At 64.2% G+C, this 56,952-nt stretch carries 55 protein-coding genes and 1 pseudogene (2 of these 56 running past the window's edge); 24 read left to right on the top strand and 32 right to left on the bottom strand.

Annotated features, from left to right (window positions below):
* Together GM676_RS10195 and GM676_RS10190 are read right to left on the bottom strand one after the other, a co-directional pair.
* Positions 1–2,491 carry the 5' portion of an efflux RND transporter permease subunit gene (locus GM676_RS10195; RefSeq protein ID WP_155463426.1) on the bottom strand. Its footprint begins 641 nt before the window's first position, so 2,491 of the gene's 3,132 nt are visible here — the first part of the coding sequence; the start codon lies at positions 2,489–2,491; its stop codon lies beyond the left edge, outside the window.
* Between the two features lie 11 nt (positions 2,492–2,502).
* Complete coding sequence (locus GM676_RS10190; RefSeq protein WP_371866183.1) at positions 2,503–3,714, bottom strand: efflux RND transporter periplasmic adaptor subunit; 1,212 nt, start codon at positions 3,712–3,714, stop codon at positions 2,503–2,505.
* A 207-nt stretch (positions 3,715–3,921) separates the two neighbouring features.
* Here GM676_RS10190 and GM676_RS10185 point away from each other — a divergent pair, with 207 nt between their 5' ends.
* The 3 genes from GM676_RS10185 (at position 3,922) to GM676_RS10175 (ending at position 9,162) form a co-directional block, all read left to right on the top strand.
* Positions 3,922–6,069 carry a diguanylate cyclase domain-containing protein gene (locus GM676_RS10185; RefSeq protein ID WP_155463424.1) on the top strand — a complete coding sequence of 716 codons (2,148 nt, stop codon included), beginning with the start codon at positions 3,922–3,924 and terminating at the stop codon, positions 6,067–6,069.
* A 76-nt stretch (positions 6,070–6,145) separates the two neighbouring features.
* Positions 6,146–7,627, top strand: coding sequence for an ATPase domain-containing protein (locus tag GM676_RS10180; protein WP_155463423.1), 1,482 nt, complete (start codon positions 6,146–6,148; stop codon positions 7,625–7,627).
* 5 nt (positions 7,628–7,632) lie between these two features.
* Positions 7,633–9,162: a response regulator gene (locus GM676_RS10175; RefSeq protein WP_155463422.1), complete on the top strand. Its 1,530-nt coding sequence runs from the start codon at positions 7,633–7,635 to the stop codon at positions 9,160–9,162.
* A gap of 3 nt (positions 9,163–9,165) precedes the next feature.
* Here the strand turns inward: GM676_RS10175 and GM676_RS10170 are convergent, their stop codons facing one another.
* From GM676_RS10170 to GM676_RS10155, 4 genes are all read right to left on the bottom strand, one after another.
* Complete coding sequence (locus GM676_RS10170; RefSeq protein ID WP_155463421.1) at positions 9,166–11,064, bottom strand: MFS transporter; 1,899 nt, start codon at positions 11,062–11,064, stop codon at positions 9,166–9,168.
* A 71-nt stretch (positions 11,065–11,135) separates the two neighbouring features.
* On the bottom strand, positions 11,136–11,495 hold the full coding sequence (locus GM676_RS10165; protein WP_155463420.1) for a PIN domain-containing protein: 360 nt from the start codon (positions 11,493–11,495) through the stop codon (positions 11,136–11,138).
* Positions 11,492–11,692, bottom strand: coding sequence for a hypothetical protein (locus GM676_RS10160; RefSeq protein WP_155463419.1), 201 nt, complete (start codon positions 11,690–11,692; stop codon positions 11,492–11,494). Before GM676_RS10160 ends, GM676_RS10165 begins: the two co-directional genes overlap by 4 nt.
* Positions 11,693–11,748: 56 nt before the next feature.
* Positions 11,749–12,270, bottom strand: coding sequence for a winged helix-turn-helix transcriptional regulator (locus GM676_RS10155; protein WP_155463418.1), 522 nt, complete (start codon positions 12,268–12,270; stop codon positions 11,749–11,751).
* 2 nt (positions 12,271–12,272) lie between these two features.
* Here GM676_RS10155 and GM676_RS10150 point away from each other — a divergent pair, with 2 nt between their 5' ends.
* Positions 12,273–13,067 (top strand): NAD(P)H-binding protein, encoded by a 795-nt coding sequence (locus GM676_RS10150; RefSeq protein ID WP_155463417.1) that lies wholly within the window; start codon positions 12,273–12,275, stop codon positions 13,065–13,067.
* A 125-nt stretch (positions 13,068–13,192) separates the two neighbouring features.
* Here the strand turns inward: GM676_RS10150 and GM676_RS10145 are convergent, their stop codons facing one another.
* Entirely contained in the window at positions 13,193–13,816 is a 624-nt protein-coding gene (locus GM676_RS10145) for a 4'-phosphopantetheinyl transferase family protein (protein ID WP_155463416.1), read from the bottom strand.
* Positions 13,817–13,924: 108 nt separating this feature from the next.
* On the opposite strand from GM676_RS10145, the gene GM676_RS10140 reads away from it, so the two are divergent.
* On the top strand, positions 13,925–14,770 hold the full coding sequence (locus GM676_RS10140; protein WP_371866182.1) for a polysaccharide deacetylase family protein: 846 nt from the start codon (positions 13,925–13,927) through the stop codon (positions 14,768–14,770).
* A 19-nt stretch (positions 14,771–14,789) separates the two neighbouring features.
* On the opposite strand, the gene GM676_RS10135 is transcribed toward GM676_RS10140, so the two are convergent.
* From GM676_RS10135 to GM676_RS10025, 23 genes are all read right to left on the bottom strand, one after another.
* Positions 14,790–16,022, bottom strand: coding sequence for a beta-ketoacyl-ACP synthase (locus tag GM676_RS10135; RefSeq protein WP_155463415.1), 1,233 nt, complete (start codon positions 16,020–16,022; stop codon positions 14,790–14,792).
* Positions 16,019–16,756 (bottom strand): 3-oxoacyl-ACP reductase FabG, encoded by a 738-nt coding sequence (gene fabG / locus GM676_RS10130; protein WP_155463414.1) that lies wholly within the window; start codon positions 16,754–16,756, stop codon positions 16,019–16,021. The genes GM676_RS10135 and fabG overlap by 4 nt, the downstream gene beginning before the upstream one ends.
* Entirely contained in the window at positions 16,753–17,211 is a 459-nt protein-coding gene (locus tag GM676_RS10125) for a hotdog family protein (RefSeq protein WP_371866181.1), read from the bottom strand. The genes fabG and GM676_RS10125 overlap by 4 nt, the downstream gene beginning before the upstream one ends.
* Positions 17,211–18,404: a beta-ketoacyl-ACP synthase gene (locus tag GM676_RS10120; RefSeq protein WP_211923205.1), complete on the bottom strand. Its 1,194-nt coding sequence runs from the start codon at positions 18,402–18,404 to the stop codon at positions 17,211–17,213. The genes GM676_RS10125 and GM676_RS10120 overlap by 1 nt, the downstream gene beginning before the upstream one ends.
* 4 nt (positions 18,405–18,408) lie before the next feature.
* A complete protein-coding gene (locus GM676_RS10115) occupies positions 18,409–18,954 on the bottom strand; it encodes a DUF3261 domain-containing protein (protein WP_155463413.1) in 546 nt (181 codons plus the stop codon).
* The gene (locus tag GM676_RS10110; protein ID WP_155463412.1) at positions 18,939–20,192 is read right to left on the bottom strand and encodes an NAD(P)/FAD-dependent oxidoreductase; all 1,254 of its coding nucleotides are present in this window, start codon (positions 20,190–20,192) and stop codon (positions 18,939–18,941) included. Before GM676_RS10110 ends, GM676_RS10115 begins: the two co-directional genes overlap by 16 nt.
* A complete protein-coding gene (locus GM676_RS10105; protein WP_155463411.1) occupies positions 20,185–22,536 on the bottom strand; it encodes an MMPL family transporter in 2,352 nt (783 codons plus the stop codon). Before GM676_RS10105 ends, GM676_RS10110 begins: the two co-directional genes overlap by 8 nt.
* Positions 22,533–23,141: an outer membrane lipoprotein carrier protein LolA gene (locus GM676_RS10100; RefSeq protein ID WP_155463410.1), complete on the bottom strand. Its 609-nt coding sequence runs from the start codon at positions 23,139–23,141 to the stop codon at positions 22,533–22,535. The genes GM676_RS10105 and GM676_RS10100 overlap by 4 nt, the downstream gene beginning before the upstream one ends.
* Positions 23,128–23,568 (bottom strand): acyl-CoA thioesterase, encoded by a 441-nt coding sequence (locus tag GM676_RS10095; RefSeq protein ID WP_155463409.1) that lies wholly within the window; start codon positions 23,566–23,568, stop codon positions 23,128–23,130. The genes GM676_RS10100 and GM676_RS10095 overlap by 14 nt, the downstream gene beginning before the upstream one ends.
* A complete protein-coding gene (locus GM676_RS10090; RefSeq protein ID WP_155463408.1) occupies positions 23,561–25,120 on the bottom strand; it encodes an HAL/PAL/TAL family ammonia-lyase in 1,560 nt (519 codons plus the stop codon). Before GM676_RS10090 ends, GM676_RS10095 begins: the two co-directional genes overlap by 8 nt.
* Positions 25,107–26,048: a lysophospholipid acyltransferase family protein gene (locus tag GM676_RS10085; protein WP_155463407.1), complete on the bottom strand. Its 942-nt coding sequence runs from the start codon at positions 26,046–26,048 to the stop codon at positions 25,107–25,109. The genes GM676_RS10090 and GM676_RS10085 overlap by 14 nt, the downstream gene beginning before the upstream one ends.
* Complete coding sequence (locus GM676_RS10080; RefSeq protein ID WP_211923204.1) at positions 26,045–26,788, bottom strand: glycosyltransferase family 2 protein; 744 nt, start codon at positions 26,786–26,788, stop codon at positions 26,045–26,047. Before GM676_RS10080 ends, GM676_RS10085 begins: the two co-directional genes overlap by 4 nt.
* Positions 26,781–28,523, bottom strand: coding sequence for an ApeI family dehydratase (locus GM676_RS10075; RefSeq protein ID WP_155463405.1), 1,743 nt, complete (start codon positions 28,521–28,523; stop codon positions 26,781–26,783). Before GM676_RS10075 ends, GM676_RS10080 begins: the two co-directional genes overlap by 8 nt.
* Positions 28,516–29,061 carry a COG4648 family protein gene (locus GM676_RS10070; protein WP_155463404.1) on the bottom strand — a complete coding sequence of 182 codons (546 nt, stop codon included), beginning with the start codon at positions 29,059–29,061 and terminating at the stop codon, positions 28,516–28,518. The genes GM676_RS10075 and GM676_RS10070 overlap by 8 nt, the downstream gene beginning before the upstream one ends.
* Positions 29,062–29,066: 5 nt before the next feature.
* On the bottom strand, positions 29,067–29,336 hold the full coding sequence (locus GM676_RS10065; RefSeq protein WP_229262616.1) for an acyl carrier protein: 270 nt from the start codon (positions 29,334–29,336) through the stop codon (positions 29,067–29,069).
* Between the two features lie 24 nt (positions 29,337–29,360).
* Entirely contained in the window at positions 29,361–29,615 is a 255-nt protein-coding gene (locus GM676_RS10060) for a phosphopantetheine-binding protein (RefSeq protein ID WP_155463403.1), read from the bottom strand.
* Positions 29,608–30,420 carry a lysophospholipid acyltransferase family protein gene (locus tag GM676_RS10055; RefSeq protein ID WP_155463402.1) on the bottom strand — a complete coding sequence of 271 codons (813 nt, stop codon included), beginning with the start codon at positions 30,418–30,420 and terminating at the stop codon, positions 29,608–29,610. Before GM676_RS10055 ends, GM676_RS10060 begins: the two co-directional genes overlap by 8 nt.
* Complete coding sequence (locus GM676_RS10050) at positions 30,383–31,057, bottom strand: beta-ketoacyl synthase chain length factor (protein WP_371866180.1); 675 nt, start codon at positions 31,055–31,057, stop codon at positions 30,383–30,385. The genes GM676_RS10055 and GM676_RS10050 overlap by 38 nt, the downstream gene beginning before the upstream one ends.
* Positions 31,058–31,355: 298 nt before the next feature.
* Positions 31,356–32,423 (bottom strand): ABC transporter ATP-binding protein, encoded by a 1,068-nt coding sequence (locus GM676_RS10045; protein WP_155463400.1) that lies wholly within the window; start codon positions 32,421–32,423, stop codon positions 31,356–31,358.
* A 25-nt stretch (positions 32,424–32,448) separates the two neighbouring features.
* Entirely contained in the window at positions 32,449–34,218 is a 1,770-nt protein-coding gene (locus GM676_RS10040; RefSeq protein WP_155463399.1) for an ABC transporter permease, read from the bottom strand.
* 12 nt (positions 34,219–34,230) lie between these two features.
* A complete protein-coding gene (locus GM676_RS10035) occupies positions 34,231–35,316 on the bottom strand; it encodes an ABC transporter substrate-binding protein (RefSeq protein WP_155463398.1) in 1,086 nt (361 codons plus the stop codon).
* A gap of 22 nt (positions 35,317–35,338) precedes the next feature.
* Positions 35,339–36,307, bottom strand: coding sequence for a tripartite tricarboxylate transporter substrate binding protein (locus tag GM676_RS10030; RefSeq protein WP_155463397.1), 969 nt, complete (start codon positions 36,305–36,307; stop codon positions 35,339–35,341).
* 8 nt (positions 36,308–36,315) lie between these two features.
* A complete protein-coding gene (locus GM676_RS10025; RefSeq protein WP_155463396.1) occupies positions 36,316–37,377 on the bottom strand; it encodes a porin in 1,062 nt (353 codons plus the stop codon).
* 194 nt (positions 37,378–37,571) lie between these two features.
* On the opposite strand from GM676_RS10025, the gene GM676_RS10020 reads away from it, so the two are divergent.
* The 9 genes and pseudogenes from GM676_RS10020 (at position 37,572) to GM676_RS09985 (ending at position 44,525) form a co-directional block, all read left to right on the top strand.
* Entirely contained in the window at positions 37,572–38,291 is a 720-nt protein-coding gene (locus tag GM676_RS10020) for a response regulator (RefSeq protein WP_155463395.1), read from the top strand.
* 5 nt (positions 38,292–38,296) lie between these two features.
* Positions 38,297–39,751 carry a sensor histidine kinase gene (locus GM676_RS10015; protein ID WP_155463394.1) on the top strand — a complete coding sequence of 485 codons (1,455 nt, stop codon included), beginning with the start codon at positions 38,297–38,299 and terminating at the stop codon, positions 39,749–39,751.
* A gap of 31 nt (positions 39,752–39,782) precedes the next feature.
* Positions 39,783–40,055 (top strand): nucleotidyltransferase substrate binding protein, encoded by a 273-nt coding sequence (locus GM676_RS32930; RefSeq protein ID WP_371866187.1) that lies wholly within the window; start codon positions 39,783–39,785, stop codon positions 40,053–40,055.
* Positions 39,952–40,197, top strand: a pseudogene (locus GM676_RS31550) (nucleotidyltransferase domain-containing protein); the annotation flags it as partial. The gene GM676_RS32930 and the pseudogene GM676_RS31550, both read left to right, overlap by 104 nt.
* Positions 40,194–40,541, top strand: a complete 348-nt coding sequence (locus GM676_RS10005; RefSeq protein ID WP_155463393.1) for a ribonuclease E inhibitor RraB — start codon at positions 40,194–40,196, stop codon at positions 40,539–40,541. The pseudogene GM676_RS31550 and the gene GM676_RS10005, both read left to right, overlap by 4 nt.
* Positions 40,542–40,610: 69 nt before the next feature.
* The gene (locus GM676_RS10000; RefSeq protein ID WP_155463392.1) at positions 40,611–42,041 is read left to right on the top strand and encodes a sensor histidine kinase; all 1,431 of its coding nucleotides are present in this window, start codon (positions 40,611–40,613) and stop codon (positions 42,039–42,041) included.
* A complete protein-coding gene (locus GM676_RS09995; RefSeq protein WP_170304275.1) occupies positions 42,031–42,594 on the top strand; it encodes a hypothetical protein in 564 nt (187 codons plus the stop codon). Before GM676_RS10000 ends, GM676_RS09995 begins: the two co-directional genes overlap by 11 nt.
* Complete coding sequence (locus GM676_RS09990) at positions 42,591–43,991, top strand: sigma 54-interacting transcriptional regulator (RefSeq protein WP_155463391.1); 1,401 nt, start codon at positions 42,591–42,593, stop codon at positions 43,989–43,991. Before GM676_RS09995 ends, GM676_RS09990 begins: the two co-directional genes overlap by 4 nt.
* A 207-nt stretch (positions 43,992–44,198) precedes the next feature.
* Entirely contained in the window at positions 44,199–44,525 is a 327-nt protein-coding gene (locus GM676_RS09985; RefSeq protein WP_155463390.1) for a BON domain-containing protein, read from the top strand.
* 106 nt (positions 44,526–44,631) lie between these two features.
* Here GM676_RS09985 and GM676_RS09980 read toward each other — a convergent pair whose 3' ends face one another.
* Complete coding sequence (locus tag GM676_RS09980) at positions 44,632–45,954, bottom strand: homoserine dehydrogenase (protein ID WP_155463389.1); 1,323 nt, start codon at positions 45,952–45,954, stop codon at positions 44,632–44,634.
* Positions 45,955–45,976: 22 nt separating this feature from the next.
* A complete protein-coding gene (locus GM676_RS09975; protein WP_155463388.1) occupies positions 45,977–47,209 on the bottom strand; it encodes a pyridoxal phosphate-dependent aminotransferase in 1,233 nt (410 codons plus the stop codon).
* Positions 47,210–47,395: 186 nt separating this feature from the next.
* Between GM676_RS09975 and GM676_RS09970 the strand changes: the two genes are divergently transcribed.
* From GM676_RS09970 to GM676_RS09925, 10 genes are all read left to right on the top strand, one after another.
* Positions 47,396–47,788 carry an Mth938-like domain-containing protein gene (locus GM676_RS09970; protein ID WP_155463387.1) on the top strand — a complete coding sequence of 131 codons (393 nt, stop codon included), beginning with the start codon at positions 47,396–47,398 and terminating at the stop codon, positions 47,786–47,788.
* Positions 47,788–49,443, top strand: coding sequence for a glycosyltransferase family 39 protein (locus GM676_RS09965; protein ID WP_155463386.1), 1,656 nt, complete (start codon positions 47,788–47,790; stop codon positions 49,441–49,443). The genes GM676_RS09970 and GM676_RS09965 overlap by 1 nt, the downstream gene beginning before the upstream one ends.
* Positions 49,444–49,461: 18 nt before the next feature.
* Positions 49,462–49,833, top strand: coding sequence for an SMR family transporter (locus GM676_RS09960; RefSeq protein WP_155463385.1), 372 nt, complete (start codon positions 49,462–49,464; stop codon positions 49,831–49,833).
* A gap of 62 nt (positions 49,834–49,895) precedes the next feature.
* Positions 49,896–51,035, top strand: coding sequence for a DegT/DnrJ/EryC1/StrS family aminotransferase (locus GM676_RS09955; RefSeq protein WP_155463384.1), 1,140 nt, complete (start codon positions 49,896–49,898; stop codon positions 51,033–51,035).
* Positions 51,036–51,040: 5 nt separating this feature from the next.
* Positions 51,041–52,051 carry a glycosyltransferase gene (locus tag GM676_RS09950; RefSeq protein WP_155463383.1) on the top strand — a complete coding sequence of 337 codons (1,011 nt, stop codon included), beginning with the start codon at positions 51,041–51,043 and terminating at the stop codon, positions 52,049–52,051.
* The gene (locus tag GM676_RS09945; RefSeq protein ID WP_155463382.1) at positions 52,048–52,974 is read left to right on the top strand and encodes a formyltransferase; all 927 of its coding nucleotides are present in this window, start codon (positions 52,048–52,050) and stop codon (positions 52,972–52,974) included. The genes GM676_RS09950 and GM676_RS09945 overlap by 4 nt, the downstream gene beginning before the upstream one ends.
* A 23-nt stretch (positions 52,975–52,997) precedes the next feature.
* Positions 52,998–54,038, top strand: a complete 1,041-nt coding sequence (locus GM676_RS09940; protein ID WP_155463381.1) for a bifunctional UDP-4-keto-pentose/UDP-xylose synthase — start codon at positions 52,998–53,000, stop codon at positions 54,036–54,038.
* 22 nt (positions 54,039–54,060) lie between these two features.
* Positions 54,061–55,005 (top strand): polysaccharide deacetylase family protein, encoded by a 945-nt coding sequence (locus tag GM676_RS09935; RefSeq protein ID WP_155463491.1) that lies wholly within the window; start codon positions 54,061–54,063, stop codon positions 55,003–55,005.
* A gap of 17 nt (positions 55,006–55,022) precedes the next feature.
* Positions 55,023–55,478, top strand: a complete 456-nt coding sequence (locus GM676_RS09930; RefSeq protein WP_371866178.1) for a peroxiredoxin — start codon at positions 55,023–55,025, stop codon at positions 55,476–55,478.
* A 230-nt stretch (positions 55,479–55,708) separates the two neighbouring features.
* Positions 55,709–56,952, top strand: the 5' portion of a protein-coding gene (locus GM676_RS09925; RefSeq protein ID WP_155463380.1) for a PhoH family protein. The gene runs 559 nt beyond the window's last position; 1,244 of the gene's 1,803 nt are visible here — the first part of the coding sequence; its start codon is at positions 55,709–55,711; its stop codon lies beyond the right edge, outside the window.

Here is a 56,952-nt window from a genome sequence, read left to right as displayed (position 1 = left end):
GCGCCGGCATGCCCAGGATCTCGGTCGACGGCAGGCCGTTGTAGCGCTCCAGGCGCGGCGAGGCGTAGATCCACTGGCCGGTGGTGAAGGCCGAGAAAGGCACCATCTGGCCATCGGCGTTGCGCACGAACCACTTGTTCAGGTCTTCCGGCGTCATGCGCGATTCCGCAGAACCTTGCAGGTAGACCTTCTTCACGCGGCCACGGTCGACGAAGTCGTTGACGTAGGCGCTACCCCATGCGGTGCTGAGCACCTTGTTCACATCGTCCACTTTCAGGCCGAGGGCAATCGCCTTCTGCTGGTCGACGGTGACCTTGTATTGCGGCGTATCTTCCTGGCCGTTGGGACGCACCCCCACCAGCACAGGACTCTGGGACGCCATGCCCAGCATCTGGTTACGCGCGGCCATCAGCGCATCGTGACCGACGCCGCCGATATCCTGCAACTGCAAGTCGAAGCCGCTGGCGTTACCCAGCTCCAGCACCGCGGGCGGCGCAAAGGCAAACACCATCGCATCCTTGATCTGCGAGAAGTTGCCCATGGCGCGGCCGACAATCGCGCTGACGCGGTTGGCGGCGCCCGGACGCTCGGACCAGTCCTTCATGCGCACGAAGGCGATGCCGCTGTTCTGGCCATTGCCGCTGAAGCTGAATCCTGCCACTGCGAACACCGAGGCGACAGCCTGCTTCTCGTTGTTCAGGAAGTGGTTCTCGACTTTTTCAATCACTTTCAGGGTACGTTCCTGGGTAGCGCCGGTCGGCAGTTGGATCTGCGAGAACAGCACGCCCTGATCTTCCTCCGGCAGGAAGGAAGTCGGCAGGCGCATGAAGACCACCGCCAGCACCGCGACGATGATGCCATACACCGCCAGCGAGCGGCCGCCGCGATTCAGGATGGAACCGACCATGCCCTGGTACTTATTGGTGCTGCGCTCGAAGGTACGGTTGAACCAGCCGAAGAAGCCCTTGTCGGTCAGGTGATGACCCTTGGCCACCGGTTTCAGGATGGTCGCGCACAGCGCCGGCGTGAACACCATCGCCACCAGCACCGACAACACCATGGCCGAAACAATCGTAATCGAGAACTGGCGGTAAATCACGCCGGTCGAACCGCTGAAGAACGCCATCGGCACAAACACCGCCGACAGCACCATGGCGATCCCCACCAGCGCACCGCTGATCTGGCTCATCGACTTACGCGTGGCTTCGAGCGGCGACAGGCCCTCTTCCGTCATCACGCGCTCGACGTTCTCCACCACCACGATGGCGTCATCCACCAGCAGGCCGATGGCCAGCACCACGGCAAACATGGTCAGGGTATTGATCGAGTAACCTAGCGCCGACAGGATGGCGAAGGTACCCAGCAGAACGACAGGCACCGCCATGGTCGGAATCAGCGTGGCGCGGAAGTTTTGCAGGAACAGGTACATCACCAGGAACACCAGGATCACCGCCTCCACCAACGTCTTCACCACTTCCTCGATCGACAGCTTGACGAATGGGGTGGTGTCGAACGCCACCACGGCCTTCAGACCGTGCGGGAATTGCTTCTCCAGTTGTGCCACTTTGGCTTTCACCGCATTGGCGGTATCCAGCGCATTGGCGCCGGTGGCCAGTTTGATGGCCACGCCGGATGCCGGCTTGCCGTTGTAGCGCGCCAGGATGTTGTAGGTCTCGCTGCCCAGCTCCATGCGGGCCACGTCGCGCAAGTGCACGGTGGCGCCGTTGGTGGAGGTCTTGAGCAGGATGGCGCCGAATTGTTCGGCGGTTTGCAGGCGGCTTTGCGCGGTCACAGTGGCGTTCAGCTGCTGGCCGGCGACGGCTGGCAGACCGCCCAGTTCACCGGCGGACACCTCGGTATTCTGGGCGCTGATGGCCGTCGATACGTCGGCTGGCGTCAGCTGGTAGCTTTGCAGTTTGGCCGCGTCCAGCCAGATGCGCATGGCGTACTGCGAACCGAAGTTGGTCACGTCGCCCACGCCTTCCACGCGCGAGATCGGGTCGATCACGCTGGCGGCCACGTAGTCGCCGATGTCGGCCTGTTTCATCGAGCCATCTTCGGACACGAAGCCCAGCACCATCAGGAAGTTCTTGGTCGCCTTGGCCACCACCAGGCCCTGCTGCTGAACGGCGGCAGGCAGCAACGGCGTCGCCAGTTGCAGCTTGTTCTGCACCTGCACCTGCGCGATGTCAGGATTGGTGCCGCTCTTGAAGGTCAGGGTGATGCTGATACCACCGGTCGAATCGCTGGCGGACGACATGTAGCGCAGGCCGTCGATACCCTTCATCTTTTGTTCGATGATCTGGGTCACGGCATCTTCCACCGTCTTGGCCGAGGCGCCCGGATAGGTGCCGCTGATCGAAATCGACGGCGGCGCAATGCTTGGATACTGCGATATCGGCAGGCCGAGAATCGCAATCACGCCCGCAAGCATGATGACGATCGCGACCACCCACGCAAAAATCGGGCGATCAATAAAGAAACGGGACATGTGTTATCTCCTTACTGCGCGCTCTTGGCGTTGGCGGGCATAGCGCCGCCGGCGCCCGAAGCGATAGCGGCGGCAGGCTTGGCGACGTTGGCCGGCGCGCCCGGCTTCACTTTCTGCACGCCTTCCACGATCAGCAGATCGCCTTCGCTCAGGCCCGACTTCACCAGCCATTTGGCGCCCAGCGTGCCGCCGGTGACCAGGGTGCGCTGTTCGACCTTGCCCTCCTTGTTCAGCACCAGCGCGGTGGCTTCGCCTTTCGGATTGCGGGTCACGCCCTGCTGCGGCACGGCGATGGCATGTTCATTCACGCCCGACTCGATCACCGCGCGCACGAACATGCCCGGCAGCAGATCGTGCTTCGGATTCGGGAACAGCGCGCGCAGCGTGACGTTGCCGGTGCCCGGATCGACCGTCACGTCGGAGAATTGCAGCTTGCCGGCTTCGGCGTATTTGGTACCGTCCGACAGCACCAGCGTCACTTTGGCCTGGCCGCCATTCGTTTTCAGGCCGCCGTTTTCGATCTCGCGCTTCAGGCGCAGCATGTCCTCGCTGGTCTGGGTCACGTCGACGTAGATCGGGTCCAGTTGCTGCACGGTGGTCAGCGCGGTGGCCTGATTGGCGGTCACCAGCGCGCCCGGCGTCACCGCCGAACGGCTGATCCGGCCGCTGATCGGCGCATCCACATGGGTGTAGTTGAGATTGATCTTGGCTTGTTCCAGCGCGGCGGTGGCCGATTCCACGTCGGCCTTGGCCTGCTCGTGGGCGGCGACGGCGTCGTCGTAATCCTGGCGGCTCACGCCTTCGATCGCCACCAGATCCTTGTAGCGCGCCACTTTCGGCGCGGCCGCCACCAGGTTGGCTTTAGCCTTGGCCAGCGCCGCCTTGGCCGAGTTGTACGCGGCCTGGTAGGTGGCCGCGTCGATCTGGTACAGCGGCACGCCGGCTTTGACGTCGGCGCCTTCAACAAACAGGCGTTTCTGAATCAGACCGCTGACCTGCGGGCGCACCTCGGCCACTTGATAAGCGGCGGTGCGGCCCGGCAGTTCGGTCGTGATTTGCAGCGCTTCCTGCGCCACCTTGAATACGCCCACTTCCGCCACCTGCTGCTTGTGAGGTGCTTCGGTCGTGGATTTGGAGCAACCGGCCAGGACGGCGATCGCGGTGATCATGGCTGCGGCGCCAGCGCTCCGCAGCAGAGGTTTTTTGCAGAAAAAGGCTTCCATAAGATTGGGCTTTCTGTATAAAAAATAAGCACAGACTATAGAATGAACGATCATTCTAATTAAGTCAAGCCACTTTCTGCTGCGATGCGGCAAACTTAAGCGTGGTTTAAGCCGCCAAAATTGGTCGGGTAAGCACTTTACGCAGGGACACCGATGTTACAATTAGTAACTTTCTTTCTGACATCATTTGGTCCGCCAGTGCAGCCCATGCCTCAGCTGTCCTCTTCCACTCGCCCCCGGTTGACCACGCTGGTAACCGTCGGCGTGAGCGCGACGGTGCTGCTGACGGTGTTGTCATTGCTGATACTGGTCGACCATTTCGCCCTCGGCTACGCCCAGCGCGAGGCCGAGCAGCGCCTGCAACAGCTGTCCTGGCAGGTGCGCGGCACGCTCAACGGCGTGGTGCGCAAGGCCGGCAGCGACGTCCAGTTGCTGACCGAACTGCCGCGCGTGCGCGAGGGCCGCACCCCGGCCGAGGTGCGGCAAGTGCTGGAGAGCCTGCAAAAAACCTTCCCCGACTACGCCTGGATCGGCCTGACCACGCCGGACGGCAAGGTGTTTGCCGCCACTCAGGGCGTGCAGGAAGGCGTCGACGCCAGCGAGCGCGACTGGTTCAAGCACGGCCGCGACAAACTCTACGCCGGCGACTTCCACCCCATCCCGCCGCTCGGCAAGAAGCTGCCCTACAGCGCCGATCCGTGGCGCTTCGTCGATGCCGCCGGCCCGGTGCAAGACGCGGACGGCAAGTTCCGCGGCGTGCTCAGCGTGCACATGAGCTGGGGCTGGGTGCGGCGCATGGCGCAGACCATTCTGGCGCCGGCCGACCAACAGTATTCGGCCGATATCTTTGTGGTGCGCGCCGACGGCACGGTCATCCTCGGCCCGCGCGGCATGGAGGAACAAAAGATCGACACCGAGAGCCTGCGGCTGGCCAACAGCGGCGCCTCCGGCGCGCTCAAGGAAAGCTGGACCGATGGCGTCAGCTACCTCACCGGCTACGCGCGCAGCGGCACGCCCGGCGATCCGGCCACCCTGAGCTGGGCCATCCTGGTGCGCCAGCCGGAGGCGCTGGCCTTGTCCGGCGCGCGCGCGCTGGAACACCAGATCCTGCTGCTGGGCGCCGTGCTGGGCGCGGTGATGGCGCTTGGCGGCGCCCTGTTCGCGCGCCGCCTTACCCGTCCGCTGAATGCCCTCAGCCGCGCCATCGAGGAACGATTGGCCGCCGCGCCGGCCGATGGCGCCGTGCTGCCGGATGTGCGCCAGCACGACAGCTATCACGAGGTGCAGGTGCTGTCGCGCGCCCTGAACGAGATGCTGCGCAACGAACAAGGCCACCTCGACGCGTTGCGCGGCCTGAATGAAAAGCTGGAATCCACCGTGGGCGAGCGCACCCGCGAGATCGCCCGCAAGGCGCTGCAACTGGAGCGCGCGCTGTCGCAGGAACAAACCACGCAGCAGTTGCTCCAGGAACGCGCCGCCGAGCTGCGGGCGATTCTGGACAACGCGCACGACGCCTTCATCGCCCTCGATCCGGGCGGTGTGGTGCGCGAGTGGAACCTGCAAGCGGAACAGCTGCTGGGCTGGCGGCGCACGGAAGTTATCGGCCAGCCGCTGGCCGCCATGATGCTGCCGCCGCTGCTGCGCCGCGCCTATGAACGCGACATGCGCCAGCTGGCCGAGCGCGGCGACGGCGCCGCCGCCATGAGCCGCCGGGTCGAGCTCACGCTGCACAACCGCGCCGGCCAGGAATTGCCGGTGGAAGTCTCGCTGGCCTACGTGCCGCGCAGCAGCGGCCATTTGTTCATCGCCTTCCTGCACGATATCAGCGAGCGCAAATCGCTGTTCGCGTCGATGGAAGCGATGGCGCTGAACGATACCCTCACCGGCCTGCCGAACCGCCGCGCCCTGATGCAGGCCCTGCCCGAGGCGCTGCAACGGGCCAACCGCCTGCGCCAGAGCTGCGCCGTGTTGTTCCTCGACTTGGACCGCTTCAAGCAGGTCAACGACCGCTACGGCCACGAGGAAGGCGACGAGCTGCTGCGCCAGTTCGCCGAGCGGGTGCGCGGCGCCGTGCGCAAGACCGACACCGTCGGCCGCCTGGCCGGCGACGAATTCGTGGTCATCCTCGAAATGCTGCACAGCGACGCCGACGCCCAGGAGGCGGCCGACAAGCTGCTGCCGGCCTTGCAGCGCCCCTTCATCCTGAAGACCGCCACCGTCTCGCTCAGCGCCAGCATCGGCGTCGCCATCCACCATCCCGACGATCCGCAGGATACCGAGATGCTGCTGGGCCGCGCCGACCGCGCCATGTACCGCCAAAAACAGCAAGGGATGCAATTGCGCGCGCGCCGCTAAGTGCGCTATCGAACATCGTGTTTTTGTGCGTTCGGGTAGGATAATCGGCATCGGAGTTTTGTTTGGATTCTTACTCATGGAAGAGCAAAACAGCATCACTAGCGATTTTCTATCCACCGGCGTGCCGGGCCTGGACGACGTCCTCGCCGGCGGCCTGACCAGCGACCGACTGTACCTGGTCGAGGGTGAACCGGGCACCGGCAAGACCACGCTGGCGCTCCAGTTCCTCAACGAGGGCGTGCGGCGCGGCGAGTCCACCCTGTACATCACCCTGGCCGAAACCATGGTGGAGCTGCGCAGCGTGGCCGCCTCGCACGGCTGGAACACGGAGGGCATCCACATCGAGGAAATCATCCCCGACGAGAAGGCACTCGATCCGGACCAGCAGTACACCATCTTCCACCCCTCGGAAATTGAGCTCAGCGCCACCACCCAGCGCATCCTGGCCGCCATCGACCGCTATCAGCCACGCCGCGTGGTGCTCGATTCGCTGTCCGAGTTGCAGCTGCTGGCGGAAAGCCCGCTGCGCTACCGGCGCCAGGTGCTGGCGCTCAAGCAGTACCTGAGCGGGCGCCACTGCACCACCATCTTCCTCGACGACCGCACCGCCCTCTCCACCGACCTGCAAGTGCGCAGCGTGGCGCACGCGGTGCTGACGCTGGAGCTGGCCGACCAGGCCTATGGCGCCGAACGGCGTCGCCTGCGCGTGGTGAAGTATCGCGGCGTGGCTTTCCGCGGCGGCGCGCACGACTACAAGATCGTCAAGGGCGGCCTGCACATCTATCCGCGCCTGGTGGCGGCCGACTCGCGCGAGACCGGCCAGCGCCAGCAACTCTCCAGCGGGCTGCCGGAACTGGACGCGCTGATCGGCGGCGGCCTGGAAGAAGGCATGAGCACCCTGATCAGCGGGCCCTCCGGCACCGGCAAATCCTCGCTGGCGGCGCAGTTCGTGCACGCCGCCACCCAACGCGGCGAATGCTGCGCCATGTTCCTGTTCGAGGAATCGCGCAACAACATGCTGAACCGCTGCCGCGGCTTGGGCATCGACCTGGCCGGCGCCATTCGCCAACGGTTGCTGACGGTGCAGCAGATCGATCCGGCGGAACTGTCGCCCGGCGAGTTTTCCGCCGCAGTGACGCAAGTCGTGGAGCAAGGCGCGCGGGTGGTGGTCATCGACAGCCTGAACGGCTATCTGAACGCGGTGCCGGACGAGCGCTTCCTCATCATCTACCTGCACGAGCTGCTGACCTATCTCGGCCAGCGCGGCGTGGTCAGCATCCTGGTCGGCGTCCAGCAAGGTGTCGTCGGCAACAACATGAACAACACGGTGGATGCCAGCTACCTGGCCGACAACGTCATCATGCTGCGCTATTTCGAGGCGGCCGGCGAAGTTCACCAAGCCATCTCCGTGTTCAAGAAACGCGGCAGCACGCACGAACGCAGCTTGCGCCGCTTTGAAGTCGGTGCTCACGGGTTGCGCGTGGGGCCGGTGTTGAAAAACTTTCATGGCGTGCTGACCGGCGTACCGACCTTCCACGGCGCCGTCAAGGTGGAGTGAGCGACATGGAAGCGCGCATCCTGATCTACGCCCCCACCGGACAGGATGCGCCGCTGGCCGCCCGCGTGCTGGCCGTGGCCGCCATCGACAGCCACGTGTGCGCCACCCTGGCCGAGTTGGCGGAAGAACTGGAACGCGGCGTTGGCGCGGTGCTGACGGTGGAAGAAGCGCTGGCGCCCGGCGGCTACCAGCTGCTGCAAAAATGCGTGGCGCGCCAGCCCGACTGGTCCGACCTGCCCATCATCCTGCTGACCCGCGGCGGTGCCGACTCGCCCACTGTGCGGCAGGCGGTGGCGGGCCTCGGCAACCTCGCCCTGCTGGAGCGGCCGGTGCGCACGCTGACGCTGATCACCGCGTTGCATGCGACGCTACGCGCGCGCAACAAGCAGTACCAGATGCGCGAGGCGGCGCGGCGCAAGGATGAATTCCTGGCCAGCCTTGGGCATGAGCTGCGCAATCCGCTGGCGCCGATCCGCACCTCGGTGTCGCTGCTCACCCATCTGTATCCGAACGCGGCGCCGGTGGCGCGCATCCGCGACATGGTGGAACGCCAGGTGCGCCTGCTGACGCGCCTGGTCGACGACTTGCTGGACGTGGCGCGCATCACCAGCGGCAAGATCAAGCTGCAATGCCAGTTGGCGTCGCTGGCCTCGGTGATGAGCCACGTGAGCGAATTGTGCCAGCAGGCGGCGGACGCCAAGCGCATGCACATCGTGTTCCAGCTGCCGCCGCAGGAGGTGATGCTGAACGTGGACTACGCGCGCGTGGTGCAGATCTACGCCAACATCCTGTCCAACGCGGTCAAGTTCACGCCGCAGGGCGGGCATGTGGTGGTGCGCGCGACGGTGGATGAAGACGACCTGCTGGTCAGCATCCGCGACGACGGCATCGGCCTCGATGGCGACACCATCCCGCGCATTTTCCGCATGTTCGAGCAAAGCAATACCGTCAACGGCCAGTTCTCCAGCGGCCTTGGCATCGGCCTGAGCCTGTCGCGCCAGTTCGCCGAAATGCATGGCGGGACGGTGGAAGCCTACAGCGAAGGGCCGGGCAAAGGCAGCGAGTTCGTGATCCGCCTGCCGGTGCTGGAGCGCGAGGGCCGGCGCGACGCCGTGCCGCTGGCGCAAGACGCCGGCACCGATGGCCACAAGATGCAGGTGCTGGTGGTGGACGACAACCAGGACGCCGCCGATTCCCTCACCGCCCTGCTGGAGCTGGACGGTTTTGACGTGCGCACCGTGTACGACGGCGCCGCCGCCGTGGCCTCGGTGCAGGCGCAGGCGCCGGACATGATCATCATGGACCTCGGCATGCCCGGCATGGATGGCTACGAAACCGCGCGCGCCATCCGCCAGATCGCCGGCGCCGAGCGCATCCTGTTGCTGGCCCTCACCGGCTGGGGCCAGGGCGACGCGCGCCGGCGCACGGTGGAAGCGGGATTCGACCATCATCTGGTCAAGCCAGTGGAACTGGAACAGATTGTGCGCCTGGCCGGCGCGCACCACAACCGCGACCAGGTGCAGGCCGCGCGCTAGCGCTTACTTCCAGTCGCCGCGCAGCGCCGCCACGCGCTGCTTGAGGTCCTCCGGCGACACGTCCTGCGGCGCCACCGGCGCGCCGACCGCCAGTTCCAGGCGCGAACGCAGGCCCTTGCGGAACACGCGTTCGAACACATTGTCCTTGTTGCGGCTCAGCAGATGACCCCACAGGCCGCGCAGCGCCAACGGAATCACCGGCACCTTGGTGCGCTCGATGATCTTGGCGACGCCGCCCTTGAATTCATTGATATCGCCGGTGCGGGTCAGCTGGCCCTCGGGGAAGATGCACACCAGTTCCCCCTCGTGCAGCGCCTGCGCGATATCGACGTAAGCCTTCTCCATCAGCCACGGGTCTTCCTTGGCCGGCGCGATCGGAATCGCGCGCGCGGTGCGGAAGATCCAGCCCAGCAGCGGCAGTTTGAAGATGCGGTGATCCATCACGAAGCGGATCGGGCGCGGCGCCGCCGCCACGATGACGATGGCGTCGACATAGCTGACGTGATTACACACCAGCACCGCCGCGCCCTCGGCCGGAATGCGCTCGGCATCCACCACGTGCACGCGGTGGATGGTGTGGATCAGCAGCCAGGCCAGGAAGCGCATCAGGAATTCCGGCACCAGCGAGAAAATGTAGATCGCCACCACCGCGTTCAGCAGCGCGGTGACCAGGAACAGCTGCGGAATGGTCAGGCCCTGCCCCAGCAGCACGATCGCCAGGCCGGCCGCCGCCACCATGAACAGCGCGTTGAGGATATTCATGCCGGCGATGGTGCGCGAGATATGCGCCGGGTCGCAGCGCAGCTGGATCAGTGCGAACAGCGGCACGATGAAGAAGCCGCCGAACATGCCGATCATCAGCACGTCGAACAGGATGCGCCACATGCCGTGCTGCGCCAGCAGCGCAAACGCATCGAGATGCGCGCCCGCCACGGCGGAGCCGCTGAACGCCAGGCTGGCGAAATACAGGTCGATACCGAACACCGTCAGGCCGATGGAGCCGAACGGCACCAGGCCGATCTCCACCTTGCGGCCGGACAGGCGCTCGCACAGCAGCGAACCGCTGCCCACGCCCAGCGAGAAAATGGTCAGCAGCAGCACGAAGGCGCCGTGATCGCCGTGCAGATAATCCTTGGCATACACCGGGAACTGCGCCAGCACCAGCGCGCCATAGAACCAGAACCACGAGTTACCCAGCATGGACAGGAACACCGTGCGGTTCTTGCGCGAGAAGTTAATATTGCGGATCGATTCGGCGACGAAGTTCCAGCTGATCTTCAGGTCCGGCGCCGGCGCCGGCGACAACGGGATGCGGTAAGCGGCGGCCAGGCCCAGCGCGGCCACGCAGACGGTGGCGGCCGCTTCCAGCATCAGGCCATGCGGCTGCTGCACCACCAGAATCGCGCCCAGCACCTCGCCCATCAAAATGCCGACGAAAGTGCCCATCTCGGTCACACCGTTGCCGCCGATGAGCTCCTCGGGCTTGAGCTGCTGCGGCAGATAGGCGTATTTGACGGGGCCGAACAGCGTCGAATGCACGCCCATGCCGACCACGGCGGCAATCAGCAGCCACAGATGATGCGTCACCCAGCCGATGCCGGCCACGCACATGATGGCCACCTCCAGCCACTTGACGAAGCGCGTCAGGCCGGACTTCTCGAACTTGTCGGCCAACTGGCCGGCAGTGGCGGAGAACAGCACATAAGGCAGGATGAACAGGCCGGGAATCAGATTGGTCACCAGCGACGGCGACATGGTGGTCCAGCTGAGCGCATCGAAAGTGATGATCACCACCAGCGCGGTCTTGAACAGATTATCGTTAAACGCGCCGAGGAACTGGGTCCAGAAAAACGGCGCAAAGCGGCGTTGCTTCAACAGCGAGAACTGATTGGGCTGGCTCATGAGGACGTATCCGTTCAGGAAAGATTGAGCGGATTATAACCGCAGCCGAAAAGCCACAGGCCCGGGCGGAATCAACCGGTCCATGCTTTCAATTCGTCCGCCGCCCCGCCGCTGGCAAACGCACCGGTGGCACGCGCCGTCGGGCCGCGGACAGCGGTGGCACGGTCAAGAATCGCCTCCGCATCGGCGATCAGCTTTTGGGAAAACTCGGCGAATTCCTCGGTGGCGCCAATTTCCACCCGGCCGCGATTCGCCGCCAGCCAGGTCACCAGCGCTTGCGCGCCCGGCTTATCGGCATGCCGGGTGACTTCAAAATGCACCATGTCGGGAATGACGACCCGTGCGCCCAGCAGCGTCAGCGTATCGAGCGCATCCGCCACCGCCAGCGTGATCAGCGGTCCGGCATCGGTGACGATCAGGGTGATGCTCATCCGAACACCCGCTCAAACAAGCGCCGCTGAGCTTCATTGAAATGAACGCGCGTATCGACGCGAGGAAGCGGCAAATGACGAAATGCCATTTCTGACAGTATTTCCCCAAACCACAGCCCGGTGGCACGCTCCAGCTCGCGACGGCTGGTGTTCCCGGCGGAATATGCCGCCAACAGCGCATCTAGCTTGCTTTCCATGACAAACCCTCCGCTCACATCATGGATTGACTATACACCTGTTAAGCCCCGCCCTTTCAGGCTGACAGCGCGAGGGTTGATCGCAGTGCTGGCTGCACCACTGGCCGCGCCGGCGCCGCGCCTTGTTTTTGGTGGGCGGCTGAGAAGGCACGCGCAGCCTCAATAGCTGGACGATGCTCTTGTGCCCACAGCGATAGCGCTTCCAAGGGGCCGATCAATGAACCGCCCATTTCGGTAAGCTCATACTCGACTTTGGGTGGCACGGTTGGGTACACCGTCCGCTTAACGAGTCCGTCCTGTTCCAAGCCACGCAGTGTCAGCGTTAGCATTCGATGTGAGACTCCTCCGATCAGGCGAAGCAAGGAATTGAAACGGATTGGTCCTTTGGACAGGGCTCCAACCACTCCGATCGTCCATTTGTCACCGATACGATCAAGTACCTGACCTAAGGCCTTGCACCTTGCGTGATCGTCATCAGCGGTTTCGCATCCTATCGGATCTGCGATATGCGTTTTGGCCACTTCTTTCTCCCTCTCTTTACATGCACATTTTTGATCGTTAAGAACAGAAATGTGCATTCTTGTCAGCACGCAACACAAGCGATGTCATTATCGGCATCTCCCGAAGCCCCTCGAAGATCGCCGCGCCGGCCGAAGGCCGCGAAGGGGATTATGATCGCCCGGATTTGCTGGCGCAGGCTTACCAAGGGCTTGATCGCTTGCTCATCATTCCCAGTGCCGACCTGCGCCCCGGTGTGCGAGGCCGCCAGTTGAAGGCGGCCATTGACGCCGCGCGACAGGCCGGTGTGGCACATGTCGTGCTCGTCTCTGCGGCGGGAACCAAGGAGGCGGCGGAGCCTTCCATTGTTGCTCCATACTGGGATGGCGAGCAGCACCTCATTCGGACGGCACCGCGCTGGACCATTCTCCGGATGAACTACTACGCCGAGTCGATGGCCGACGAGATCAAGAACTCGCTCGGCGCCGGGGTGCTCGCGGGATTGGGTGCGGAGCGTGTGGCCTATGTGTCCCGGAACGACGTGGCTGCGGCAGCCGTGGGCATTCTGACCGGTGAAGGCCACGGCGGCGCCATTTACAACGCGACAGGCTCGACCGCCATCACCGGCGAAGAGCGGGCCGCGATCGTTTCGGAACTCACCGGCGCGCCTGTCGGCTTCGTCGCTCTTGCGCAAGAGCAACTCGCGGGCGGGCTTGCCCAGGCCGGCCTTCCGGAACTGGTCGTTAATGTTGTCTTGGACATCAAGCGCAAGTTCGTAGCCGGCGCCTTCGATATCGTGACCGGCGACGTGGAGCGTCTTGCTGGACATCCGCCAACGCCACTGCGCGACATTCTTGCCACGGCACTGAAAGCGTAGCAGCGTACCCTCACACAAACTACGCGCCTTCGAGCGCCATCGACGATGGTTCTCGCTCTGCTCCCCTTAGTTTAAGCTCCGCGTTAAGCGCCGCGCAATTTACACGCAAGGCTTGCCCAAGGCAATTACGCCTGGAGCGTCACCAGCTCGATGGCTGGCGGACGCTCCAGCGGTTTGTCGGTACACAGCACCACCGACAGTTCGGCATGCGGCAGCACCAGACAGTGGCCGCCGCCGGTGACACCCAGTTTGAAGCGCGCTTCTTTTTCGCTCCACAGGCGGTAGAAACCTTCCACCCGCTCGGCGTCAGGCAGTCCTTGCAGACGCTCCCATTGCGACATTTCGACGCTGTCGAAAGCCTGCGCGGCCAGCGCGCTGAGATCGCGCGCCCCGTCCTTCATTTCAATGTCGAGTCCCAGCGCGGTCTGCGCGCTGACCGCGCACGCCACCCAGCGCCCGCTGTGGGCGATGCTGAAACCGGGCTGCGCGCCCTTGAGCAGCGGCGCGGCCAGACGCGGCGCCTTGCCGACCTGCTCTTCCAGCCGGATCTCCTGCGGCGTCACGCCCAGCAGCCGGCCCAGCGCCATGCGCAACAGCACGCGGCCGGCCACGAACTGGCGCTGGCGATGGGCACGGACGAAGCGCTGGTGGCGCGCCATCTCGCCCGGCGACAGCCAGCCGCGCAAGCGTTGCAGCTCGGCGTCCGTCACCGCGTCCGCATCCACCATCCAGAAAAAAGCCTTCGTCATGTCTCGAATAATTGCCCTAAGTCAAAGGAGCATTATAAACGAGGCCGCGCGGCCTTCCCGGTCATCAAATTCACGTACAATGCCGGACTCTTTTTATCGAATGCACCTGTGATAGCACCTCGCCTACGTCCGCTGCTTGCCGCGCTAACGCTTGTACTATGCACCGGCGCCGGGGCGGCTCAGGCAGCCCCTGCGCCGCTGCGTTTCCTGCTGACCTTCGATGACGGCCCGGCGGCGGCTGTCAATGACAACCCCACCGTCCACATTCTCGAAGTACTGGCACAGCGCCACATCAAGGCGGTCTTCTTCACCCAAACCCGCGCCTGGAATGGCGGCGGCACCGACATGGGCCGCTGGCTGATACGGCGCGAGTACATTGAAGGCCATGTCATCGGCCTGCATTCAGCCACGCCGTTCCACTCCAACCACCGCTTCATGGACCGGGAACATCTCGACCAGACCATGCAGCTGGGCATTGACGATCTGCGCGCCGAAACCGGCGCCGCCCCCAAGCTGGTGCGCCCGCCATTCTGGGCCTACGACGCGGACACACTCGCCTCTTATCACGCACATGGCTTGCGGATGCTGCTCACCGATCTCAGCGCCAACGATGGCAAGATCTACGGGGTCAATTTCAGTTGGCACAAGCGCTCCAACATGCTCAACCATCTAACGGAAACGCGCCAGCGCTGGGCCGAGGGAAAAATGCCCGAGGTCGACGGCTTCACACCTGTCGTCGTCACTTTCCACGACGTGAATACCTACACCGCGCGCCACATCGAGGAATACCTGGACATCCTGCTGGACGTTGCCCGCGAGCTCAACGTGCCTCTGGCCGACAAGCCGTTCTACGACAACCACGATGAACTGGAGCGGGCGGCGCTGGCGGCCACCGTGAGCGGCGCCGACAGCAAGCCCAAGCTCCCCGGTCTGTGGAATTGGCTCTGGCGTTAATCAATCTTCACGAAACCGCCTATTTGACGTAACGTTTAAAGATCAGCGACGTGTTGAGGCCGCCAAAAGCAAAGTTATTCGACATGACGTAGTCACAATCCAGATGCCGCCCCTCGCCCACGATGTAGTCCAACGGGGCGCACGCCGGGTCAACCTGCTCCAGATTAATCGTCGGCGCAAACCAGCCCTCGCGCATCATTTCAATGCTGATCCAGGCCTCCAGCGCGCCACACGCGCCCAGGGTGTGGCCCATGTAGCTCTTCAAAGAACTGATGGGCGTCGCGCCACCGAACAATGCATGGGTCGCCTGCGATTCGGCGACGTCGCCTTGCGCCGTGCCGGTGCCGTGGGCATTGACGTAGCCGATGTCCGCGGCCTGCAAGCCGGCATCCTGCAAAGCCAGCTGCATCGCCTTGCGCATGGTGACCGCGCTCGGCTGCGTGACGTGGCTGCCGTCGCTGTTGGTGCCGAAGCCAACCAATTCCGCGTGAATGGCGGCGCCGCGCGCGACCGCATGCTCCAGGTCTTCCAGGATCAGGCAACCAGCGCCCTCGCCAATCACCAGGCCATCGCGTCCGCCGTCAAATGGACGCGGCGTGGTGTGGCCCGCGTCATTGCGGGTGCTGGTGGCAAACAAGGTATCGAACACCGCCGCCTCGGTCGGGCACAATTCCTCGGCGCCGCCCGCCACCATCGCGATCTGCTTGCCGCTCTTGATCGCCTCATACGCATAGCCTATGCCCTGGCTGCCCGAGGTGCAGGCACTGGAGGTGGTAATCACCCGGCCGGTAATGCCAAAGAATACGCCGATGTTCACCGGCGCCGTATGTGCCATCATTTTGATGTAGGTGGTGGCGTTAATGCCCCTGGTGGTGCGCTCCACTATCATGTGGCCGAAGTCGCCGATGGCGCTTGTCGTACCGACCGACGAGCCAAACGACACGCCCATATCGCCACTTTTCAGCAGTGGATGGTCGAGCAGGCCGGCATCCGCCAGTGCCAGCTCACTGGCACGCGTCGCCATCAGCGCCACGCGGCCCATGCTGCGGACCGCCTTGCGGTTGTAGCGTTCGCTCAGTTCAAACGGTGCGGCAGGAGCGCCCAGGCGCGTGTTGAGGCCTTCGTAGTCTTCCCAGTCCGCCATGCGCACCACCGCGTTGCGGTACTGGCCCAGACGTTCGCGGATGGCGGCCCAGTCGTTGCCGATCGGGCTGATGCCGGCCATGCCGGTGACAGCGACACGGCGGCTCATGCGAGTCCTCCGTTGACTGAAATGACCTGGCGCGTGATGTAGCCGGCGTCTTCGCCGATCAGGAAGCTGACGGCGGCCGCCACCTCCTCCGGCTTGCCCACGCGGCGCGCGGGAATCAGCTTCAGCGCTTCCTCCATCGGCACGTCCTCAATCATATCGGTTTCGATGAGGCCAGGCGCCACGCAATTGACGGTGATCGAACGCTTGGCCAGCTCCAGCGCCAGCGCCTTGGTGGCGCCGATGACGCCGGCCTTGGCCGCGCTGTAATTGACCTGGCCGCGATTGCCGATCAGACCCGAAACCGACGCCAGCGTCACGATGCGGCCCGGCTTACGGCGCTGCACCAGCGGCATCATCAAGGGATTCAGCACGTTATAGAAGCCATCCAGATTCGTTCGCAGCACGATGTCCCAGTCCTCGCCGGACATGGCCGGGAAGGCGTTATCGCGCGCGACGCCGGCATTGCACACCACGCCGTAATAGCAGCCATGTTCGGCGATGTCCGCCTCCAGCGCGGCGGCGGTGGCGGCGCGGTCGCCGATATCGAATTGCAGCACGCGGGCGGCGCGGCCCATGCCGGCGATCTCCTGCGCCACCGCATCGGCTTCCGCGCGCTGGCTGCGGCAATGCAGCACCACATCGTAGCCATCGCGAGCGAGGCGCAGCGCTATCGCCTTGCCGATGCCGCGCGACGATCCCGTCACCAGCACGCTCATGGATTTATTCTGACTCATCCTACGTTTCCATCTTTAAGAAATTGATTGACATTGTGAGGCTGGAACACCGTCACCGTGGCCGTCGCCGCATTGACCAGGCCATCGACGATATCGATGCCGCACTCGAATGCGCCCAAGCCGTTGTCGCCTTGCAGTACGCGGTGCACATGCACCCGCAAGACGCTGCCCAGCGCGAACGCCGGCACGCTGGCCTCATATTTGCGCGCGCCAAGCAGGAAACCCACCTTCACCTCTTCGCCCCGTTGCAGCGCAAGCCAGCCGGCGTGTGCCGCCACCGCCTGCGCCATGTATTCGATACCGACCCACGAACCGACGCCGGTTTCTCCAGCCAGCATGCTGCCCTCGTGAATCCGCACTTCGGCGCACAGATTGTCGGCGTCGGCGCTGACCGCGCGGTCCAGCAGCACCATCTGGCCGGAGTGCGGCACCAGCATGCGGATATCGGGCAGCATCAGGCGTCCCTCCCCAGCACCAGCGCGGCGTTGGAGCCGCCGAAGGCGAAAGAACTGCTCAGGATACGGCGCAGCGGACGGCCCAGCGCCGCACCGGCGGGCACCAGGTTCAACGCCGGCAACGCCGGGTCGATGGCGCCATCCCACAGATGCGGCGGCAGCTTGCCCAGCGGATTATCATCCTGCATGGCCAGCCAGCACAGCGCCGCCTCAATCGCCGCGGCTGCCCCCAACGTGTGCCCGGTGAACGGCTTGGTCGAACTGACCGGCACCTCCGCGCCAAACAGCCTCTCGGTCACCCTGGACTCCATCGCATCGTTCTGCGGCGTCGCCGTGCCATGCATATTGATGTAGTCGATCTGCGCGGCCGTGAGGCCGGCCCGCCGCAACGCCTGCGACATCGCCAACTCAGCGCCCGCGCCGGCCGGATCGGGCGCCGACATATGATGGCCATCCGAGGTTTCACCCCATCCCATCAGCCTGACCGGCGACGCGTCCCCGGCCTCCGCGCTCATCAGGAACAGCGCGGCGCCTTCGCCGATATTGATGCCCTTGCGGTTGACGCTCATCGGATTGCATTGCGCCGTGCTGACCGACTCCAGCGCCGCGAAACCGGCCACCGTGAACGCGCACAGCGAATCCACGCCGCCAGTCAGCACCGCGTCGCACAGGCCCATGCGGATCAGGCGTGCCGCGCTGGCCAGCGCTTTGGCGCTGGACGAACAGGCGCTGGAATGCACATAGGCCGGACCTTTCAGTCCCAGCTCCCGCGCCAGCATTTCCGCTGGCGAACCCATTTCCTGCACGCTGTAGTGGAAGTCCGGCGGCAGGCCGCCGTCGATGGCATGGCGCATCAGCGCCTGCTCCGTCTCGCCGATGCCGGAGGTGCTGGTGCCAATGACGACGCCGACCCGCTCCGCGCCATGGCGCGCGATCGCCGCCTCCACGGCGGGACGAATCTGCGCCAACGCCGCCAGCGCCAGCGCGTTATTGCGACTGCGCTGATGCGGCGGCAGATGCGCCACCGATGGCAGTTCGCCCGGCACTTCGCCCAGCGGCAGCTCGCGTCCCGCCGACCAACGCGTGCTTGACACCACGCCGGTCCGGCCTGCGTACAGGCGCGTCTTCACCTGCTCATGTCCATCGCCGAGCGCACAGGTGATACCGCAGGCGTTCAAGTAAAAATTCAGCATGCCCTCATTCCGTCGCCGCGAACTGTATCGTCAGCTTATAGTGATATCGCAAGTTATCCAAGACCACCGTGCCGCTCCAGCGCGGCTCACCGCTGTAGACTATGCGCATGACAGGTTCACCGGCCAACGTCAGCGTCCTTACCCTGCCCTGCTCCGCCACCTGCCACTCCGGCGGCAGCGCCGCCGCCACGGCGTCCGCTGGCCACAGCGTCAGCTGGATATCTTCCAGCACATCCTCCGCCCGCACCTGCGAAGGCAGCATCACATGGCGCCACGAAGTCAGCTCCTTGCCATCGTAATGCAAAGTCAGAACGCGCTGGCCAAATGCCAGGCCGACCACGTCGACGGCATCCGGCTCCACCTGCAAAGCCACGTCCAGGTCATCTGTGCGGCCGGCGCGCTCCACCTTCAGATGCTGCTGCACGCTGATGGAGCTACCCAGCGCCGCCGGCGCCAGCTTCAGGCCCAGGCGCGCCTCTGGCGTCTTCGGCGCGGAAGCGCAGCCGGCCAGCACCACGGCGGCAGCGGCGGCGATCAGGCGGGCGTGCATAAAGCCTCCAGCGCCGCCAGCCTGCGCGGTGTTTCCTTCACCAGCGGATTGGTCTGGTCCCACGCATAACCGGCCAGGATGGCGGAGATCATGCGGCGCACATCCGGCTGTTTATCCTGGTGGAAGATGATCTTCTGGAAGCCCCCCGCGTACCATGATTCGACAAAGGCGCGGAAAGTATCGACGCCACGGCGCAGCGGCACGCCGTAGTCGGCCTGCCAGTCCACCGTCTCGCCATTCAACTGGCGCTCCAGCGCGGCCACCGCCAGGCTGGCCGACTTGAAAGCGATGGTCACGCCGGACGAGAACACCGGGTCGAGGAATTCGCCCGCGTTGCCCAGCAACGCGTAACCCTCGCCCCACAGGCGCGCCACGTTGGCCGAATAGCCGACGATCTGGCGCGCGGGGGTATCCCACTGTGCGTTTGACAGCAGCTCACGCAGCGATGGCTCTTCGGCGATGATCGCTTGCAGGCGCTCGGTTGGCGTGCCCTGGTACTGGTCGAGGAAATCCGTCTCCGCCACCACGCCCTGCGAGCAGCGGCCGCCGGCAAATGGGATCGTCCAGAACCACACATTGCAATGCCGGGGATGCACGGTCACGCGGATCTTGTTGCGGTCAAAGCCCTTGTCGCGGATGCCGTCTTCGACGTGCGTGAAGATGGCGCCGCGCACCGGGAAGTTGGACGGGGTCTCCAGTTTCAGCAAACGAGGCAGGATGCGGCCAAAACCGCTGGCATCCAGGATGAAGCCCGCGTCAACCTGATACACCGCGCCATCCGGCGCCTTGACCGTCACGCGCGCGCCGCCCTCCGCGGCCGCGCCCAGCGCGATATCCAGCACTTCGTGGCGGTAGCGGATCTCGGCGCCAAAGCGCTCCGCCTCTTTGGCCAGCACATGATCGAAGTCGGCGCGCTGCACCTGATAGGTCGTGCCCCAGCCTGGCGTATGCTTGTCGCGGAAATCGAAATCCGTATAGCAGCCGTCGCGCATGAAAGCCGCGCCGTTCTTGAACTGGAAGCCCGCTTCCACCACCGCTTGCAGCATGCCCGCCTGTTCGAGATAGGCCATGCTTTGCGGCAGCAGGCTTTCACCGATGGAGAAGCGTGGGAACTGCTCACGCTCGATCACCAGCACCCGCCTGCCCTGCTGGCGCAGCAAGGCGGCGGCGACCGAGCCTGCCGGTCCGGCGCCCACGATCAGGATTTCCACGTTCTCACTCTTGATTGTCTCAGTCATGCGCACTTTCTTTGATAGAACCAAAACACGGAACAAACAGCCAGACCAGCGCGGTCCCCATCAGCATCGTCAGGCCGAACGCCCGCAATGCCGGTGTGGAGCTCAACCCCAGCAAGCCAAAGGACAAAATCGTATTCGCCGCCGACATGCCGACCGCCAGCCAGGGCGTATGATCACGGCGATCCGGATGTTCCTGCATGAAGATACCGTAATCGACGCCGACGCCGAGGAGCAGCATCAGCGCCAGCACATGGAACAGTTGCAGGTTCTGGCCGGCGTAGCCGAACAGCGCGAGCGTCACCACGCTCGCCAAAGCGGTCGGCGCCAGCACGCGCCAGGTACGGCCGCGATAGCGGTGGAACAACAGCGCGAACACCACCGCATAGGCCCCCAGCACCACCCAGCTCATATCCTGACGATAGCGACCCAGCACCGAAGAGATCTCAGCCACCTTATCCACCCATTGCACGCCTTCCAGCTTTTCCGCCGCCAGCGAAACTTCCGGCGCGGCGGCATTGCTCAGGCCACGCAGCGCCACAATGCTGGCGTACACGCCGTTGCTCCCTCCCAGCCACAAATGGCGCCACGGCTCGCTGGCCGGCGATTGCAGGAAGGCGTCCAGCGGCAGCGGCGCCGCCGCTGCCAGCAGGCCGGCACGGGTGGCCGCGATCCATGCGGCATCCTCGCCGATCTGGGCGGCGATGGCGTGCAGCGGTCCGCCATCCGCCAGCAACTTTTCTTCCACCAGCGCGCGGTGCGCAGCCTGTGTGCGCTCCGATGGCGCCCAGTTCGATATCGCCTGATAGCCGGTGATGCGCCTGGCCGTGACAAATTGATCCAGCCGCGCCTTCAGCAGTTCCTCGCGTTGCAGCACCTGTTCCGCCGACGCGCCGCGCACCAAAAAATACTGCACCGGCGTCGGCGCATCCAGCAGCTTGCTCAGTTTGAGCTGATCGTCGATCAGATGCCTGGGCGGATTTTGCAGCAGACGAATATCGTCATTGGCGCCAAGACGTGCGATGCCGTAGCCAGCCACCAACACAAACCCCGCGGCTACAACCAGTGTCACGCGGGTCAGCCGCGGCTGCGGCCAGCGCCGCAAGGCCGCGCCATAAATGCGTACCAGACCGCCGCTCTGCAGCGAGCGGCCGCCAATCAGCGCCGGGAACCAGCACACCACCGTTAGCCATGCGAACACCAGGCCCAATGCCGAGAACACCGCCATCTGGCGCAAGCCAGGGAACGGCGTCAGCGCAAGGCCCGTATAACCTATCACCGCGGCCAGCAACGTCAGCCCCAGGCCCGGCAACAGGCGCTTGAGCAATGCCGGCGAATCGAGCTGTTCGTCCGCCGCAAGGCGGTTGCACAGGAAGTAGATGCCGTAATCCTGAGCCACACCGATCAGGCTCGCGCCAAACACCAGCGTCATCAAATGAATGCGGCCAAACAGCAGCCAGCACACCGACAGCGCGCCCAGGCAGCCAATGCCGATCGACAGCAGGATCAGTGAAATCGGCTTAAACGAATGAAAGGCGAGCCACATCAACAGAATGATGCCCAGCAGCGAACCGATGCCGATGGTCGACACTTCGCCACTGGCCTGTGCGCTGGCATTGGCCGCATGCAGGATCACGCCAGCCTGTATCACTTCGGCTTGCGGCGCCGCCTTGCGTGCCGCATCCGCCGCCTGTTTCAACAAGGGTAGCACGGTCTCCTGCGCCGTCATCGACAGCGCGGGCACTTTCAGTGTCAGTGGCAACAGCACATACTGGCGCCGCGCGTCTGCGACAAACAAATGGCCATCGCGCGGACGCACAGGCGTCTCTCTTGCACGCTCCTGCACCCAGTCCGCGAACAGGCCAAACGGGTCCTCTTGCCACGAGCCGAGCTTAGGTCCGCCAAACGGCGCATACAGCCTGGCCAGCGCCGCCTCCAGCCAGAACTGCGATGGCTGCTCGCGCAGTTGCAGCTCCTGTTGCGCCGTCAGCAATGCAAGCCGGTGCCGCTGGAACAGCGACAGCCAGTCGCTCTGCGTCTGCTCGTTGACTGGCGTGACATCCAGCATATCCTTGCGCGCCGCCAGCGCGGCGCCATACGCGTCGGCGGCGCGTTTCGCATCCTCCCACTCCGCCGCGCCAATCAGCACCACTACCCGCTGCTGCGCCGCATCGACCATATGATTGAACGACGCTTGCAGCACCGGATCGCGCTCCTGCACCGGCAGCAGCGCCATGATGTCGGTATCGGGCACGATACGCTTGACGGCCCACAGCCAGGCGTTATGCCCCAGCAGCAGGCCGACCGCCAGCACCCACAACAGCGCGAGTTGTCGGGTACGGATCAAAACAGCGCCGCCTCTTCCTTGCTCATCGCCGCTTCACCGGTTTTGATTTCCGAGAAGACGATGGTGGTGCGGTCGCCACCGCCCTCGTTCATGACGATGGACTTCACATAGGCGCCGCCTTCCAGCTTGATGGTGCCGATGGCTTTTTCCAATGCCGCCTGACGCGGCTTCAACGCCACGTTCCAACTGGTGGCATCCACATTGCCATCGCCTTCAAACAGCGCATCCAGCTGGCCCAGATCACCGGACAGCAAGGAAAACAGCACATTGTTAATCATGCGAACGGTCGGTTCCGTCTTCGCATCCAGACGCATGGCAACGCGGTCCCCCTGATAGTTGACGATCTCGTCGCGCGTCAGGCGCAGCGTGCTGGGGAAAGGCTTGAGGGTGCGCCACAACACGCCCTTGCCGGCGATGACGCAGAAGCGGCCCTCCGAAGCGAGCGGCTTCTTCATGCCGACCAGTTGCTTGGTCTGGTCGAAGCGGCCGCACATGACGGCGGGCTTGGCCAGCATGGCCTGGATTTTAGCGGATGGAATGGCCGCCTGCACGCAGGCGGTACTGGCCAGCAGCGCGGCGGCGGCGATGGTTTTAAGCTTGTTCATCAGGCGTGATCCCCAGTTTTTCAAACAGCACCGGCGGCGAGACGTAGCACATCTCCCTGGTGGCGATATCGACAGCCACCATGGTGGTGGAGGCGCGGTTCAGGCGCTTGCCGGTGTCCGCATCGGTGATGAGGTAATCGATCTTCAAACGATTTTCCCACTCGACGATATCGGCGCGCAGCCGCAGTTTCTGGCCGAACGTGGCCGAGCCGACATAACGCAGCTGCATGTCGATCACCGGCCAGACATAGCCGGATTCCTTCATCTGCGGGTAGTTGTAGCCGATCTTGTCGAGCAACGCGCAGCGCACCACTTCCAGATACTTGACGTAGCGGCCGTGCCAGACGATCTCCATCGGGTCCAGGTCGAAGAACTGCACCTGCATCTCGACTTCCGCGAACCAGCGGCTTTCTTTCTTCTTACGCATACAGATCCCAGGCTTGCGCGCGGATACGCTCCAGCATCAGGCGCAGATCCGGCTCCAGGCGGCGGTCTTCTTCCACCGGCTTGATATCGGCCGCCAGCGCATCCTGCATTGCCGCCAACGCGGCGTGCGCTTGCAGTTCCGGGCTGACCTGCCGGCGCAGCCACACGCCCTGACGCACGGTGATCAGCAAGGCCGCCACCACTTGCTCGGTCAGATCCAGCACGCGCAGGCAGTCACGCGCGGCGATGGTGCCCATGCTGACCTTGTCCTGGTTGTGGCACTCGGTGGAGCGCGAGAACACGGAGGCCGGCATGGTGGCTTTCAACGCTTCCGCCGTCCATGCCGAGGCGCTGATCTGCAGGGCCTTGAGGCCGTGGTTGATCGGCGCGCGCTCGCCTTTGGCGCCGGACAGATTGGCGGGCAGGCCGTGGTTGTAGCGGCTGTCGACCAGCAGCGCCATCTGGCGGTCCAGCAGGTCGGCCAGATTGGCGACCGCGTTCTTCATGCCATCCATGGCGAAGGCGATGTGGCCGCCATAGAAGTGACCACCGTGCAGCACGCGCTCATTGTCCGCGTCGATCAAAGGATTATCGTTCGCACTATTCAGCTCATTCTCGATCATGGTGCGGAACATCGGCATGGCATCGGCCAGCACGCCGATGACGTGCGGTGCACAGCGAATCGAATAGCGGTCTTGCAGGCGCTTGCCGTTGCGCTCCCACTGGCTGGTCGGCAGATCGCCGCGCAGCCATGCCGCCACCTGCTGCATGCCGCCGTGCGGCTTGGCCGCGAACAGCACTTCGTCGAAGTGATGTGCATTGCCGTCCATCGCAAATGAAGCCATGGCGGTGATGCGGGTGCTCAGCTTCGTCAGATATTCGGCGCGGGCGTAGGCCAGGCAAGCCAGCGCCGTCATGACAGCGGTGCCGTTCATGATGGCCAGGCCTTCTTTCGGACGCAGGCGCAGCGGCGCGATTCCAGCTTCCCGCAAGGCTTGCGCCGCAGGCACCTGCGCGCCATCGCGCCACACTTCGCGCTCGCCGCACAGCACGGCCGCCAGATACGACAGCGGCGTCAGGTCGCCACTGGCGCCCACCGAACCTTCGGATGGAATCAGCGGCAGCAGGCCGGCGTCCAGCAGGCGCGTGATCTGCAACAGCAGCTCAACGCTGACCCCTGAGTAGCCCTTGCTCAGCGAAGCCAGGCGCGACGCCAGGATCGCGCGCGTTTGCGCCGGCGTGAAGTACTCGCCCAGGCCGACGCCGTGATAGGTGTACAGATGATGCGGCAGGTCCGGCACCAGATCCAGCGGCACGTTCACGGTGCAGGAATCGCCATAGCCGGTGGTCACGCCATAGATGGTGCCATCCTCGCGCAGCAGCCGGTCGAGGAAGTCGGCGCCGCGCTGGATGGCGGCCCGGAAAGCCGGATCGTCCGACAGCGCGGCGTTCGCACGGCCGTGTGCGATATCGACGATGTCTTCGATCGTCAAACGATTCTGGTCGAAGCGCACGGTGCGCGGCGTGAGTTGAGCGATGTCAGCGAGGTGCATCGGTTTTTTCCAGTTGAGGTAAATGCCAGAAATCGTAATAGTTGAACCACTGGAGCGGCGCGCGCAAGGTGTAATGTTGCAGGCGCTGCGCGTAATCCGCGGCCAGCGCGTTCAGCGCGGCATCGCGGCCCTGGCGTGGAATGCGGACTTCATCGCGGAAGCGCTCGAAGTACACCTCCGACTTGTCGCCACGGCGGATGGAGAACAGCAGGAATACCGGGCATTGCAGCACACTGGCCAGCACATACGGGCCGACCGGGAATGCCGCCGGCGCGCCGATGAAGTCCGCCATCGCCACACGCGGATTGTGCGAGACCGGAATGCGGTCGCCGGCGATGACGACAAACTCGCCGCGCGCCACGCGTTCGGACAGCAGCATCGCGGTGGCCGGCGACATGTCGGTCACTTGCATCAGATTCAGCTGGCTCGCCGGATTCAGCTTGCCCAGCATGTCGTTGAATGCCTGCGCGTGTTTGGTATGCACCAGCACCGTCAGCCTGATATCGCGGCGCTGGCGCGACAGCACACGGCACAGTTCCAGATTGCCGAGGTGGGCGCAGATCATCAGACCGCCCTTGCCTGCCGCTACCGCATCCGCGATCAAATCGCCGCCATGCAGCTCGACCTGGTCCAGCTTGAACAAACCGCCCCACAGCATCATCTTGTCCAGAATGCTCTCGCCGAACGCGGCGAAGTGGCGCATCACGCCCGGCAGGCGCATGCCCGTGTGCGCCGACACGCGACGCAGGTATTCACGCGACGCGCGGCGCGGCAATGGCTTGGTCAGCACATACCACGCCAGCACCGGATACAGCACCACGCGGAACGGCCAGCGGCCGAAAACGCGGTAGATGCGGAACAGCAGGCGCATGCCGGCCACGAAGCTGATTTCGTTGATGGAGGCCCAGTGCAGACCGCGTGCGCTCATTTGGCCTGCCATTTCCGCGCCAGCAGTTTGGGGATACGCGACAGCATGCCGAAAAACAGTACCGTGTGCATCCACGAGATCAGCACATTGTCGCGCCATACGCGGAAGTGGGACACGCCGTCGCTCGGGTAGGACACGCTGGTGCCAATGTTGATGACACGCAGGCCGTTCCAGAACAGGCGCACCACGATGTCGGTGTCGAAGTTCATGCGAACGCCGATGGCGTGGCGCGCCGCCAGCGTATTCACCGGCGCCACCGGATAAACGCGGAAGCCGCACATGGAATCGCGGATCTCCAGCGACAGCGTGTTAATCCACACCCAGATGTGCGTAGCGTAGCGGCCGTACAGGCGCGCTTTCGGCACCGACTCGTCATACACCGGATAGCCGCAAATGATGGCGGCGGGATTCGCTTCCGCCAATGCCAGGAACTTCGGCACATCGGCCGTCTCATGCTGGCCGTCGGCGTCGATTTGCAGCACATGGGTATAGCCGCGCACCGCGGCCTGACGGAAGCCCGCCAGCACGGCCGCGCCTTTGCCCTGATTATATGGAAGGCGCACCAGTTCCACCTCGGCCGGATGTGCGCGCGCCAAGGCATCCAGCACGGCTGCGCATGACACGGAGCTGCCATCGTCCACCAGCATGCACGGCACGCCATGGCGCAGCAGACCAGCCAGCACCGCGCCGATGGCGTGTTCGTGGTTGTAGACCGGGACCACGATGACAGGTTTAAACATCGCCCCCTCCGAACAGAATGCGGCCACTGGCATGCTGGCCCGCGCCGGACACATAGCGGAATTGCAGGTAGTCCTTGACCGGATCGTGCGTCAACTCCAGCCGCACCGGGGTCTCGGGCGCCACCACTTGCTGGAACTTCAGCTGCTGCATGCCTTTGAATATCGGCGGCAACTTGAAGTACCGGCGGCCGAAATGAATTGCCCAGTCGAGCTGCACCACGCCTGGCAGTATCGGCGCGACATCGAAATGACCATCGAAGTACAGCAGGTTCGCGGGTGCGGTCAGTTCCAGCACCACGCGCTGGTGGCCGCATTCCAGTTCGGTGATGCGCGGGAACAGCGGGCGCTCTTCTTCCAGCAATGCCAGCAAGGCGGCCATGGTGGTTTTGCCTTGCGCATTGACCGGCATCCGCTCCAGATAGCGCCAGCGGCGCGGCAATGCGACGGCGTCCACCACCGCCGCCAGCACCGCGCGCAGGCGCTTGTTCAGCGCGTTCTTGCCTTCGCTGTCCAGCAACGCACGGCCTGCCGCGGTGGGAACGACAAACGCGGCAAGGCGCTGGCGTTCGCCCGCCTCCGGCTCGCACGGCAGCACGCGCGCTTCGGCCGCCAGGCCGGATGCGGTCAACGCCGCCTCCATGGCGCTCAGCGAGATGCGTTTCTCTTCAATTTTAACGATGCGGTCGCGGCGGCCGAGCAGCAGGAAGCGCCGCGCGCCCTCGTGCTCAACGCGCTCCGCGCGGTCGGCCAGCGCCAGCCAGCCGTCATCCGCCAGATGCGGCGATCGCACTTCCAACGCGCCATCCTCCTCATCGAGACGCCAGTCGACGGTGGGGAACGGCGTCCATGCGTTATCCTCAAGCGACGCGCGCTGGCGCCAGGCGACGCCACCGGTCTCCGAACTGCCATACACCTCCACCGGCACACTGCCCAGCAACGCGCCCGCCGTCAACGCCGCATCCGGCGCCAGCGGGCCGCCGGAAGAGAACACCGCGCGCAGCATGGCGGCGGCGCCGCGCCAGTCCAGATGCTCCGGCAGACGCTTCAAATGCGCCGGGCTGGCCACCAGCACGCAAGGCGCGGCGGCCAGCGCCTGCGCCAGTTCCTCGGGATAGCTCACGCTCAGGGCGTGCATCGCCCGTCTCGTCGCCAACGGCCACAGAACCTTGAACAGCAAACCGTAAATGTGCTGATGCGACACCGTCGCCCACACCGCCGCAGCGGGTGCGCGCTCGCCAAACAGCAGTTCCAGCGTTTCCACCTCGTTGGCCAGTTGCGACAGTTTCTTGGGAATCGCCTGCGCCGCGCCGGTGCTACCGGAGGTGAACACCACCAGCGCCGGCATGTCGCCATGCAGATCCGTGGCGAGGCCCGCGCTCAATGACACCGGCAACGCGGCCAGCGGCCGCATCGGCGACATCGCGGCCGGAAACTCGCCGAGGAAGCCATCCACCGATGCCCTCAGGGATTCGCAGGTCGCGGGCAACGCATCGGCGCTCAGCCAGACCGTCTTGCCCGCATGCCAAGCGCCCAGCAACGCCGCGCTGAACTCAATGCTGTCATCCATGTACAGCGCGAAGTTGCGGCCGGCCTGCGCGATCAGCAGGCCATGCCATGCATGCAAGCGCGCCAGGAATGCGGAATTGCTGATACGCTCCGCTCCGCGCCAGCCGACGATACCGTCAGCCGGACGCGCCACCAGCGCCGAATATAAATGTTCGATACGGTCAGACATGATGCAGCCGCTTGAACCGCAGACGCACCAGGTACTCCGCACCAAACAAGATACCCATCAGGGCATACGACACCACCCCGGTGTACAGCGACCATACGGCCTCCGACGCCCACAGCGCGGTGCCAAAGGCGGTCGCGCCATTCAGCACGAAAAAAACGCACCACACCTGCGTCACCTTGCGCATATAGGCTTGCGCCACCGGCGGAAAATCCTGCCCGCTCAGACGCGCCATGCGTTCGACTGCGGACACCGGCGTCGTCAGGCTGTAGCCGAAACCGGCCAGCAAAGCCATATTCACCAGCACCGGATACAGTTTCAATGGCAGCAGCAGATTGCTCCAGATGGCGCAGCCGACCAACACCAGCGCGCCGGCCACAGACCAGCGCGCGACGCCGCTCAGCTTCAGCGCCGGCAAGCGCGTGGCCGCCGCCAGCAGCAGCAAACCGGCCAGCCAGCGCGGCTCCACCTGTCCGTGACCGAACCAGATCGCCAATGGATACAGCAGCGTCACCAGCACCGTTAAAACTGTCATCGGCATCGCGCTTAAGCCGCCTGCTCCGTCATGCCGGCCAGCGCATCGACGACGTCGCCGATAGTGCGGATGCTCTTGAACACTTCCGGCGCCAGGCGCTTGCCGGTCATCTGTTTCAGTTTCACCGCCAGGTCGACCGCGTCGATACTGTCGATATCCAGATCCGCGTACAGATTGGAGTCGGCGCGCAGTTCGGACTTGTCGAGTTCGAACATCTCCGCCAGCAGATCAACCAACCAGTTTTGCAGCTGGTCTCTGCTCATTTCATTCAAATCGATCATTTCTAGCTATCCCTTCTTTTTTATTTACTTCTTTCTGTGACTTTCAATCATGGCCGTCAGCGCCTGCACCGAGGCGAAATGACGGCGCGTATCTTCCGAGTCCGCCGACAGGGAGATACCGTACCGCTTTTGCAGGGCCACACCCAGTTCCAGCGCATCGATCGAATCCAGGCCGAGACCTTCGACGAACAGCGGCTCTGCGCTATCGATATCCTCCGGCGTGATATCTTCCAGTTGCAGAACATCGATAATCAGTTGTTTCACTTCCAGTTCAAGCATGGCTTTGGCACTTCACGGTAAAATAATTTTGTAAAAACTCAGTCAGCCGGCGCGCCGCCATCACTTCGCTGACGCCATTGTCAGTGAAGCTTGCAACCGCCAGGTCATCCTGCACGTCTATCTGTATCAGCACGCGCCGAGGCGGCACACGCCACCACTTCCCTCCCTTGCCCAGCGTCGCCGGCTCACAGCGGATCAGCACCGGCGTCATATCGCGCGCGCCGCGCACCGCAATATTGGCGGCGCCGCGCTTCATGCTGATGACGCCGTTGCCCGGCGTGCGCGTCCCTTCCGGGAACACGATCAGGTTATTGCCCCGTTCAAGAGAAGCGATGCAGTCGTCCACCAGGCCCGCCCCGCTGTCATTGCTGATGTAGCCGGCGGCTCGCACCGGCCCGCGCGTGAACGGGTTGTTCCACAGCGCGCTTTTAACAATGCAGTCGGCATTCTTGACAAACGCCATCAGGAACACCGTATCGATCAGCGTCGGATGATTGGCCAGTATCAGCAGGCCACCTCGTTCCAGCTTCCCCAGGCCGCGCACCTCATAACGCAGCACCCCCAGCACGCGCATCAGGTCCACATAAGCGCGGAAAGCATGGCGTATCACCGCACGCGCCGCCGTCACGCGCAGCGCCGGCGTCCAGATGAGAACATTCAGCAGCGGGAACACCAGCACGCGCAGCAGCAGGCCGCCGATGCCGAACACCGCGAAACTCAGGCCGGTGGCGAGTACCCGCCAATAAAGCGACAGACGCGCGATCACGTCAGCCCTCCCGCCGCCAGCGCCAGCGCAGGCGGCCATCGCAGCGCTCCATGGCGCGCGCCTCGCCCAGCTGGAAAGCCGCCACCCGCAGGCCGCCCGACATGCCGGCGGACGGTGCTTCATCGCTGGCGGTCCAATCCAGCGACACCACATCGCCTTCGGCGGCGGTCATCAACCATGCCCACGCGTACGGCTGTTCTTCGCAGTCCCGGAAGGGCGCGAACAATTCCGGCAGCGGACAATCGCAGGCCACCAGCAGCACCGCCGGCGCGCCATCGGCCAGCAGTCCGCATGCCTCAATCACCGCGTGCTCGATAGAGGCCGCCCCCGCCGCCAGCGCGATGTGATTCGCGCGGTCGCCGCGCGCAATGGTGAACAAGCCGGGTATCGCGTTGTGCACCGCCATGCCGAATGCGGTCGGCGACAGCGCTTCGCCACGCGCCAGATCGGCCAGCAATTCCACCGCGCGCGCCACGTCGCCATGGCGCGAACAGAACACGGTGGGAATATCGCCACGGCCATCCAGACATTCATACGCCACCTCCAGCGCCATCTTGCCGAGGAAGCCGGCACGACGGCGCAGCATGGCCGGCATGGCCTTTACCCCCGGCTCCTCGCCTGCGGCGATGCCGTGCGGCGCCTGCGCCCAAGCGGCCCATGCTTCGGGAGTGCTCAACCCAGGCGCCCAGTGGGCGTGCCTGGCAATAGAGAAACGAACGCCTTGAGTGCGCATGTGTTAATAATTTATCCAGAAAAGCGCCGGCCGGCGTGCTGTGCAAATTATAGACTAGCAGTCAAGGGCTGGGATTGGAAAAATAGATACAAAGCAACTATTTTATACATATAGATTCAGAATCGTGAGGAATTCCGCGGGAATTCTCTCCGAAAATCACAATTCTTGGCAGATTTCGATAAAAAAAACGGCCCCGCACGATTGCGGAGCCGTTTGTCTCAAGGGCGAAGGAGGATGGGAGTCAAAACACCCAGAGCTTGTCTGACGGCAGTTGCAGCCAGTAGCGGCCGGAATCCAGGCGATATTTGGAATAGGCGCGCAGGCTGATCTCGCCGTTGGCGCTCTTGAACAGGCACTCGAAGCGGTCGCCCAGGTACATGCAGGTCAGCAGCGGCAGCTCGATGGCGTTGTCCACCTGCGTGGCGCTGACCTTGACTTCCTCGACGCGGATCAGGGCCGCCTCGCCGCCGCCGTTGCCGCGCGCGGTCGCTTGCAGACGCGTGCCATTGACTTCCAGCTGCACCTGCTTGCCGTCGCGCTGGACCACGCGCGCCGGCAGGCGGTTGTTACTGCCCATGAATTCGGCCGTGAACAAGGTATCCGGCGTTTCGTACATGCTTTGCGGCGTGCCTTGCTGCTCGATCTTGCCGTTATTGAGCAGCAGGATGCGGTCCGAAATCGCCATCGCCTCGGCCTGGTCGTGCGTGACCATCAACGCGGAAAGGCCCATGCGCACAATCAGCTCGCGCAGGAAGGCGCGCGCCTCCTCGCGCAGCTTGGCGTCGAGGTTGGACAGCGGCTCGTCCAGCAAAATCACCGGCGGGTTGTAGACCAGCGCGCGCGCGATCGCCACACGCTGCTGCTGGCCGCCGGACAGCTGGTGCGGGAAGCGTTCCGCCAGATGGCCCAGGCCCAGGTTCTTCAGCACGTCGCTGACCTTGTCCTTGATGTCGGCCGCGCCCAGCTTGCGCAGCTTGAGGCCATAGGCGACGTTGTCGAACACCGTCTTGTGCGGCCACAGGGCGTAGGACTGGAACACCAGCCCGAGGTTGCGCTGCTCGGCCGGCATCTCGAAGCCTTTCGCGCCGTCGAACACATTGCGCTCACCGATGGCGATGGTGCCGGCTTTCGGGCTTTCCAGCCCGGCCACGGCGCGCAGCAGCGTGGTCTTGCCGCTGCCCGAAGGGCCCAGCAGCGCCACCACTTCGCCCTTTTGCAGGTGCATGGACACGCCCTTGAGAATCGGGTTGGCGCTGGCGCCGCTGCCGTAGTCCAGATGCAGCTCGTTGACAGTCAGTTCGTTGGTCATGATGTCTCGTTTCATAATATGTACCTCAGTTATGCAGCTTGACGCCGAAGCGCAGTGCCACGCCCAGGCCCACGGCCACCAGCGAAATGTTGATGAACGAAAGCGCCGCCACCAGATCGGTGGAGCCGGTCGCCCACAGCGACACCAGCAGCGCGCCGATCACCTCCGTGCCCGGCGAAAGCAGATACACGCCGGTCGAATATTCACGTTCAAAGATCAGGAACACCATCAGCCACGCGCCCAGCAGGCCATATTTGATGAGTGGCACCGTGACATCGCGCGTCACCTTGCCGCGGGTGGCGCCAACCGCGCGCGCCGCCTCTTCCAGCTCCGGCCCCACTTGCAGCAGCGCGGTCGAAATCAGGCGCATGCCGTAGGCCAGCCACACCACCGAATACGCCAGCCACAGGGCGAAGATGGTGGAACGCAGGGAACGCAGCATCGGGATCGCATGCTCGCTCAGCCAGATCGCCACGCCGTTGTCCATGCCTTTCAGGGCGCCATCCAGCCAGCTTGGCACGAACAGGAACACCCACAGGAAGGACAGGCCGGCCAGCAGGCCAGGCACGGCGCGCGGCACCAGCACACTGTAGTCGAGGAAGCGGGTGATCATGTCCGGCTTGCGGTGCATGGCCAGCGCGATGGCGCAGTAGCAGATCACCGCGCAGGCGCCGCCGATCACGCCGATCAGCACCGTGTTGAAGATGCCGCGCACCAGCGCCGGTTGTTCGATGATTTCGCGGAAGTGCTGCAAGGTCAGCACGTCGGCCAGCTTCACGCCCTCGCCCCAGTACTGCACGAAGGAGCGCAGCACAATGCCCGACATCGGCATGATGATGGTGAACATCAGCCAGCCGAAGATCAGCGCGAACGCCAACCACTTCCAGCGGCCCAGCGGCATGGCCTTGGTGCGCGCGCCCTTGCCCTTGATCGAGACGAATTTGTTGGACGACTTGAGCAGCCAGCGCTGCACCATCACCAGCGGCATGGTCACCATCACCAGGCAGACCGCAACGGCGGCCATCAGGTGATACGACGGCGTGCCCAGCTTGTTGGTCAGCTTGTACAGATAGGTGGCCAGCACCATGTGGCCTTCCGGATCGCCCAGCACCAGCACCAGGCCGAAGACTTCAAAACCGAGGAAGAACACCAGCACGCCGGCATAGGCCAGCGCCGGGGTAATCATCGGCAGCGAGACGTTGAACATCACTTGCAGCGGCGAGGCGCCGGTGACGCGCGCCGCCTCTTCCACGTCCGAGCCGAGGCTCTTCAGGGCCGAGGAAGCGTACAGGTAGACGTGCGGCACGTGCGTCAGGCCGGCGATCACCACGATGCTGGTGAAGGAGTAGATATTCCACGGGATGAAGCCAAGCAGATCCTTGGCCCACAGCGAGTAGAAGCCCACCGGCCCCATGGCCACCACGTAGCCGAAGCCCATCACCATCGGCGACACGAAGATCGGCACCAGCAGGCAAGGCGCGATGAAGCCCTTGCCCGGCAGGTCGGTGCGTATCATCAGGAAGGCCAGCATGCCGCCCAGCGGCACCGCGATCAGCGCCAGCCCGGAGGCCAGCCAGAACGCGTTCTTGAACGCCACCGCGAAATCGGGATCTTCAAAGATGAAGCGGTAGGCGTCCAGGCCCAGCTCCTTGGCCGGCATGAAGAACGGCGCGTTCAAAAAGCTTTGATAAAAAATCAGGATCAGCGGCAGGAAGATAACGCCGGCGGCCAGCGTTACCACCACGCCGCGCGGCCAGTTCAGGCTTGGCCGGCTGGAGTGAGCGAGTGTTTGCATGATGCGTACCTCTTACTTTTTACCTGCGGTTTCTTTCCACTGCTTGAGGAAGGCCATGCGCTTGGCCGGTCCGAGGAATTGCAGCAGGATAGGATGGACTGGCACCGGCTTGATCTTGTCGTTGCCGATTTGCTTGATCAGCTCCGCCGAGGTGGTTTCGCCGGTGACGTCGGCGCGGATGGCGAACAGCTTGGAGTCGTTGGCGATGATGGTCTGGCCGCGGTGCGACAGCATGTAGTCGAGCCACAGCTTGGCGGCGTTGACGTTCTTGGCGCCCTTGTTGATGAAGAACACGCGCGACATCACCAGGGTGTAATCCTTCGGCAGCACCACGCCGATCGACGGATCGGTCTTGGCGCGCACCAGCGCGTAGGAGCCCAGCACGTTGTAGCCGATCAGGTTTTCGCCCGAGGAGATACGCTCCATCATGGTGCCGGTCGACGATTGCACGCGCACCTTGGACACGCCGAAGGCGTTTTCCAGCTCCAGGAACTTCGAATACTCGCGTGCATCCTGCGTCATGAACATGAAGCCGACGCCGGATTTTTCGATATCGTAGGTGGTGACCTTGTCCTTGAACTTGGGTTGCTGGATCAGCGTCACGAAGTCGGCGTGGGTCTGCGGCACTTCCTTGGCATCGACCAGGCGCTTGTTGTAGACGATGGCGGCCGGCTCGAAGGTGGTGCCGTAAGCCTTGTCGTCCCACACCGCCCAGCCAGGGATCTTCGACGCTTCCACCGACTTGTATTGCAGCGCGTAGCCATCCGAGGCCAGACGCATTTGCAGGTCCATGGCCGAGGACCACATGGCGTCGGCGGTGTTGCCGCCGGCCGCCACTTCGGAGATGAAGCGGTTATACACCTCGGTCGAATTCATGTCGTTGTACTCGACCGTGATGCCCGGGTACATGGCGCTGAAATCCTTGATCAGCGGCTGCGTGGCCTTGCTGTCGGTGGCGCCGTAGATCACCAGTTTGCCCTCTTTCTTCGCGGCGTCGATGATCTTCTGGTAGTCGGCTGGATAGCCGGCCGGCACCTGCGCCAGCACGGAACCGGCAAAAAACGCGCATGCGGCGGCCACAGTGGTCTTCACAATCATCATAATCTCCAAAAGTTTTTGTTTAGCGCACCAGTCCCAGTTCGGCGGCGCGCCTGCCGTAGTCGTCCACGGCTTTCTTGACATAGGCCGCCAGCGCATCGCCGGTCAGCCCGAAGGGATATAAACCAGATGCGGCACGCATCTGCGCAAACTGCGGGCTGGCCAGCACCCGGTCGAAGGCCGACACCCACTGCCGGTAATCGGCATCCGACACGTTGGGCCCCATCCACACACCGCGGATGATGGGCCACACCACATCGAAGCCCTGCTCGCGCGCGGTCGGCACATTGGCCAGCACGCCGGGCAGGCGCTGCTCGGACAGCACCGCCAGCACGCGGGTGTTGCCGCTGGCGGCGTACAGCGTGGCTTCGCTGGCGTCGCCTGACACCACGTGCACAAAGTTGGCGTGCATGGCGGTGAAAGCCTCGCCGCCGCCCTCCAGCGCGACGAAACGCAGCGCCTTCGGATCGATGCCGGCGCTGCGCGACAGCAGCGCCATCTTCAGCCAGTCCTGGCTGCCGATGGTGCCGGACACGCCGATCAGCACCTTTTCCGGATTCGACTTCAAGGTCACCACCAGCTCGCGCAGCGTCTTGTAAGGCGAATCGGCGCGCACCGCGATCATGCCGTAGTCCGCGCCCAATGCCGCCACCCAGCGCACATCCGACGATTTCACCTTGCCGAACTTGCCCTGCGCGAGATTCAGCAACGAGCCGCCGGAAAACGCCACCAGCGTATTCGGCTCGGTGCGGCGGCGCTGCACCAGCGAGTGCCACGCCACCGCGCCGATCCCGCCCGGCAGATAGCTGATGTGCATGTCCGACGGCGGCGGATTCGGCGTATCGTGCAAGCCTGCCAGACCTTTCTGCGCCAGCTTGCAGGTCAGGTCCATCGCGCCGCCCGGTTTGGACGGCACGATGCACTCCAGTCCCGCCGCCTGGGCCGCCGCACCGAACAGCAGTGCGCAGATGAGTGCCAGCAGGGCTTTCATCGCCAGTCTCAGTAGCGGTGCTGCATGCCGATGGTCAGGCCGTGCTGGCTGGTGCCAAAGCCGGCGTCGTCACGCGACAGGCCGGTGAGCTGGCCGTTCTTTGCCTTGGCGTAGGCCGCCGTCACATGCAGGTCGGTGCGCTTGGACAGCGCGTAGCGGTAGCGCGCCACGTACATGGTCGGATCGGCGTCCTTGCCGGCGGCGACGTTCTTGACGTTGACGTGGTAGACCGCGCCGGTCAGGGTGGTGGCGCCGGTCTTGTAGGCCACGCCAGCCCAGGTGGTGGTGGCGTCGACGTCGGCGGTCAGCGCCTTGCCGGCCACCAGCTTGTAGTCGCGCAGCACGGCCCACATTTTCCACGGACCGGTTTCGTAGTTGCCGCCGATGTGCCAGACGGTGTTCTTGTCACGGTTGCCGGTGGCGGCCACAGTGTTGCCGTTGTTGCGCTCCCAGGTCGCCATCACGTTGGCGTCGCCAAATTTGTAGACGGTGCTGAAACCGGTCTTGGCGCTGTCCTGGGTGCCGGTGGTCTGCTCGCCGGCGGCGTAGTTGGCGCCGACCTTCCAGTCGCCGAAGGTGCCGGCGTACTTGATGATGTTGTCGTACTGGGTGGTGAAGCCGTATTTGCTTGGGCCGGTGGCCGGACCGGAGGTGGCCCACGAGTAGAACGGCGCAAAGCCCATCGGATCGAAGGCGATCACGGTGTCGTACACGGTGGTGAAGGAGCGGCCGACCACCACGCGGCCGTAGGCGCCTTCCAGGCCGACGGTGGCCTGGCGCTTGAACAGCGCGCCGTCCTGGGCGCCGGTGTCCATCAGGATGCCGCCCTCCAGGTTGAAGACGGCTTTCAGGCCGCCGCCCAGGTCTTCGCTGCCGCGCAGGCCCCAGCGCGAGGTGTTCATGCCGCCGGAGATCACGCGGGTCATGCTGCCGCCGGTTGGGGTCTGGTTGTTGGCGGTTTCCATGCCCATGTCCAGCAGGCCGTAGACCTGCACGTTGGATTGAGCCTGGGCGCCACCGGCGGCCGCAAACAATGCCAGGACCGCGAGGGCCAGGGAGGATTTCTTCATGAGTTGTCTCCAGATATAGTTTTATGTGTGCCTGATTTCTCAATCAGTGCTGCCACTATAGGAGCGTCAATCTTTCAATTGCCTTTCAGTGTCGCCGGATCGCCACATTCGCCGGCGGCTCTTCCTTTTTGGCGGCCGGCGGCCCATGATGCAGTCCTTACCCTGCACTTATTTGAACGAACTGGCAAGTCCTCATGCGCATACTGTTAGTTGAAGACCACACTGAATTGCAGCACTGGCTGGCCAAGGCCCTGCGCGACGCCCATCTGACGGTGGAATGCGCCGATAACGGCGCCGATGCCGACGCCCTGCTGCACACCCAGGATTACGCGCTGGTGATCCTCGACCTGACCTTGCCGCGCATGGACGGGCTGGATGTGCTCAAGCGCCTGCGCGCCCGCGGCGGCGCGCGCGCCAAGACGCCGGTGCTGATCCTGACCGCGCGCGGCGGGCTGGAGGACCGCGTGCAGGGCCTGAATCTGGGCGCCGACGATTATCTGGCCAAGCCGTTCGAGCTAGCGGAGCTGGAGGCGCGCGTCAAGGCATTGCTGCGCCGCAGCGTAGGCAACGAGGCGCTGGTGCACAACTGCGGCGCGCTCAGTTTCGACACCGTGACCCGCATGTTCAGCTACGCCGGCAATCCGCTGGCCCTGACGCCGCGCGAGCACGCGGTGCTGGAAACGCTGATCACCCGCAGCGGCCGCGCCGTCTCCAAGGAAAAACTGTTCGATGAAGTGTTCTCGCTGGGCGACGACGCCGGCATCGACGCCATCGACCTGTACATCCACCGCGTGCGCAAGAAGCTCGACATCCCCGGCCCGGACGCCGCCGTCATCACCACGCTGCGCGGCATCGGTTACCTGCTGCAACCGCGCAGCGCCGTCGGCGCCCCCGCCACGCCGGGCGGCGCCTGACCGCCATGCCGCTGCTGCCCGCACTCGCCCGCCGTCTCGGCCCCGGCGCCACGCTGGGCAGCCTGCGCGGACAGCTGCTGCGCTGGCTGCTCGGGCCCCTGCTGGTGCTGGTGGCGCTGAACACCATCTCGGTCTACCACAACGCGCTGGACGCCGCCGACACGGCCTACGACCGCTCGCTGCTGGCCTCCACCCGCGCGCTGGCCGAACGCGTCTCGGTGGTCGACGGCAAGGTGGTGGCCGACGTGCCCTACGTGGCGCTGGACAGTTTCGAGACCGACACCCTGGGCCGCATCTACTACAAAGTCACCGGCATCGCCGGCGAAACCGTGTCCGGCTACGCCGACCTGCCGCCGGTACCGGCCAACGTGCCGCGCTCGGAAGCCTATCCGGCGCTGGTGCGCTTCTACCACGCCAACTACAACGGCCAGCCGGTGCGCATCGCCGCCCTGCTGCAACCGGTGTACGACGATTCGATGCGCGGCATCGCGCTGATCCAGGTGGGCGAAACGCTGGAGGCGCGGCGCGTGCTGTCCAACCAGATCCTGTTCGACACCCTGGTATGGCAAGCGCTGTTGCTGGCGGCCGTGGGGTTGCTGGTGTGGTTCGCGGTGCGGCTGGTGCTGCGGCCGCTGATGCAGCTGAAAACCGCCGTCGAAACGCGCGGCCCGAACGACGCCTCCGACGTCGACCCGACGCTGGTGCACAAGGAAGTGCGTCCGCTGGTGGCAGCCCTGAACAGCTCGCGCCTGCGCATGCACATGCTGATCAACAGCCAGCGCCGCTTCATCGCCGACGCCTCGCACCAACTGCGCACGCCGCTGACCGTGCTGAAAACCCAGGCCGAACTGGCGCTGCGCGAGTGCGGCAAGGCCGACACCGATCCGGCCGCGCTGCGCGAAATCGCCGTCAGCATCGTCGCCACCACCGACTCCACCGTCAATCTGGCCAACCGCCTGCTGACACTGGCGCGCATCGAACACCGCAGCGACGACAGCGGCGAGCCGGTCTCCCTGCGCGGCCTGGCGCGCCAGGTCGGGCTGGAACTGGCGGTGGCGGCGGTGGCGAAGAACATCGACCTGTCGCTGGAGGCCGAACAGGAAGGCATGGTGCAAGGCCAGTCCCTGCTGCTGCACGAGTTGCTGGCCAACCTGGTCGACAACGCCCTGCGCTACACGCCGGCCGGCGGCAGCGTCATCCTGCGCGTGCGCGAAGCGGCCGACAGCGTGCTGCTGGAGGTGGAAGACAGCGGCCCCGGCATCGCCACGGCGGAGCGCGAACGGGTGTTCGCGCCCTTCTACCGCGCCGCCGCCACACTGGAACGCAACCCGGGCGGCCACGGCCTGGGCCTCGCCATCGTGCGCGACATCGCCACCCTGCACAACGCCGCCATCACCCTGGACGACGCCGCCAGCGGCAGCGGCCTGAAAGTCAGCATCGCCTTCCACGCGGTAAAATAGCACCATCATGGGCGAGCACCATATCCGTTGACTGCAACGACTGTCGAACTATCGGCTGGCATTGGCACAGCTAAGGAAATTCATCGACAAAGACCAGTTGAACGAGCTTGAGCAGCAAGGCATGATCAAAGCGTTCGAATTCACCCACGAGCTGGCGTGGAACGTGATGAAGGACTACCTGCACCTTTCCGCAGGTCGAGCAGGCCATCCTGCACGGCTCCCGCGCTCGCGGCAATTTCCGTCCCGGCTCGGATATCGACCTCTGCCTGGATGGTACCGGCCTGACCGTGTCGCTATTGTTTAAAATAGAGCATGCGCTGGATGAACTGCTCCTTCCCTACAAGGTCGACCTGCTCATCCGAGATCAAATTGACAATCCAGAACTGCTAGCCCAGATTGAGCAACTGGGTGTCCGCATCTATTGCCGCTCAAGGAATACATCATGATTACCAAAGAAGAAATGGTCACGCTGTTTGCGGACATGAAACAAAACGCGCCGTGGGATATCACCAAGCCGCTGTTGTGGGGGTACTTCTTCGCCGATGCCGACAAGGCCAGGCTGGAGGGCGCGGTGCCGGCCTTGCAGGCCAAGGGCTATCAGTTCGTCGGCATCTACGACTCCCAGCCGGAAGCCGGCAACCCGGCGCTGTGGTGGCTGCACATTGAAAAAGTCGAAAAGCACACAGTCGACACCCTGCACGCCCGCAACCAGGAATTCTACAAGTTCGCCGAGGAACACCAGCTCGAATCCTACGACGGCATGGATGTCGGCCCGGCCGGGCAAGCCTAGGTCAATCGAACGCGGGGCTAGCGCTATTTGATCATATGATACAAATAGCGTAACTTTTCCTCAACCCGCATGCTCTCGAAACTCTCGTTTCGCCAGTTGCTGCTGGGCGTCTTCCTGTTGATTGCCGTGCTGCTGAGCGCCGCCTCGCTGCATGCCCTGTGGACCCTCGACCGCCTGGCCGCCCACAGCCGCGACAGCGGACGCCACGCGCTGGCGCTCACCGAAAACACCCAGCAACTGGCCGAGCGCAGCGTCGCCATGACGCGCAGCGCCCGCCAGTACCTGGTGCTGGACGATCCCGCCTTCCGCAAACGCTATGCCGACGCCTGGCGCGACGCCCGGTTGTCGCTGGACGCCGTGGCCGCCGCCCTGCCCTACACGCCGGAGGCGCTGTTCACCCGCTGGCGCCAGTCCGGCGACATGGCCTGGGATATCCTGCAGGCGCCGTCGCGCCCGCCCGGCGCGCGCACGGCGCGCCAGCAGGCGCTGGAAAAAGTGCTGGCGCCGCTGCCCGAGGTCAACCAGCAGCTGGCCGACGAGGTCAAGCAGGAGGTGGAACGCCGCAACGCCGAGCTGCTGGCCGAGCTGGACCAGCGGCGCGCGGTGCTGAAGGCGCAGGTGATCGGCTCCATCATCCTGGCCGCCGCGCTGGCCTCCGGCTTCGGCCTGTGGCTGTCGCGCCCGCTGGCGCAGATCGAGCAAGCCATCGACACGCTGGGCGAGAGCCGCTACGACCAGGTGATCGCGGTGCGCGGCCCCAACGACTTGCAGCGGGTCGGCCAGCAACTGAACTGGCTGCGCCAGCGCCTGGCCGAGCTGGAGGCCGACAAGGCGCGTTTCCTGCGCCACATCTCGCACGAACTGAAAACCCCGCTGGCCGCCCTGCGCGAAGGCGTGGCCCTGCTGGAGGACGGCGTGGCCGGCGCGCTGTCGCCCGACCAGCGCGAGATCGCCGGCATCCTCAACCAGAACACCGCCGCCCTGCAATCGCAGATCGAGGCCCTGCTGCGCTACAACGCCGCCACCTTCGACGCCCAGCACCTGCAACGCCAGACGATCGACCTCGGCGGCCTGCTGGAAAAGGCCATCGACAGCCAGCGCCTGCAATGGCAGGCGGCGCGCCTGACCGTGGTCAGCGAGGGCAAGGCGCGGCCGATCGCGGTCGACGCCGACAAGCTGGCCATCGCGCTGGGCAACCTGCTGTCGAACGCCGTGCGCTTCAGCCCCGCCGGCGGGTTGATCGGCTTCCGCCTCGGCGAGCTGAACGGCAAGCTGCTGCTGGAATGCGCCGACCAGGGTCCGGGCGTGGCGCCGGAGGACGCCGCCCGCATCTTCGAACCGTTTTACCAGGGCCAGCGCCAGCCGCCCGGCGCGCGCCGCGGCAACGGCATCGGCCTGTCCATCGTGCATGAATACGTGGCCGCGCATGGCGGCGTCCTGAAACTCCTGCCCTCCGAACGGGGCGCCCATTTCCGCATTGAACTGCCTTATGAACACTAAGCACCTTCCCCTGCTGCTGGCCTGCCTGATGCTGGCGGCCTGCACCCTGAACTCGCCGCTGCCGGACGACCCGGCGCCGGCGCCCGCGCCGCCGCCGGTGGTGCAGGTGGTGATGCCGCCGGCCGCGCCGCCGGACGAGATCGGCCCGCTGCTCAGCTATCACCAGGCGCTGCGGCGCATGAGCCAGGGCGAGCTGGTCAAGGAATTGAGCGGCCTCGGCCTGCAACAGCGCAGCCCGCGCGTGGCGCTCCAGATGGGCATGGCGCTGATGCTGACGCGTGGCGGCGGCGACCTGGCGCGCGCCCAGACCCTGCTCGACAGCGTGGCCACCTCGGCCGAGGTGGAGGCGGCGCCGTTCCGGCCGCTGGCGCAGCTGCTGTCGGCCAATTGCGCCGAGATGCGCCGCTGGTACGACCACGCCGACAAGCTGGCCGTGCAGCAAAAGGAAAGCCAGCGCCGCATCGATCAGCTGAATGACATGCTGGAAGGCCTGAAGGCCATCGAACGCACCCTGCCGGCCCGGCCGGCGCCCGGACCACAGGTGACCAAATGAGCGCGACAACAGGACAAGGCGCCCACCTACTGCTGGTGGACGACGACGACGACCTGCTGCGCCTGCTTTCCATGCGGCTCAGCGCCAACGGCTACCGGGTCACCGCGGTCGGCAGCGCCGAGGCGGCGCTGGCGCGGCTGTCGATCGAACTGCCGCGGCTGGTGATCAGCGACATCCGCCTGCCGGACCGCGACGGCATGGCGCTGTTCCAGGAAATCCGCCGCAGCTACCCGGCGCTGCCGGTGATCCTGCTGACCGCGCACGGCACCATACCGGACGCGGTGGAAGCCACCACCCTCGGCGCCTACGCCTACCTGACCAAGCCGTTCGACGCCAAGGTGCTGCTGGAGCGCATCGCCCAGGCGCTCAGCCTGGCCGCCCCGGCCGCGCGTGCCAGCGAGGCCGGCGAGGCATGGCGCAGCGCCATCATCAGCCGCAGCCAGTGCATGGATGAATTGCTGGCCGAGGCGCGGCTGGTGGCCGCCTCCGACGCCAGCATCCTGATCCGCGGCGAAAGCGGCACCGGCAAGGAGTTGCTGGCACAAGCCATCCACCGCGCCAGCCGGCGCGCGCAGGCGCCCTTCATCGCCGTCAATTGCGGCGCGATCCCGGAGGCGCTGCTGGAGTCGGAACTGTTCGGCCACGTCAAGGGCGCCTATACCGGCGCCGTCACCAGCCGCGAAGGCTTGCTGCAAGCGGCCGACGGCGGCACCCTGTTCCTCGACGAGATCGGCGACATGCCGCTGTTGCTGCAAGTAAAGCTGCTGCGCGTGCTGCAAGAGCGCGTGGTGCGCCAGCTCGGTTCGGACGTGGCGCGGCCGGTGGACGTGCGCATCCTGTCCGCCACCCACCGCGACCTCGACGCCGCCATGCACGAGGGCCAGTTCCGCGAAGACCTGTATTACCGCCTGAACGTCATCACCCTCACCCTGCCGCCGCTGGCGCAGCGGCGCGAGGATATCGCGCCGCTGGCCACGCAATTCCTGCAAACGCTGGCCGCCAAGTACGGCAAGACCGTGCGCGGCTTCGCGCCCGACGCCCTGGAAGCGCTGACCACCTCGGCCTGGCCCGGCAATGTGCGCCAGCTGTACAACGCGGTCGAGCATGTCTGCGCGCTGGCCACCTCGCCGCTGGTGCCCTTGTCGCTGGTGCAGCGCGCCTTGCGCGTGCCGTCGCTGGAGGTGCTCAGCTACACCGAGGCGCGCCAGCGCTTCGAGCGCAACTACCTGGTGCAACTGCTGAAACTCACGGATGGCAACGTGGCCGACGCCGCCCGCCTGGCCGAGCGCAACCGCACGGAATTCTATCGCCTGCTGCAAAAGCATAATCTGGACGCCAGCATGTTCCGCGCCGATGTCGCCAGCGAGCGACAAGACGACGCCCTTAAAAATCAATAACTTGGCGCGAAACGGCGGGCAGGTGTCGCCGTTTCCCGACAAATTCCCGGCAATATGGCCGAAAACTTCACGATGTCGTGATTTCCCATTAGAAAAATATATCCAAGTCTTTGAATTTAAAGTAAAAATAAGAGCTGGCACGGGGTTTGCAAAGAGTTGGGTACGTCCCAGACGTTTTATCCTCAAACTCGATAAAGGAAGCAAATCATGATGACTAACAAACTGATCGCCCGCCTGATGGTTGCCGCTGCCCTGGGCGCCGCTGCCGTGACCGGCACCGCCTATGCGCAACAGGAAGGCGCACTGGCTGGCGCAGCCAAAACCGGCACCGCTACCAATGACGAGGCTATTACCAGCAAGATCAAGGCTTCGCTGGCTGATCAAAAACAGATTGGCGTCACCACGGCCGATGGCGTGGTCACGCTGAGCGGCACCGTGGCCAACACCGACATCGGCACCAAGGCTATCCAGGTGGCGTCGGCAGTGCCAGGTGTGAAGGAAGTAAAAAGCGAACTGACCGTCGCTTCGAAGTAAGCGGTACCCGCTGTAGAAGTATCCCGGGCGTTAATAGGAGTAACTGCCCGTAACCCCTTTTTCCCGGACAGTGTGCGTAGACACTGTCCGGTTTTTTTTTGTGGGTTTAGCTCAGGTTTTCCAGACGGATCTTGGTGACGCTGCCGCACACCGTCGACAGCCCTTCCATCTTGGCGATGGCCGCCGTCACCTGCTTCTCCTGGGTCTGGTGGGTCAGGAAGATGATGTCGGTGCGGGTCTCGCCGTCGGCCGGCTCCTTTTGCAGCATGGCGTCGATCGAGATGCCGGCGTCGGCCAGGATGCGGGTCAGGTCGGCCAGCACGCCCGGCTGGTCGCTCACGTTCATGCGCAGGTAGTAGCTGGTGGTCACTTCCGACATCGGCAGGATTTCGATATCGGTCAGCTCGTTCGGCTGGAACGCCAGGTGCGGCACGCGGTGCTCGGCATCGGCGGTGGCCAGGCGGGTGATGTCGACCAGGTCGGCAATCACGGCCGAGGCGGTCGGCTCGGCGCCGGCGCCCTTGCCGTAGTACAGCGTGGCGCCGACGGCGTCGCCCTGCACCAGCACCGCGTTCATGGCGCCTTCCACGTTGGCGATCAGGCGCCTGGAGGGAATCAGGGTCGGATGCACGCGCAGCTCCACGCCTTCCTTGCCGTTGACCTTGGCGCGCTTGGCGATGCCCAGCAGCTTGATGCGGTAGCCCAGCTGTTCAGCATACTTGATGTCCACCGCGGCCAGCTTGGAAATGCCTTCCACGTGGGCCTTGTCGAACTGCACCGGAATGCCGAAGGCGATCGCGGCCAGGATGGTGGCCTTGTGCGCCGCGTCCACGCCTTCGATGTCGAAGGTCGGGTCGGCCTCGGCGTAGCCCAGTTCCTGCGCCTGCTTGAGCACGGTGGCGAAGTCCAGGCCCTTGTCGCGCATCTCGGACAGGATGAAGTTGGTGGTGCCGTTGATGATGCCGGCCAGCCAGTCGATGCGGTTGGCGGTCAGGCCTTCGCGCAGCGCCTTGATGATCGGGATGCCGCCGGCCACGGCCGCCTCGAACGCCACCATCACGCCCTTGGCCTGGGCGGCGGCGAAGATTTCATTGCCATGCACGGCCAGCAGCGCCTTGTTGGCGGTGACCACGTGCTTGCCGTTCTCAATCGCCTTCAGCACCAGCTCGCGCGCCTGGTCGTAGCCGCCGATCAGCTCGACGACGATCTCGATGTCCGGGTTGTTGACGATGTCCATCGGGTTGGCCACCACGGCCACCTTGCCGCCGGTGCGCGTCCTGGCGCGCTCCAGGTTGCGGGCCGAGACCGCCACCACCTCGATGCTGCGGCCGGCGCGGCGGCGGATTTCTTCCTGATTACGTGCCAGCACGTCGAACGTACCACCGCCGACATTGCCGACGCCTAACAAGCCTACTTTGATTGGTTTCATAATGTGTTTCCAGAGATCTGACTTAGAAGCTGGCGCCGTGACGCTTGCGGTAGCTTTCCATGAATTTGGCCATGCGGCCGAAGGCTTCCACCATATCGTCCGAGTTCGGCAAGAACACGACGCGGAAGTGATCCGGCGCGATCCAGTTGAAGCCGCTCCCCTGGACGATCAGCACTTTGGTTTCGGCCAGCAGCTCATAGGCAAACTGCTGGTCATCCGCGATCGGATAGATCTTCGGATCGAGACGCGGGAACATGTACAGCGCCGCTTTCGGCTTGACACAAGTGACGCCCGGAATCTCGGTCAGCAGCTTGTAGGCCAGATCGCGTTGCTTCAACAGGCGCCCGCCCGGGCCCACCAGGTCGTCGATCGACTGGTAGCCGCCGAGCGCAGTCTGGATCGCAAACTGCCCCGGTGCGTTGGCGCACAAGCGCATCGAGGCCAGCATGTTGAGACCCTCGATGTAATCTTTTGCGTGCGATTTTTCGCCCGACACCACCATCCAGCCGGAACGGTAGCCGCAGGCGCGGTAATTTTTCGACAGGCCGTTGAAGGTCACGAACAGCACGTCGTCCGCCAGCGAGGCGATCGACACGTGCTGGGCGCCGTCGTACAGCACCTTGTCGTAGATTTCATCGGCGTAGATGATCAGCTGATGCTGGCGCGCCAGCTCGACGATTTGCAGCAGCAGCTCGACCGGGTACAGCGCGCCGGTCGGGTTGTTGGGGTTGATCACCACGATGGCGCGCGTGTTCGGCGTGATCTTGCCGCGCATGTCCTCGATGTCCGGGAACCAGTCCTGCTGCTCGTCGCAGACGTAATGCACCGGCTTGCCGCCCGACAGCGACACCGCCGCCGTCCACAGCGGATAGTCGGGCGCCGGCACCAACACCTCGTCGCCGTTGTTGAGCAGCGCGTTCATCGACATCACGATCAGTTCCGAGGCGCCATTGCCAAGGTAGATATCGTCGATGTTGACGCCGCGGATATTCTTGCCCTGGGTGTAGTGCATCACCGCCTTGCGCGGCGCGAACATGCCCTTGGAATCGGTGTAGCCGGCCGCGTTGGACAGGTTGATCTTCATGTCCTGCACGATCTCGTCCGGCGGATCGAAGCCGAACACGGCCAAGTTGCCGATGTTCAACTTCGTGATCTTGTGGCCCTCTTCCTCCATTTGCCGGGCTTTTTCCGGCACCGGGCCGCGGATCTCGTAGCAGACTTCCGCCAGTTTGTTCGATTTTTGAATCGGTCGCAAAATAAAATCCTGTTTATGTAAGGCAAACTTCCCTGACCTGCCAAAACGCCCAAGCCGGCCCGTGCTGCAATGCGAAAAGAACCATTCTGCCGAAAGGCTCAGATTTAATCAACCTTTCAGGCCGAAGCCCCCTTGAAAACGCTACAATGATGCTTCTTTTGCCGTTTAAAATCCGCGATTTACGCCATGAAGCTCCACCAAAGCGATACCCAAAAATACCAGACCGTGACCGGCTACGATGAAACCGGCGTGGAAATCAACGCCGAACGCTACAACTACAGTCTGATTGTGCTGCCGGAAACGCCGCCGCGCCCCTGGAACGTGCCCAACTTTGAATCGATCACCGCCCAGCATTTCGACCTGATCGGCGCCGACAGCCCGGACGTGGTCATCCTCGGCACTGGTGCGCGCCAGCGCTTCATCCACCCGAAGCTGACGGCCGCCCTGACCATGCGCCGCATCGGCGTGGAATGCATGGATAGCCAGGCCGCCTGCCGTACCTACAACATCCTGATGGGAGAGGGCCGCAAAGTCACGCTGGCCCTGGTGATCGACGCCGACGAGGGCAAAACCGCCTGATGAACGACCTGTATAACTCGAAAAAATTCGTTTGGGGACTGTTGGCGGCGTTTGCCGTCGTCTGGTTGTACGCGCTGGGCATCCGCACGCTGGTGCCGCCCGACGAGGGCCGCTATGCCGAAATGGCGCGCGAAATGTGGGCCACCGGCGACTGGATCACCACCCGCCTGAACGGCATCAAGTACTTTGAGAAGCCGCCGCTGCAAACCTGGATGAACGCCCTGTCGTTCGGCCTGTTCGGCTACGGCGAATGGCAGGCGCGCCTGTGGACCGGCCTGTGCGGCCTGGGCGGCGTGATCTTCACCGGCTACGCGGCCAGCCGCGTGTTCGGCGCGCGCGCCGGCTTCTACGCCGCGCTGGCGCTCGGCTCCAGCCTGTTCTGGGTGGCCTCCGGCCAGATCAACTCGCTGGACATGAGCTTGTCCGGCATGATGACCATCGCCCTGTGCGCCATGCTGATCGCCCAGCGCGACGGCGCCACGCCGGCCGAACAGCGCAACTGGATGCTGCTGTGTTGGGCCGGCATGGCGCTGGCGGTGCTGGCCAAGGGCCTGATCGGGCTGGTGCTGCCGGGTGCCGTGCTGACCCTGTACAGCCTGCTATCGCGCGACTTCGCCATCTGGACGCGCCTGCACCTGGGCAAGGGCCTGCTGCTGTTCTTCGCCATCGCCACGCCATGGTTCGTGCTGGTCGGCCTGAAAAACCCGGAGCAGCCGCACTTCTTCTTCATCCACGAGCACTGGGAACGCTTCTTCCTCAAGACCCACCACCGCGAAGGCCCGTGGTACTACTTCCTGCTGATGCTGCTGCCCGGCCTGATGCCGTGGCTGGGCGTGGCGCCGCAGGCCCTGTTCAACGGTGTCCGGCGCGCGCCGGGGGTGTTCCAGCCCAAACTGATGCTGGTAATCTGGGCCGTGTTCATCACCTTCTTCTTCAGCTACTCCAGCTCCAAGCTGCCGGGCTACATCCTGCCGGTGTTCCCGGCCATGGCCATGCTGAGCGCCACCTATCTGGAGCACGCCAGCCGCCTGAACCGCATGCTGGCCGCCGGTCTGCTGCTGCTGGTGGGCGTGGGCGGCTTGGTCGCCGTGCCGCAAATGGTGGAGATGGCGGTGCGCCATCCGGACGAGCGCGCCCTGCTGGAGGCCTACCAGCCATGGGTGCTGACCGCCGCCATCGTGGCCGCCGCCGGCGGCGCGCTGGCCCTGCTGCACGCGCGCCAGCTGCGGCGCGACCTGACCGTGCTGACGCTGGCCATCGCCGGCTTCATCTCGGTGCAACTGATCCTGACCGGCTTCGAGCCCTACGGCAATATGCGGGCCGGCAAGGCGCTGGCGCTGAAAATGGCGCCCGAGCTCCAGCCCGACACCCGCATCTACTCGGTCGGCACCTACGAACAGTCGATGACCTTCTACCTGCGACGCACCGTCATCCTGGTCGATTACTGGGACGAATTCACCTTCGGCCTGCGCCAGCAGCCGCAGCTGTCGCTGAATATGCAGGGCTTCGTCGACCAATGGAACCAGCTGAGCGCGCGGAATACCAAGGCCATGGCCATCCTCGACCAGCAAGCCCACGACGAGCTCAAGGCGCGCGGCATCCGCATGCGCGTGGTGGCCGAAGACACCCGCCGCCTCGTCATTACCAATCTGTAATGAACAAAACCACAAACAATGAATATCGCAACTTTTAGCTTCATCGTGTCCGGCGTGCTGCTGAACGCCGTGGCCCAGCTGCTGCTCAAGGCTGGCGCCCGCAACGTCGGCGAAATCCACCTGAGCTTGAGCAATCTGTTCAGCGTCGGCTGGCGTGTTGCAAGCCAGTTGCCCATTATTGGCGGGCTCGCTTGCTATGTACTGTCGGTGGTGCTGTGGATTATCGCGCTGTCGCGGGTCGATGTTTCCGTGGCTTATCCGATGCTGTCGCTGGGCTACGTGGTGACCGCCATCGGCGCCTGGTATCTGTTCGGCGAGGCGCTGTCGATGCAACGCCTGCTTGCCATTTTCGTCATCCTGATTGGGGTAGCGTGGCTGGCGCGGACCTGACGAACAATTTAGAATTGCGGCCATACGTTTATATAAAACTACCATAACGAGCTAACCACCTCATGAGTGCTGACCTGCCCTTCCTGCCCTTTTCCAAGCCTACGATAGACGAGGCCACCATCACCGCCGTGGGCGAAGTCCTGCGTTCGGGCTGGATCACCAGCGGCCCCAAAGTGGCGGCGTTTGAAGCCCGGCTGTCGGAATACTTCGGCGGCCGTCCGGTGCGCACCTTCAATTCCGGTACCTGCACCATGGAAATCGCGCTGCGCATCGCCGGCATCGGCCCCGGCGACGAGGTGATCACCACGCCGGTGTCGTGGGTGGCCACCGCCAACGTCATCATCGAGGTGGGCGCCACGCCGGTGTTCGCCGACATCGACCCGCGCACCCGCAACATCGACCTCGACAAGCTGGAAGCGGCCATCACCCCGCGCACCAAGGCCATCATCCCGGTCTACCTGTCCGGCCTGCCGGTCGACATGGACCGCCTGTACGCGATCGCGAAAAAACATAATTTGCGCGTGGTGGAAGACGCGGCCCAGGCCTTCGGCTCGGAATGGCAAGGCAAGCGCATCGGCTCCTTCGGCGACTTCATCTCGTTCAGCTTCCAGGCCAACAAGAACATCACCACCGGCGAAGGCGGCGCGCTGGTGCTGAACAACGAGGAAGAGGCCAAGCTGGCCGAGAAATACCGCCTGCAAGGCGTGACCCGCAGCGGCGTCGACGGCATCGACGTCGACGTCCTCGGCGGCAAATACAATATGAGCGACATCATGGCCGCCATCGGCCTGGGCCAGTTCGCCAACATCGAACAGATCACCGCCCACCGCCGCGCGCTGGCGCGCCGCTACTACGAGGCCTTCGGCCCGGACTTCGAGGCGCAGTCGGGCGCGCAACTGCCGCTGCCCGCCTTCGATTCCAGCAACTACCACCTGTTCCAGATCATCCTGCCGGACCACGGCCCGGCCACCCGCGCCGACTTCATGCACGCCATGAAGGAACGCTTCAACATCGGCACCGGCTACCACTACGCGCCGATTCATTTGTTCACCATGTACCGCGAGCGCGGCTTCCGCGAGGGCATGTTCCCGGTGGCGGAAAAGATCGGCCGCCTGACCGTGACGCTGCCGATGTTCTACGCCATGACCACCGCCGACGTCGACCGCGCGGTCGCCGCCGTGAAAGCCATCCTGATCAAATGACCGATATGACTGTTTCCCTGACCAGGCCGGAAATTTCGGTCGTCATCCCGATCTACAACGAGCAAGCCGGCCTGGCCGCCCTGTTCGCGCGCCTGTATCCGGCGCTGGACCAGCTGGGCACCAGCTATGAGATCGTGTTCGTCAACGACGGCAGCCGCGACAACTCGGTGTCCATCCTGGCCGAGCAGTTCCGCGCCCGCCCGGACGTCACGCGCGTGGTGCTGTTCAACGGTAACTACGGCCAGCACATGGCCATCCTGGCCGGCTTTGAGGCGGCGCGCGGCGAGATCATGATCACGCTGGACGCCGACCTGCAAAACCCGCCGGAAGAAATCGGCAACCTGGTGGCCAAGATGCGCGAGGGCTACGACTACGTCGGCTCAATCCGCCGCAAGCGCCAGGATTCGGCCTGGCGCACCTACGCCTCCAAGGCCATGAACAGCCTGCGCGAACGCATCACCAACATCAAGATCACCGACCAAGGCAATATGCTGCGCGCCTACGGCCGCAATGTGATCGACCTGGTCAACCAGTGCGCTGAAGTGAACACCTTCGTGCCGGCGCTGGCCTACCGCTTCGCCCGCAACCCGACCGAGATCATCGTCGAGCACGAGGAGCGCTCGGCCGGCGAATCGAAATACTCGCTGTACAGCCTGATCCGCCTGAACTTCGACCTGGTCACCGGCTTCTCGCTGGTGCCCTTGCAGTTCTATTCCATGATGGGCATGCTGATGTCGCTGATCTCCGGCCTGCTGGTGGTGGTGCTGCTGGTGCGCCGCCTGTTCCTCGGCGCCGAGGCGGAAGGCGTGTTCACGCTGTTTGCCATCACCTTCTTCTTCATGGGCGTGATCCTGTTCGGCATCGGTTTGCTGGGCGAATACGTGGGCCGCATCTTCCAGCAAGTGCGCGCGCGGCCGCGCTACGTGGTGCAGACCATCTTGCAGCAGAAACCGGGCGAGGCGCTGGACGGCGTCCAGGCCGGCGTGGAAAAACGCACCGTGGGCCGGTCATCATGAATGATTTCGATACGCGCCAGCGCGCGGTGGTGTTCGGCTACCACAACGTCGGCGTGCGCTGCCTCAAGGTCTTGCTGGCCGGCGGCGTGGACGTGGCGCTGGTGGTCACCCACGAGGACAGCGCCAGCGAAAACATCTGGTTCGAGTCGGTGATTTCGCTATGCCAGGCCGAGGGCATCCCCTACATCACCCCGGCCGACGCCAGGTCGCCCGAGCTGCTGGCCCAGGTCCAGGCCATCGCGCCGGATCTGATGTTCAGCTTCTACTACCGCCACATGCTGCCGGCCGAGCTGCTGGCGGTGGCGCCCGCTTTCAATATGCACGGCTCGCTGCTGCCGGAATTCCGCGGCCGCGCGCCGGTCAACTGGGCGGTGCTGCATGGCGCCACCGTCACCGGCGCGACCCTGCACGAGATGACCGTCAAGCCGGACGCCGGCGCCATCGTCTCGCAGATGGAAGTGCCCATCCTGCCGGACGACACCGCGCACGAAGTGTTCGGCAAGGTGCAGGTGGCGGCCGAGCAGGCCCTGTGGCGCGTGCTGCCCTCGCTGCTGGACGGCACGGCGCCGCGCCTGCATAACGACCTCAGCAAGGGCGGCTATTTCAGCGGCCGCAAGCCGGAGGACGGCCGCATCGACTGGAGCCAGCCGGCCCAGCAGGTCTACAATCTGCACCGGGCGGTCGCCCCTCCTTATCCGGGCGCCTTTACCGACATCAACGGTGTACGCTACGTGATCCAGCGTGCCCGCCTGAATGGCAATTTCGGCAACGTTATTTCTCTCAGTTTGCCACCGGGCTTGACCGTGGTGGATAATTGCATCTTTGGCGTCTGCGGCGATGGCCGCATGCTGACGATTTCCTCTCTGACGGCGGACGGCGATCCCATCACCGCCGAACAATTACAAGCCCGCCTGGCGGCATAAGAACATCCATTGGAAACCAAAACATGAAAAAAGTACTCATTCTCGGCGTGAACGGTTTTATCGGCCACCACCTGTCGAAGCGCATCCTGGAAACCACCGACTGGCACGTGTACGGCATGGACATGAGTACCGACCGCATCAGCGACCTGCTGGCGCATCCGCGCATGCACTTCTTCGAAGGCGACATCACCATCAACAAGGAATGGGTCGAGTACCACGTCAAGAAGTGCGACGTGATCCTGCCGCTGGTCGCGATCGCCACGCCGTCGACCTACGTCAAAGCGCCACTGCGCGTGTTTGAACTGGACTTCGAAGCCAACCTGCCCATCGTACGTTCGGCCGCCAAGTACGGCAAGCACCTGGTGTTCCCGTCGACCTCGGAAGTGTACGGCATGTGCCACGACGAAGAGTTCGATCCTGAGAACTCGGAACTGATCTGCGGCCCGATCAACAAGCCGCGCTGGATCTATTCCAACGCCAAGCAACTGATGGACCGCGTGATCTGGGGCTACGGCATGGAAGGCCTGAACTTCACCCTGTTCCGTCCATTCAACTGGATCGGCGCCGGCCTGGATTCGATCCACACGCCGAAGGAAGGCTCCTCGCGCGTGGTGACCCAGTTCTTCGGCCACATCGTCCGTGGCGAGAACATCTCGCTGGTCGACGGCGGCCACCAGAAGCGCGCCTTCACCGACATCGACGACGGCATCGACGCGCTGATGAAGATCATCGAGAACAAGAACGGCGCCGCCACCGGCAAGATTTACAACATCGGCAACCCGGTCAACAACTACTCGATCCGCGAGCTGGCCAACATGATGCTGGAACTGGCGCCGAAGTACCCCGAGTACGCCGACGGCGCCGCCAAGGTCAAGATCGTCGAGACCACCTCGGGCGCCTACTATGGCGCCGGCTACCAGGACGTGAAGAACCGCGTGCCGAAGATCACCAACACCTGCGAAGAGCTGGACTGGAAGCCGACCACCACCATGGCCGACGCGCTGAAGAAAATCTTCGACGCCTACCGCGGCCAGGTGGCCGAAGCACAGAAACTGATGGACTAAGCAGTTGAGCAATAAACCACTGATGGTGTTGAAGATCGACGTCGACACCTATCGCGGCACCCGTGAGGGCGTCCCCAACCTGGTCCGCATGCTCACGGCGCACAACGCCGGCGCCACCTTCCTGTTTTCGCTCGGGCCGGACCATACCGGCTGGGCGATGCGGCGCGCGCTGCGTCCGGGCTTCTTCAGCAAAGTCTCGCGTACCTCGGTGGTCGAGCATTACGGCTTCAAGACCCTGATGTACGGCGTGCTGCTGCCCGGCCCGGACATCGGCAAGGACTGCGCGGCCGAAATGCGCGCGGTGCGGGACGCCGGCTTTGAATGCGGCATTCACACCTGGGACCACGTGCTGTGGCAGGACAACGTCGCCAGGCGCGACGCCGCCTGGTCCGCCAGGATGATGCGCAAGGCCGCCGCCCGCTTCACGCAAGTGTTTGGCGTGGCGCCGTGCACCCACGGCGCGGCCGGCTGGCAGATGAACAACGGCGCCTTCCACGAACACGACACCGCCGGTTACGCCTACGCCTCCGACGGCCGCTGCGTGCTCAACGCCGACGGCACGCTGGCCAATCCGGCCGACGGCCCGCACCGCCTGTCCGACGGAAATAAAGTGCTTGCGCACATACAGATGCCGACCACCCTGCCGACGCTGGACGAGCTGCTGGGCTGCGAGATCGGCGGCGTCACCATCGGCACCGCCAACATCGCGGCGTTTCTGCTCAAGCTGACCGAGGGCGCCACGCGCGACCATGTTTATACTTTGCATGCAGAGCTTGAAGGACAGAAACTCGCCCCCATATTCCAGCAGTTATTGGCAGGTTGGCAAGCACAGGGATACCAATTGGCGTCCATGGCGGACTACCACCAGAAGATCCAGCACCTGCCGATGCCTGTTTGTCCCATCACCTGGGGCGAGCTGCCGGGACGTTCGGGCCAGCTGATCGTCCAGGGCGCCGCCCTCGCCTAAATCTTCAGGAGACGCCAGTGGCTGACGTAGTAAGCAATTTTTCCGCACCGATGACCAGCGGCCAGACCTTCGAACTGTCCGGCCGTCCGGCCCGTTACACCGTGCTGTTCTTCTACCCCAAGGACAACACGCCTGGCTGCACCACGGAAAACATGGCTTTCCGCGATCTGCACGAACAGTTCCTCGCGGCCGGCGCCGAAGTCTACGGCATCAGCCGCGATTCGCTGCGCTCGCACGAAAGCTTCAAGACCAAACTGGGCCTGCCGTTCGAGCTGATTTCCGATCCGGATGAAGCGGTGTGCCAGCAGTTCGGCGTCATGAAGATGAAGCAAATGTATGGTAAGACTGTACGCGGCGTCGAGCGCAGTACGTTTGTGATTGACGCTAACGGCCAATTGATGAAAGAATGGAGAGGCGTGAAGGTGGCGGGTCACGTCGACGAAGTGCTGGAATTTGTAGCGCGTCAGGCTTGAGTGGTGCGTTGCAGTTCCGGTTTGCTCAACCAAGCAGGAACGTAAGCACATTTTGAGTCATCACTGTACCTCTTACCCTCCTCGGTGGCCAGCCGGCCACCTTGCGGTACTCACCGGGCTGGAACCATGCCCATCGGCAGTCTTTCACCTGTTTTCCCTTAAAGCATCCACCCCATGTGGCCGACCGCCCCATGGCGGATTCCTCCTTTATTTTTCCAATTGAGATCCTGATGCCACTGCCAAAAATCCCAAGTAAGCCAGCGACTATACTGTTGGCAAAAGATTACCCCAAGGCCAGCGGCCGCGTAACGCCTGCCCTCGCGGCAGTTGCCGATATCCCGGAGCCTGCCCCAGCGCCGAAGAAAGCGGCGACCGTTAAGACAGTACCCGCGGCAAAGAAACCTGCGGCAGCCAAGACCCCGGCCGTCAAAGGCAAGGCCGTGGCCGCCGTATTGAAGGCCGCGCCGGCCGTGCTGCAAGCCGCCGCCGACACCGTGGAAGCGAAAGGCAAGTCCTCGCCACGCGGCAAGGTCACGCCGATCACGGCCGAGGCGCCGCATCCGGCCAAGCACAAGCCGAACGAGGTGACCATCAAGTCGTCCACCAGCCGTCACGCCGACCAGACCGGCGCGACCAAGATGTTTGTGCTGGATACCAACGTGCTGATGCACGATCCATCGTCGCTGTTCCGCTTCGAGGAACACGATGTCTACCTGCCGATGATGACGCTGGAAGAGCTGGACAACCACAAAAAGGGCATGACCGAGGTGGCGCGCAACGCCCGCCAGGTGTCGCGCACCCTGGATGCGCTGGTGTCCAACACCGACGACGACGCCATCGAGAACGGCATCCCGCTGTCCAAGCTGGGCAACAAGGACGCCAAGGGCCGCCTGTACTTCCAGACCCGCCTGCAAACGGCCGAACTGCCGGTCGGCCTGCCATCGGGCAAGGCGGACAACCAGATCCTGTCGGTGGTGCGCTCGCTGGAGGCGGAGCAGGAAGGCCGCGCCATCGTGCTGGTGTCGAAAGACATCAACATGCGCATCAAGGCGCGCGCGCTGGGCCTGCCGGCCGAGGATTACTTCAACGACCACGTGCTGGAAGATACCGACCTGCTGTACTCGGGCATCGTCCAGCTGCCGGATGATTTCTGGACCAAGCATGGCAAGGACCTGGAATCGTGGCAGGAGAACAAAAACGGCCAGAGCGCGACGTTCTATCGCGTCACCGGTCCGTTCGTGCCGTCCATGCTGGTCAACCAGTTCGTGTTCCTGGAGCCGAAGAATGGCGAGGCGCCGTTCTATGGCCAGGTCAAGCAGATCAACGGCAAGACCGCCGTGATTCAAACCCTGCGCGACTTCAGCCACAACAAGAACAACGTCTGGGGCGTCACCGCGCGCAACCGCGAGCAGAACTTCGCCCTGAATCTGCTGATGAATCCGGAATGCGACTTCGTCACCCTGCTGGGTCAGGC

Origin of the sequence: Duganella radicis (genome assembly GCF_009720825.1) — a bacterium.
In the GTDB taxonomy this organism is placed as follows: Bacteria; Pseudomonadota; Gammaproteobacteria; order Burkholderiales; family Burkholderiaceae_D; genus Rugamonas; species Rugamonas radicis.
Note: the sequence above shows the minus strand (reverse complement) of the source record. Positions and strands in the feature narration are given on the sequence as shown.

What these genes read in the sequence shown, in the direction of transcription:
- GM676_RS10190 (WP_371866183.1), bottom strand. Translation starts at nt 3,714, where the DNA reads ATGGAAGCCTTTTTCTGCAAAAAACCTCTGCTGCGGAGCGCTGGCGCC.
- GM676_RS10185 (WP_155463424.1), top strand. Translation starts at nt 3,922, where the DNA reads ATGCCTCAGCTGTCCTCTTCCACTCGCCCCCGGTTGACCACGCTGGTA.
- GM676_RS10180 (WP_155463423.1), top strand. Translation starts at nt 6,146, where the DNA reads ATGGAAGAGCAAAACAGCATCACTAGCGATTTTCTATCCACCGGCGTG.
- GM676_RS10175 (WP_155463422.1), top strand. Translation starts at nt 7,633, where the DNA reads ATGGAAGCGCGCATCCTGATCTACGCCCCCACCGGACAGGATGCGCCG.
- GM676_RS10170 (WP_155463421.1), bottom strand. Translation starts at nt 11,064, where the DNA reads ATGAGCCAGCCCAATCAGTTCTCGCTGTTGAAGCAACGCCGCTTTGCG.
- GM676_RS10165 (WP_155463420.1), bottom strand. Translation starts at nt 11,495, where the DNA reads ATGAGCATCACCCTGATCGTCACCGATGCCGGACCGCTGATCACGCTG.
- GM676_RS10160 (WP_155463419.1), bottom strand. Translation starts at nt 11,692, where the DNA reads ATGGAAAGCAAGCTAGATGCGCTGTTGGCGGCATATTCCGCCGGGAAC.
- GM676_RS10155 (WP_155463418.1), bottom strand. Translation starts at nt 12,270, where the DNA reads ATGCACATTTCTGTTCTTAACGATCAAAAATGTGCATGTAAAGAGAGG.
- GM676_RS10145 (WP_155463416.1), bottom strand. Translation starts at nt 13,816, where the DNA reads ATGACGAAGGCTTTTTTCTGGATGGTGGATGCGGACGCGGTGACGGAC.
- GM676_RS10135 (WP_155463415.1), bottom strand. Translation starts at nt 16,022, where the DNA reads ATGAGCCGCCGTGTCGCTGTCACCGGCATGGCCGGCATCAGCCCGATC.
- fabG (WP_155463414.1), bottom strand. Translation starts at nt 16,756, where the DNA reads ATGAGTCAGAATAAATCCATGAGCGTGCTGGTGACGGGATCGTCGCGC.
- GM676_RS10125 (WP_371866181.1), bottom strand. Translation starts at nt 17,211, where the DNA reads ATGCTGCCCGATATCCGCATGCTGGTGCCGCACTCCGGCCAGATGGTG.
- GM676_RS10120 (WP_211923205.1), bottom strand. Translation starts at nt 18,404, where the DNA reads ATGCTGAATTTTTACTTGAACGCCTGCGGTATCACCTGTGCGCTCGGC.
- GM676_RS10115 (WP_155463413.1), bottom strand. Translation starts at nt 18,954, where the DNA reads ATGCACGCCCGCCTGATCGCCGCCGCTGCCGCCGTGGTGCTGGCCGGC.
- GM676_RS10110 (WP_155463412.1), bottom strand. Translation starts at nt 20,192, where the DNA reads ATGACTGAGACAATCAAGAGTGAGAACGTGGAAATCCTGATCGTGGGC.
- GM676_RS10100 (WP_155463410.1), bottom strand. Translation starts at nt 23,141, where the DNA reads ATGAACAAGCTTAAAACCATCGCCGCCGCCGCGCTGCTGGCCAGTACC.
- GM676_RS10095 (WP_155463409.1), bottom strand. Translation starts at nt 23,568, where the DNA reads ATGCGTAAGAAGAAAGAAAGCCGCTGGTTCGCGGAAGTCGAGATGCAG.
- GM676_RS10090 (WP_155463408.1), bottom strand. Translation starts at nt 25,120, where the DNA reads ATGCACCTCGCTGACATCGCTCAACTCACGCCGCGCACCGTGCGCTTC.
- GM676_RS10085 (WP_155463407.1), bottom strand. Translation starts at nt 26,048, where the DNA reads ATGAGCGCACGCGGTCTGCACTGGGCCTCCATCAACGAAATCAGCTTC.
- GM676_RS10080 (WP_211923204.1), bottom strand. Translation starts at nt 26,788, where the DNA reads ATGTTTAAACCTGTCATCGTGGTCCCGGTCTACAACCACGAACACGCC.
- GM676_RS10075 (WP_155463405.1), bottom strand. Translation starts at nt 28,523, where the DNA reads ATGTCTGACCGTATCGAACATTTATATTCGGCGCTGGTGGCGCGTCCG.
- GM676_RS10070 (WP_155463404.1), bottom strand. Translation starts at nt 29,061, where the DNA reads ATGCCGATGACAGTTTTAACGGTGCTGGTGACGCTGCTGTATCCATTG.
- GM676_RS10065 (WP_229262616.1), bottom strand. Translation starts at nt 29,336, where the DNA reads ATGATCGATTTGAATGAAATGAGCAGAGACCAGCTGCAAAACTGGTTG.
- GM676_RS10060 (WP_155463403.1), bottom strand. Translation starts at nt 29,615, where the DNA reads ATGCTTGAACTGGAAGTGAAACAACTGATTATCGATGTTCTGCAACTG.
- GM676_RS10055 (WP_155463402.1), bottom strand. Translation starts at nt 30,420, where the DNA reads ATGGCCGCCTGCGCTGGCGCTGGCGGCGGGAGGGCTGACGTGATCGCG.
- GM676_RS10045 (WP_155463400.1), bottom strand. Translation starts at nt 32,423, where the DNA reads ATGACCAACGAACTGACTGTCAACGAGCTGCATCTGGACTACGGCAGC.
- GM676_RS10040 (WP_155463399.1), bottom strand. Translation starts at nt 34,218, where the DNA reads ATGCAAACACTCGCTCACTCCAGCCGGCCAAGCCTGAACTGGCCGCGC.
- GM676_RS10035 (WP_155463398.1), bottom strand. Translation starts at nt 35,316, where the DNA reads ATGATTGTGAAGACCACTGTGGCCGCCGCATGCGCGTTTTTTGCCGGT.
- GM676_RS10030 (WP_155463397.1), bottom strand. Translation starts at nt 36,307, where the DNA reads ATGAAAGCCCTGCTGGCACTCATCTGCGCACTGCTGTTCGGTGCGGCG.
- GM676_RS10025 (WP_155463396.1), bottom strand. Translation starts at nt 37,377, where the DNA reads ATGAAGAAATCCTCCCTGGCCCTCGCGGTCCTGGCATTGTTTGCGGCC.
- GM676_RS10020 (WP_155463395.1), top strand. Translation starts at nt 37,572, where the DNA reads ATGCGCATACTGTTAGTTGAAGACCACACTGAATTGCAGCACTGGCTG.
- GM676_RS10015 (WP_155463394.1), top strand. Translation starts at nt 38,297, where the DNA reads ATGCCGCTGCTGCCCGCACTCGCCCGCCGTCTCGGCCCCGGCGCCACG.
- GM676_RS10005 (WP_155463393.1), top strand. Translation starts at nt 40,194, where the DNA reads ATGATTACCAAAGAAGAAATGGTCACGCTGTTTGCGGACATGAAACAA.
- GM676_RS10000 (WP_155463392.1), top strand. Translation starts at nt 40,611, where the DNA reads ATGCTCTCGAAACTCTCGTTTCGCCAGTTGCTGCTGGGCGTCTTCCTG.
- GM676_RS09995 (WP_170304275.1), top strand. Translation starts at nt 42,031, where the DNA reads ATGAACACTAAGCACCTTCCCCTGCTGCTGGCCTGCCTGATGCTGGCG.
- GM676_RS09990 (WP_155463391.1), top strand. Translation starts at nt 42,591, where the DNA reads ATGAGCGCGACAACAGGACAAGGCGCCCACCTACTGCTGGTGGACGAC.
- GM676_RS09985 (WP_155463390.1), top strand. Translation starts at nt 44,199, where the DNA reads ATGATGACTAACAAACTGATCGCCCGCCTGATGGTTGCCGCTGCCCTG.
- GM676_RS09980 (WP_155463389.1), bottom strand. Translation starts at nt 45,954, where the DNA reads ATGAAACCAATCAAAGTAGGCTTGTTAGGCGTCGGCAATGTCGGCGGT.
- GM676_RS09970 (WP_155463387.1), top strand. Translation starts at nt 47,396, where the DNA reads ATGAAGCTCCACCAAAGCGATACCCAAAAATACCAGACCGTGACCGGC.
- GM676_RS09965 (WP_155463386.1), top strand. Translation starts at nt 47,788, where the DNA reads ATGAACGACCTGTATAACTCGAAAAAATTCGTTTGGGGACTGTTGGCG.
- GM676_RS09960 (WP_155463385.1), top strand. Translation starts at nt 49,462, where the DNA reads ATGAATATCGCAACTTTTAGCTTCATCGTGTCCGGCGTGCTGCTGAAC.
- GM676_RS09955 (WP_155463384.1), top strand. Translation starts at nt 49,896, where the DNA reads ATGAGTGCTGACCTGCCCTTCCTGCCCTTTTCCAAGCCTACGATAGAC.
- GM676_RS09950 (WP_155463383.1), top strand. Translation starts at nt 51,041, where the DNA reads ATGACTGTTTCCCTGACCAGGCCGGAAATTTCGGTCGTCATCCCGATC.
- GM676_RS09945 (WP_155463382.1), top strand. Translation starts at nt 52,048, where the DNA reads ATGAATGATTTCGATACGCGCCAGCGCGCGGTGGTGTTCGGCTACCAC.
- GM676_RS09940 (WP_155463381.1), top strand. Translation starts at nt 52,998, where the DNA reads ATGAAAAAAGTACTCATTCTCGGCGTGAACGGTTTTATCGGCCACCAC.
- GM676_RS09935 (WP_155463491.1), top strand. Translation starts at nt 54,061, where the DNA reads ATGGTGTTGAAGATCGACGTCGACACCTATCGCGGCACCCGTGAGGGC.